67 protein-coding genes and 3 pseudogenes (2 of these 70 running past the window's edge) are annotated in these 54,415 nt (G+C 57.6%); 50 read left to right on the plus strand and 20 right to left on the minus strand.

Annotated elements, in window-relative coordinates; translation table 11 throughout:
• The 3 genes from HU724_RS18920 to HU724_RS18930 form a co-directional block, all read right to left on the minus strand.
• Positions 1-487: the 5' end (the start) of a sensor domain-containing diguanylate cyclase gene (locus tag HU724_RS18920; protein ID WP_186566238.1), read on the minus strand. Its footprint begins 1,082 nt before the window's first position; the window shows 487 of its 1,569 coding nt (coding positions 1-487); its start codon is at positions 485-487; its stop codon lies off the left edge, out of view.
• A gap of 174 nt (positions 488-661) precedes the next feature.
• A complete protein-coding gene (locus tag HU724_RS18925; protein WP_186566236.1) occupies positions 662-1,435 on the minus strand; it encodes an aldolase in 774 nt (257 codons plus the stop codon).
• 11 nt (positions 1,436-1,446) lie between these two features.
• Positions 1,447-2,154: a haloacid dehalogenase type II gene (locus HU724_RS18930; protein WP_186566234.1), complete on the minus strand. Its 708-nt coding sequence runs from the start codon at positions 2,152-2,154 to the stop codon at positions 1,447-1,449.
• A gap of 109 nt (positions 2,155-2,263) precedes the next feature.
• Here HU724_RS18930 and HU724_RS18935 point away from each other — a divergent pair, with 109 nt between their 5' ends.
• On the plus strand, positions 2,264-3,121 hold the full coding sequence (locus HU724_RS18935) for a LysR substrate-binding domain-containing protein (protein WP_186566232.1): 858 nt from the start codon (positions 2,264-2,266) through the stop codon (positions 3,119-3,121).
• 17 nt (positions 3,122-3,138) lie between these two features.
• On the opposite strand, the gene HU724_RS18940 is transcribed toward HU724_RS18935, so the two are convergent.
• The 4 genes from HU724_RS18940 to HU724_RS18955 form a co-directional block, all read right to left on the minus strand.
• Entirely contained in the window at positions 3,139-3,660 is a 522-nt protein-coding gene (locus HU724_RS18940; RefSeq protein ID WP_186566230.1) for a hypothetical protein, read from the minus strand.
• A complete protein-coding gene (locus tag HU724_RS18945) occupies positions 3,657-4,388 on the minus strand; it encodes an alpha/beta hydrolase (protein ID WP_186566228.1) in 732 nt (243 codons plus the stop codon). The genes HU724_RS18940 and HU724_RS18945 overlap by 4 nt, the downstream gene beginning before the upstream one ends.
• A gap of 4 nt (positions 4,389-4,392) precedes the next feature.
• On the minus strand, positions 4,393-4,920 hold the full coding sequence (locus HU724_RS18950) for a PAAR domain-containing protein (protein ID WP_225927706.1): 528 nt from the start codon (positions 4,918-4,920) through the stop codon (positions 4,393-4,395).
• Between the two features lie 104 nt (positions 4,921-5,024).
• Positions 5,025-5,693, minus strand: a complete 669-nt coding sequence (locus HU724_RS18955) for a ribonuclease T2 family protein (RefSeq protein WP_186566224.1) — start codon at positions 5,691-5,693, stop codon at positions 5,025-5,027.
• Between the two features lie 164 nt (positions 5,694-5,857).
• On the opposite strand from HU724_RS18955, the gene HU724_RS18960 reads away from it, so the two are divergent.
• From HU724_RS18960 to HU724_RS18990, 7 genes and pseudogenes are all read left to right on the plus strand, one after another.
• Positions 5,858-6,328 carry a hypothetical protein gene (locus tag HU724_RS18960; protein ID WP_133340442.1) on the plus strand — a complete coding sequence of 157 codons (471 nt, stop codon included), beginning with the start codon at positions 5,858-5,860 and terminating at the stop codon, positions 6,326-6,328.
• Between the two features lie 102 nt (positions 6,329-6,430).
• Positions 6,431-8,128: a copper resistance system multicopper oxidase gene (locus HU724_RS18965; protein ID WP_186566223.1), complete on the plus strand. Its 1,698-nt coding sequence runs from the start codon at positions 6,431-6,433 to the stop codon at positions 8,126-8,128.
• A gap of 11 nt (positions 8,129-8,139) precedes the next feature.
• On the plus strand, positions 8,140-9,009 hold the full coding sequence (locus HU724_RS18970; RefSeq protein ID WP_186566221.1) for a copper resistance protein B: 870 nt from the start codon (positions 8,140-8,142) through the stop codon (positions 9,007-9,009).
• 32 nt (positions 9,010-9,041) lie between these two features.
• Complete coding sequence (copC, locus tag HU724_RS18975; RefSeq protein WP_186566218.1) at positions 9,042-9,416, plus strand: copper homeostasis periplasmic binding protein CopC; 375 nt, start codon at positions 9,042-9,044, stop codon at positions 9,414-9,416.
• A 3-nt stretch (positions 9,417-9,419) separates the two neighbouring features.
• Positions 9,420-10,289: a copper homeostasis membrane protein CopD gene (gene copD / locus HU724_RS18980; RefSeq protein WP_186566216.1), complete on the plus strand. Its 870-nt coding sequence runs from the start codon at positions 9,420-9,422 to the stop codon at positions 10,287-10,289.
• Between the two features lie 58 nt (positions 10,290-10,347).
• Positions 10,348-11,133, plus strand: a complete 786-nt coding sequence (locus tag HU724_RS18985; protein ID WP_186566214.1) for a transporter substrate-binding domain-containing protein — start codon at positions 10,348-10,350, stop codon at positions 11,131-11,133.
• A 102-nt stretch (positions 11,134-11,235) separates the two neighbouring features.
• Positions 11,236-11,391 (plus strand): annotated as a pseudogene (locus HU724_RS18990) (DUF6691 family protein); the annotation flags it as partial.
• 58 nt (positions 11,392-11,449) lie between these two features.
• On the opposite strand, the gene rimA reads toward HU724_RS18990, so the two are convergent.
• The 4 genes and pseudogenes from rimA to HU724_RS19005 form a co-directional block, all read right to left on the minus strand.
• Positions 11,450-12,259, minus strand: coding sequence for a S6 modification regulatory phosphodiesterase RimA (gene rimA / locus HU724_RS18995; RefSeq protein ID WP_071173021.1), 810 nt, complete (start codon positions 12,257-12,259; stop codon positions 11,450-11,452).
• 141 nt (positions 12,260-12,400) lie between these two features.
• The gene (locus tag HU724_RS28020; RefSeq protein ID WP_370695147.1) at positions 12,401-13,273 is read right to left on the minus strand and encodes a methyl-accepting chemotaxis protein; all 873 of its coding nucleotides are present in this window, start codon (positions 13,271-13,273) and stop codon (positions 12,401-12,403) included.
• Positions 13,259-14,383, minus strand: a pseudogene (locus HU724_RS28025) (methyl-accepting chemotaxis protein); the annotation flags it as partial. The pseudogene HU724_RS28025 and the gene HU724_RS28020, both read right to left, overlap by 15 nt.
• Before the next feature lie 405 nt (positions 14,384-14,788).
• On the minus strand, positions 14,789-15,151 hold the full coding sequence (locus tag HU724_RS19005) for a DUF6124 family protein (protein WP_016775441.1): 363 nt from the start codon (positions 15,149-15,151) through the stop codon (positions 14,789-14,791).
• 1,600 nt (positions 15,152-16,751) lie between these two features.
• On the opposite strand from HU724_RS19005, the gene HU724_RS19010 reads away from it, so the two are divergent.
• Positions 16,752-17,387: a hypothetical protein gene (locus HU724_RS19010; protein WP_367617192.1), complete on the plus strand. Its 636-nt coding sequence runs from the start codon at positions 16,752-16,754 to the stop codon at positions 17,385-17,387.
• Positions 17,388-17,491: 104 nt separating this feature from the next.
• Here the strand turns inward: HU724_RS19010 and HU724_RS19015 are convergent, their stop codons facing one another.
• The 3 genes from HU724_RS19015 to HU724_RS19025 all read right to left on the minus strand — a co-directional run bounded on the left by HU724_RS19015 (position 17,492) and on the right by HU724_RS19025 (position 21,213).
• On the minus strand, positions 17,492-18,310 hold the full coding sequence (locus HU724_RS19015; RefSeq protein ID WP_186566208.1) for a hypothetical protein: 819 nt from the start codon (positions 18,308-18,310) through the stop codon (positions 17,492-17,494).
• 123 nt (positions 18,311-18,433) lie between these two features.
• Positions 18,434-19,444 (minus strand): phage portal protein, encoded by a 1,011-nt coding sequence (locus HU724_RS19020; RefSeq protein ID WP_186566700.1) that lies wholly within the window; start codon positions 19,442-19,444, stop codon positions 18,434-18,436.
• An 11-nt stretch (positions 19,445-19,455) separates the two neighbouring features.
• Positions 19,456-21,213 carry a terminase ATPase subunit family protein gene (locus HU724_RS19025; RefSeq protein ID WP_186566205.1) on the minus strand — a complete coding sequence of 586 codons (1,758 nt, stop codon included), beginning with the start codon at positions 21,211-21,213 and terminating at the stop codon, positions 19,456-19,458.
• Positions 21,214-21,383: 170 nt separating this feature from the next.
• Between HU724_RS19025 and HU724_RS19030 the strand changes: the two genes are divergently transcribed.
• The 26 genes and pseudogenes from HU724_RS19030 to HU724_RS19150 all read left to right on the plus strand — a co-directional run bounded on the left by HU724_RS19030 (position 21,384) and on the right by HU724_RS19150 (position 39,832).
• Entirely contained in the window at positions 21,384-22,214 is an 831-nt protein-coding gene (locus HU724_RS19030) for a GPO family capsid scaffolding protein (protein ID WP_186566203.1), read from the plus strand.
• A 43-nt stretch (positions 22,215-22,257) separates the two neighbouring features.
• Positions 22,258-23,265 (plus strand): phage major capsid protein, P2 family, encoded by a 1,008-nt coding sequence (locus HU724_RS19035; RefSeq protein WP_186566201.1) that lies wholly within the window; start codon positions 22,258-22,260, stop codon positions 23,263-23,265.
• Between the two features lie 11 nt (positions 23,266-23,276).
• Positions 23,277-23,975, plus strand: a complete 699-nt coding sequence (locus HU724_RS19040; RefSeq protein ID WP_186566199.1) for a phage terminase small subunit — start codon at positions 23,277-23,279, stop codon at positions 23,973-23,975.
• 104 nt (positions 23,976-24,079) lie between these two features.
• Positions 24,080-24,550 (plus strand): head completion/stabilization protein, encoded by a 471-nt coding sequence (locus tag HU724_RS19045; RefSeq protein WP_186566197.1) that lies wholly within the window; start codon positions 24,080-24,082, stop codon positions 24,548-24,550.
• Positions 24,550-24,762, plus strand: coding sequence for a tail protein X (locus HU724_RS19050; protein WP_115989337.1), 213 nt, complete (start codon positions 24,550-24,552; stop codon positions 24,760-24,762). The genes HU724_RS19045 and HU724_RS19050 overlap by 1 nt, the downstream gene beginning before the upstream one ends.
• Before the next feature lie 45 nt (positions 24,763-24,807).
• The gene (locus HU724_RS19055) at positions 24,808-25,131 is read left to right on the plus strand and encodes a phage holin, lambda family (RefSeq protein ID WP_186566195.1); all 324 of its coding nucleotides are present in this window, start codon (positions 24,808-24,810) and stop codon (positions 25,129-25,131) included.
• Positions 25,128-25,970: an N-acetylmuramidase domain-containing protein gene (locus HU724_RS19060; protein WP_186566193.1), complete on the plus strand. Its 843-nt coding sequence runs from the start codon at positions 25,128-25,130 to the stop codon at positions 25,968-25,970. The genes HU724_RS19055 and HU724_RS19060 overlap by 4 nt, the downstream gene beginning before the upstream one ends.
• Positions 25,967-26,173, plus strand: a complete 207-nt coding sequence (locus HU724_RS19065) for a hypothetical protein (RefSeq protein ID WP_186566192.1) — start codon at positions 25,967-25,969, stop codon at positions 26,171-26,173. The genes HU724_RS19060 and HU724_RS19065 overlap by 4 nt, the downstream gene beginning before the upstream one ends.
• Positions 26,170-26,535: pseudogene (locus HU724_RS27645) on the plus strand (Rz-like lysis system protein LysB); the annotation flags it as partial. The gene HU724_RS19065 and the pseudogene HU724_RS27645, both read left to right, overlap by 4 nt.
• The gene (lysC, locus tag HU724_RS19070) at positions 26,456-26,713 is read left to right on the plus strand and encodes an Rz1-like lysis system protein LysC (protein ID WP_217847176.1); all 258 of its coding nucleotides are present in this window, start codon (positions 26,456-26,458) and stop codon (positions 26,711-26,713) included. The pseudogene HU724_RS27645 and the gene lysC, both read left to right, overlap by 80 nt.
• Complete coding sequence (locus HU724_RS19075) at positions 26,710-27,186, plus strand: phage tail protein (protein WP_186566190.1); 477 nt, start codon at positions 26,710-26,712, stop codon at positions 27,184-27,186. Before lysC ends, HU724_RS19075 begins: the two co-directional genes overlap by 4 nt.
• Complete coding sequence (locus HU724_RS19080; RefSeq protein ID WP_186566189.1) at positions 27,183-27,653, plus strand: phage virion morphogenesis protein; 471 nt, start codon at positions 27,183-27,185, stop codon at positions 27,651-27,653. Before HU724_RS19075 ends, HU724_RS19080 begins: the two co-directional genes overlap by 4 nt.
• A gap of 79 nt (positions 27,654-27,732) precedes the next feature.
• A complete protein-coding gene (locus HU724_RS19085) occupies positions 27,733-28,551 on the plus strand; it encodes a hypothetical protein (protein ID WP_186566187.1) in 819 nt (272 codons plus the stop codon).
• A gap of 86 nt (positions 28,552-28,637) precedes the next feature.
• Entirely contained in the window at positions 28,638-29,210 is a 573-nt protein-coding gene (locus HU724_RS19090) for a phage baseplate assembly protein V (RefSeq protein WP_186566185.1), read from the plus strand.
• On the plus strand, positions 29,207-29,551 hold the full coding sequence (locus HU724_RS19095; RefSeq protein WP_186566183.1) for a GPW/gp25 family protein: 345 nt from the start codon (positions 29,207-29,209) through the stop codon (positions 29,549-29,551). Before HU724_RS19090 ends, HU724_RS19095 begins: the two co-directional genes overlap by 4 nt.
• Complete coding sequence (locus HU724_RS19100; protein ID WP_186566181.1) at positions 29,548-30,459, plus strand: baseplate J/gp47 family protein; 912 nt, start codon at positions 29,548-29,550, stop codon at positions 30,457-30,459. The genes HU724_RS19095 and HU724_RS19100 overlap by 4 nt, the downstream gene beginning before the upstream one ends.
• The gene (locus tag HU724_RS19105; RefSeq protein WP_186566179.1) at positions 30,459-31,082 is read left to right on the plus strand and encodes a phage tail protein I; all 624 of its coding nucleotides are present in this window, start codon (positions 30,459-30,461) and stop codon (positions 31,080-31,082) included. Before HU724_RS19100 ends, HU724_RS19105 begins: the two co-directional genes overlap by 1 nt.
• Positions 31,075-32,553, plus strand: a complete 1,479-nt coding sequence (locus tag HU724_RS19110; RefSeq protein WP_186566176.1) for a phage tail protein — start codon at positions 31,075-31,077, stop codon at positions 32,551-32,553. The genes HU724_RS19105 and HU724_RS19110 overlap by 8 nt, the downstream gene beginning before the upstream one ends.
• 2 nt (positions 32,554-32,555) lie before the next feature.
• On the plus strand, positions 32,556-33,083 hold the full coding sequence (locus HU724_RS19115) for a DUF4376 domain-containing protein (protein ID WP_186566174.1): 528 nt from the start codon (positions 32,556-32,558) through the stop codon (positions 33,081-33,083).
• 90 nt (positions 33,084-33,173) lie between these two features.
• A complete protein-coding gene (locus HU724_RS19120; protein WP_186566172.1) occupies positions 33,174-34,343 on the plus strand; it encodes a phage tail sheath protein in 1,170 nt (389 codons plus the stop codon).
• Between the two features lie 46 nt (positions 34,344-34,389).
• Entirely contained in the window at positions 34,390-34,905 is a 516-nt protein-coding gene (locus tag HU724_RS19125) for a phage major tail tube protein (protein ID WP_095189078.1), read from the plus strand.
• Between the two features lie 32 nt (positions 34,906-34,937).
• Complete coding sequence (locus HU724_RS19130) at positions 34,938-35,270, plus strand: phage tail assembly protein (protein ID WP_186566170.1); 333 nt, start codon at positions 34,938-34,940, stop codon at positions 35,268-35,270.
• Between the two features lie 8 nt (positions 35,271-35,278).
• Entirely contained in the window at positions 35,279-35,398 is a 120-nt protein-coding gene (locus HU724_RS19135; RefSeq protein WP_186566168.1) for a GpE family phage tail protein, read from the plus strand.
• Positions 35,388-38,111, plus strand: coding sequence for a phage tail tape measure protein (locus HU724_RS19140; protein ID WP_186566166.1), 2,724 nt, complete (start codon positions 35,388-35,390; stop codon positions 38,109-38,111). Before HU724_RS19135 ends, HU724_RS19140 begins: the two co-directional genes overlap by 11 nt.
• Positions 38,112-38,117: 6 nt before the next feature.
• A complete protein-coding gene (locus HU724_RS19145) occupies positions 38,118-38,558 on the plus strand; it encodes a phage tail protein (RefSeq protein ID WP_150694807.1) in 441 nt (146 codons plus the stop codon).
• Positions 38,555-39,832, plus strand: a complete 1,278-nt coding sequence (locus HU724_RS19150; protein ID WP_186566164.1) for a phage late control D family protein — start codon at positions 38,555-38,557, stop codon at positions 39,830-39,832. Before HU724_RS19145 ends, HU724_RS19150 begins: the two co-directional genes overlap by 4 nt.
• A 72-nt stretch (positions 39,833-39,904) precedes the next feature.
• Here HU724_RS19150 and HU724_RS19155 read toward each other — a convergent pair whose 3' ends face one another.
• The 4 genes from HU724_RS19155 to HU724_RS19170 all read right to left on the minus strand — a co-directional run bounded on the left by HU724_RS19155 (position 39,905) and on the right by HU724_RS19170 (position 42,994).
• Positions 39,905-40,711 (minus strand): hypothetical protein, encoded by an 807-nt coding sequence (locus HU724_RS19155; RefSeq protein WP_186566162.1) that lies wholly within the window; start codon positions 40,709-40,711, stop codon positions 39,905-39,907.
• Between the two features lie 38 nt (positions 40,712-40,749).
• Entirely contained in the window at positions 40,750-41,388 is a 639-nt protein-coding gene (locus HU724_RS19160) for a hypothetical protein (protein WP_186566160.1), read from the minus strand.
• Entirely contained in the window at positions 41,385-42,284 is a 900-nt protein-coding gene (locus tag HU724_RS19165) for a hypothetical protein (RefSeq protein ID WP_186566157.1), read from the minus strand. Before HU724_RS19165 ends, HU724_RS19160 begins: the two co-directional genes overlap by 4 nt.
• A gap of 302 nt (positions 42,285-42,586) precedes the next feature.
• Positions 42,587-42,994 (minus strand): helix-turn-helix domain-containing protein, encoded by a 408-nt coding sequence (locus HU724_RS19170; protein ID WP_225927633.1) that lies wholly within the window; start codon positions 42,992-42,994, stop codon positions 42,587-42,589.
• A gap of 101 nt (positions 42,995-43,095) precedes the next feature.
• On the opposite strand from HU724_RS19170, the gene HU724_RS19175 reads away from it, so the two are divergent.
• The 12 genes from HU724_RS19175 to HU724_RS19225 all read left to right on the plus strand — a co-directional run bounded on the left by HU724_RS19175 (position 43,096) and on the right by HU724_RS19225 (position 49,909).
• A complete protein-coding gene (locus HU724_RS19175) occupies positions 43,096-43,356 on the plus strand; it encodes a helix-turn-helix domain-containing protein (protein WP_186566697.1) in 261 nt (86 codons plus the stop codon).
• Between the two features lie 30 nt (positions 43,357-43,386).
• Positions 43,387-43,863 (plus strand): YmfL family putative regulatory protein, encoded by a 477-nt coding sequence (locus HU724_RS19180; RefSeq protein WP_186566155.1) that lies wholly within the window; start codon positions 43,387-43,389, stop codon positions 43,861-43,863.
• Between the two features lie 2 nt (positions 43,864-43,865).
• The gene (locus HU724_RS19185; RefSeq protein WP_225927634.1) at positions 43,866-44,459 is read left to right on the plus strand and encodes an antA/AntB antirepressor family protein; all 594 of its coding nucleotides are present in this window, start codon (positions 43,866-43,868) and stop codon (positions 44,457-44,459) included.
• A gap of 5 nt (positions 44,460-44,464) precedes the next feature.
• On the plus strand, positions 44,465-44,656 hold the full coding sequence (locus HU724_RS19190; protein ID WP_186566151.1) for a hypothetical protein: 192 nt from the start codon (positions 44,465-44,467) through the stop codon (positions 44,654-44,656).
• Positions 44,657-44,667: 11 nt separating this feature from the next.
• Positions 44,668-44,958: an Ogr/Delta-like zinc finger protein gene (locus HU724_RS19195; RefSeq protein WP_038979812.1), complete on the plus strand. Its 291-nt coding sequence runs from the start codon at positions 44,668-44,670 to the stop codon at positions 44,956-44,958.
• Positions 44,955-45,326: a hypothetical protein gene (locus tag HU724_RS19200; protein ID WP_186566149.1), complete on the plus strand. Its 372-nt coding sequence runs from the start codon at positions 44,955-44,957 to the stop codon at positions 45,324-45,326. Before HU724_RS19195 ends, HU724_RS19200 begins: the two co-directional genes overlap by 4 nt.
• Positions 45,327-45,402: 76 nt before the next feature.
• Complete coding sequence (locus HU724_RS19205; protein ID WP_095124351.1) at positions 45,403-45,636, plus strand: hypothetical protein; 234 nt, start codon at positions 45,403-45,405, stop codon at positions 45,634-45,636.
• 6 nt (positions 45,637-45,642) lie between these two features.
• On the plus strand, positions 45,643-48,357 hold the full coding sequence (locus HU724_RS19210; RefSeq protein WP_186566147.1) for a bifunctional DNA primase/helicase: 2,715 nt from the start codon (positions 45,643-45,645) through the stop codon (positions 48,355-48,357).
• A gap of 48 nt (positions 48,358-48,405) precedes the next feature.
• Complete coding sequence (locus HU724_RS19215) at positions 48,406-48,702, plus strand: DEAD/DEAH box helicase family protein (protein ID WP_186566145.1); 297 nt, start codon at positions 48,406-48,408, stop codon at positions 48,700-48,702.
• Positions 48,703-48,781: 79 nt separating this feature from the next.
• The gene (locus HU724_RS19220; protein WP_186566143.1) at positions 48,782-49,039 is read left to right on the plus strand and encodes a hypothetical protein; all 258 of its coding nucleotides are present in this window, start codon (positions 48,782-48,784) and stop codon (positions 49,037-49,039) included.
• Positions 49,036-49,254: a hypothetical protein gene (locus HU724_RS27650; protein WP_225927635.1), complete on the plus strand. Its 219-nt coding sequence runs from the start codon at positions 49,036-49,038 to the stop codon at positions 49,252-49,254. Before HU724_RS19220 ends, HU724_RS27650 begins: the two co-directional genes overlap by 4 nt.
• A 379-nt stretch (positions 49,255-49,633) precedes the next feature.
• Entirely contained in the window at positions 49,634-49,909 is a 276-nt protein-coding gene (locus HU724_RS19225; RefSeq protein WP_186566141.1) for a pyocin activator PrtN family protein, read from the plus strand.
• Here HU724_RS19225 and HU724_RS19230 read toward each other — a convergent pair.
• Positions 49,884-51,035, minus strand: coding sequence for a site-specific integrase (locus HU724_RS19230; RefSeq protein ID WP_186566139.1), 1,152 nt, complete (start codon positions 51,033-51,035; stop codon positions 49,884-49,886). The two genes, HU724_RS19225 and HU724_RS19230, sit on opposite strands and share 26 nt — an antisense overlap.
• Before the next feature lie 98 nt (positions 51,036-51,133).
• Between HU724_RS19230 and dusA the strand changes: the two genes are divergently transcribed.
• Together dusA and HU724_RS19240 are read left to right on the plus strand one after the other, a co-directional pair.
• Positions 51,134-52,147 carry a tRNA dihydrouridine(20/20a) synthase DusA gene (gene dusA / locus HU724_RS19235; RefSeq protein ID WP_186566696.1) on the plus strand — a complete coding sequence of 338 codons (1,014 nt, stop codon included), beginning with the start codon at positions 51,134-51,136 and terminating at the stop codon, positions 52,145-52,147.
• Positions 52,148-52,222: 75 nt separating this feature from the next.
• Positions 52,223-52,594, plus strand: a complete 372-nt coding sequence (locus HU724_RS19240) for a DUF2388 domain-containing protein (RefSeq protein ID WP_073471416.1) — start codon at positions 52,223-52,225, stop codon at positions 52,592-52,594.
• Here the strand turns inward: HU724_RS19240 and HU724_RS19245 are convergent, their stop codons facing one another.
• Positions 52,595-53,428, minus strand: coding sequence for an undecaprenyl-diphosphate phosphatase (locus HU724_RS19245; RefSeq protein ID WP_186566137.1), 834 nt, complete (start codon positions 53,426-53,428; stop codon positions 52,595-52,597).
• 566 nt (positions 53,429-53,994) lie between these two features.
• On the opposite strand from HU724_RS19245, the gene HU724_RS19250 reads away from it, so the two are divergent.
• Positions 53,995-54,415, plus strand: partial view of a winged helix-turn-helix domain-containing protein gene (locus tag HU724_RS19250; RefSeq protein ID WP_186566135.1) — the 5' portion only. It continues 320 nt past the right edge of the window; the window shows 421 of its 741 coding nt (coding positions 1-421); its start codon is at positions 53,995-53,997; its stop codon lies off the right edge, out of view.

Here is a 54,415-nt window from a genome sequence, read left to right on the forward strand (position 1 = left end):
TCGCCGGGCCGATGTGCGCAACGGTCGACGCATTCTGCTGATGGAACTTGAAATAGTCGCGATCGGCCACGCCATTGCCACGAGGCAGATCAGCGAACGAGGTGATGATCCACTGCCCTTCGCGATCGAAGAGAAAGATGCCATGCAGCTGATCCAGTTGCTGCGCGCGGCGGGCGAAAATCCGCTGTAACCGGGGTCGCTGCGCCGTCCCGTAACCATCGTCCTGAATCCAGTCGACCAGGCTGGTCATCACCAGATCCGCCGCCCGCACGGTGTCCTCGGCCTGCTGCGCCATGGCCCGGGTCAGGTTGCCCGAGGCCATCTTCGCCACTGCCAGATCCTGACGCCGCGACTGCTCCAGTTGCAGGTACAGCAGACCGCACAGGCACAGGCTCACCGCAACGATAAACAGCACCGCCGCTTTGCGAAGCGGCAACCGTTTGAGCGTGCCGGGGGCCTGATGCGGATCGTGAATGGGGATTGGCAAAAGCATGTCCTGGGCAGGTACGACAGGGGCGCGAGCTCGAAACCCTTGTATGTGTGAGCGTAGCCCACCGGGATGTACCGGGCAAACGCCCGCCTCCCGCCCAGTTATCGGCGCGTCGCGAGTTTGGATGATCGCTTTTCGTCGATTTATTTACGATTGCTTCTTTACGGTTAATCAGTTGTGCAGGGCCAGCCGCCGCATCGCGCTGGTCAGGTGTGCGCGGGCACTTTGCGCATCGCCTTCACGCATCTGTTCATAGGCGCGCTGCGCAATCGCATGAGGCACCGGTTTCAATTCGCGCTGAGTGGCCATCGCCAGCAGTTGCACCTGCGCGGCGCGTTCCAGGTAATACAGATCGTCCCAGGCTTCGGCAATGGTCGGCGCGGCGACAATCACCCCGTGGTTTTTCAGAAAGAGAATGTCGGCGTCGCCCATGACGCTGGCGATGCGGTCGCCTTCCGATGCGTCCAGCGCGAGGCCACTGTAATCCTCGTCCACCGCTGTGCGCCCGTAAAACTTCAGCGCAGTCTGCCCAAGCCACAGCAGCGGCGGGCCTTGCAACAGGCACAACGCGGTGGCGTGGGGCATGTGCGTATGGAACGCGACTTTTACCCGTGGCAGTTGTTTGTGCAGGCGCGCGTGGATGTAGAAGGCGGTCGCTTCGGGCTCGCCATCGCCATCGACCACATTGCCGGCGAAGTCACAGACCAGCAAATTTTGCGCTGTCACTTCCGAAAAAGCGTAGCCGTATGGATTGACCAGAAACAGATCATCATGCCCCGGCAGCATCGCCGAAAAATGATTGCAGATGCCCTCCTCCAACCCGTGCAGCGCGGCCAGTTGAAAGCACGCAGCGAGTTCGTTGCGGGCGGTGATGATCGCCTCGGTGTCCAGGTTCAGCGTTGCGCTTGGTCTGGCTTTGCCAGTGCCGCTCAAGATATGAGCCATGGCAATTCTCCTTAGGTCCAGCCGAGGGATTTGAACAGCGGCAGCACTTGATCGAGGCTGGACAGGATCGCGTCGGGGCGATAGTCCGGCAATAACTGACGACCCGTGCCGCGATCGATCCACACGCATCGAAAGCCCATGTCCCGCGCCGCTGTGTGATCGAGCATGGGGCTTGCGCAGATGTGCACCACTTCATCCCGGGTCACGCCCAACTGCGCATGAGCATAGTCGAACAGACGGGGCGCCGGCTTGTAGGCGCCAGCCTGTTGCGCGGTGATCACCCGGTCGATATGGCCACCGAGTTGCGCGACGTTGCCGGCAATGATGTCGTCGTCGGTGTTGGAGACGATGCACAGCTTGAAGCCGATGGCTTTGAGCTGCGCGAGGGTGTCGACCACTTCGGCAAATGGCGGCATGTTGGGGATGGCTGACGCCAGGCGTTGACTGTCCTCGGGCTGGCTCGGCAAGCCCAATTCTTCCAGCGCCAGTTGCAGGCCGAGGGTGCTGAGTTCGCGAAAGGAACGGTGCGGCGGTGTTTGTTCGAGACGATGCTCGTGACGGTCGTAGACTTCGATCAGCTTAGCGGCGTCGACTGCGTGCTCGCCCTTGTCGCTGAGCATTTTCTCGACCACGGCTTTCAGTCCTTCATCCCACTGAATCAGCGTGCCGTAGCAATCGAAGGTCAGCCAGTGCGGGCGCGGCGTGTTGTTCAAGGTCATCGGTCGATTCCTCCAAAGTGAGGATTTCAGCTTATGAGCGTGCGGTGATAGTGAGAAATTAAATAAATCCGCTATCGTCATTCGCAAATCCACTATCAGGAACGCCGCCATGCTGGATCTGGAATTGCTGAAAACCTTTGTCTGCGTAGTCGACGAAGGCAGCTTCACCCGCGCAGCGGAACGTGTGCACCGCACGCAATCGACGGTCAGCCAGCAGGTGCGCAAACTCGAAGATCTGGTCGGCCACCCGCTACTCCTGCGCGACCGCACCGGAGTGAACGTCGCGGTCACCGAACACGGCGAACTGCTGATCCACTATGCGCGCCGGTTACTGGCGCTGTCCGCCGAAGCCACGCAAGCGCTGGCCAGCGACGTCGACCTGGAAGTGCTGCGCATCGGCATGCCGGAAGACTTCGACGCCCGGCGCATGGCACTGATCCTCGCCGGTTTCACCCGCAACCATCCGCAAGCGCGCCTGGAAACCATCAGCGGCATGAGCCTCGACCTGCGCCAACGCCTCGACGCCGGCGACATCGACATTGCCCTGATCAAACGCGAACCCGACAGCGGCCCGGCATGGGCTACCTGGCCGGAACGACTGGTCTGGGTCAAAGGCACCGAATTCGACACCTCCAGCGGTGTGCTGCCGCTGGCACTGTTTCCGCAGGGCTGCCTGTACCGACAACGGGCGATTCGCTTGCTCGATGTGGCGCAGCGACCATGGCGAGTGGCGTTCGGCAGCCACAGCCTGACCGGGATACAAGCGGCGGTGGCGTCTGGGTTAGGGATTTCGGTGTTGCCGGTTTCGGCGCTATTGCCGGAGCATGAGGTGTGTACGGATCTGCCCGATCTGGCGCCGACGGAACTGGCGCTGGTCAGCCGCGAGGGAGTGTTGAGCGGGTTGCAGCGGGGGCTGGTGGAGTTTTTGCGTGGGGAATTGGGGGTGGATGCGGGGGGATTTGCGTGAGTCCCCCCCGGGGTTGTTTATTCGGGTTTGTTGATTTCGCGGAGCAGGTCGGCGGTGGGGATGTTCATGGTGTTTGAGTAGTAGGGTTTGTAGCCGAAGGCGGTGATGACGACCTTGCAGGGGATTTGGGTTTTGTTGGCGAGGAGGTTGTTCAGCTCCGCTACGGACAAATGTCTTTCCGAACTTTGATCGCTGGAAGTTTCACTCATGAAGGCTCGGGTGAAGTAAGCGAATTTGCCACTCTCGCTTTTTGCTTTGTCGGATCTGATCAAGCCGTATGAGGAAAACCGAATGCCTTTGCCTACTGAGAAATCCTGATCGTCAGCCAAAGCGCATTTGAGCATGCCTGAGATAATTCCTTCCCGCTCGCCTAGTCCAAAAAGATCCAGAATATCAACATCAGACTGATATTTGATTACGTATAAAACAGACTGCTCTCTTTCAACTGACATGAATTTCAGGTGAGCGGCAGGCATAACATGGTCTTTGGCGCATCCCGAGCAAATAGCCAGAAACGCGCAAAGCAACGTCTTGTTCATGCTGGAAACTCCTTCATGATCGAGTCGAAGAGAAGATCACTCGCCGTTTTTCCCCCGGCGATACGCGCGGTAAACAAACCCAAGGCATTAGCGTGATTGGTGTCAACATTGATGTTCAATGAAGGTCCGCATGAAATTGTCCATTTCTCGCCAAAATCCGCGACTCCGTCTGATGAGTTTCTTCTGGATGGCGTTGCCTTGACGTTTATCCAATCATGAGCGACTGGATCAGGAGCGCCAAAGTAAATGTCTGAGCCAGCCCAGACCAAAGCCCCCTCACCCACCGGATCAAGGGTAATTAACATTTGAACTCTGTAATTCCAATCCGACATTAACTTCGTCAGGTGCGCGCCATTCCACCCACCGAGGCTATGCCCAATGATGTATACGGGACAGCTCTTGTAGGGAATCAGACTCAGGACGTACCGCTGGATATCCTGCTTTCCTTTGACTTGGTTGTAACCTAACCAGTCCGACTTGTATTTCCCTTCCCTCGCAAGCGTTAAAGCTCGCTCATCAAATTCCTTGCGCGCCTCTTGGATGTTTCCATAAGGCCCAGAAAAGTAATAACTCTCCTTATCCCCAGCCCCGCCAATAAAAAGCACGATCGCCTTGGTACTTTCCACCGGCACAGGCTTGGCGCTGACATCCTTCTTGTCGGTCAGCGTATGCTCCTTGTGCAGCTTGTAAGTGTTGCCCTTCGCGCACGTTACCGTCTCAGCCGTCATTGCCTCACTCCTCCAGAAACAGCTTGATGGTTTCAGGCAGGTGCGAACTGACTTCATGGGTAAATCCGTCGGCATCAGACACGCCATGCTCCATGCGCCCGTCGGCGCGCTGGATCATGTAGGGATGGTTGGGCATCGGTTCACCGGTCACATCGTTGACCAGTTTCAGCTTGTCGGTGAAGTGCACCGGCATCGGCAGCAGACCACTGAAAGGCGCCGCGATTACGGTGTCGCCAATGATCACCGTGCCTGAACCGCCGATGACAACATTGCCGTGGCCACCGGTGCTGTCCAGCGTCGCCGCGTTCAAGCCATTGATGAACACGGTGCCAGATACAGCGCCGCTGATTGCGCTGCCGCAAGCGGACTTGTCGGTCATGCGCGCAGCTGCCAGTCCGTCGAAATTCACGTTCGGCGAGCCGCTGACGATCGGGTTGGTGCCGTGTCCCGGCAACGGGCAAGCGGTGGGGTCGGTGACGCGGGCAGCGGGTTTTCCGCTCATGAACAGCTCCTTGCAATGTGTCGTGCAGATCCTTTGAGGCGCGCAGCATGCGCGAATTTGCCAAGCGCTACAAATCGTCAGGCAAAAAAGAGGCGCTCATGCGAGCGCCTCTTTTCATAGGCTGTTACTGATGCTCACCGTACCGGCGGCACCCGAATATCCCCCGCCCGACACTGAGTCTTCACCCCTTTGCCACAGGCGCCGAATTGCAAATCCCTGTCCATGCACACCCGCACTTCCGACAGCTGCGGGCCGCTGCAAACCACCGCAATTCCGTCTTCGGGAATACCCGGATTGGCCTTGCGAAACAGATCGACAATCTCCTGCGCTTCGAAGTAGTACGACGTCGAGCCGAACGGCTGTAACGCCTGCGGAATCTTCACCGCGCCGAGGGCCTGATCGGACTGGTCCAGATAGCCCACCGCGCCCAGACCGCTGCAGGTACCGTGCTTGGACCATTCGTGATCGAGGAGTTTTTTCGTCGGGTACATCGTCAGGCCCTTGCTGGTTTCTGCCGCCGATAGCCTGGTCAGCGGCGGACAGGATTCTGGCCAGCCGCCCTTGGCGTATTGCGGCCACAAACCATGCAGGACAAAACCGTAACCCTTGCCGGTGCACTGCGCATCGTCCTTGTGCGTCAGACAAAAAGTCGGCGACCAGGACAGCGCCAGCAGGTAGTAGTCGAACACCCCCGCCACCGATTCCGCCTGCGCTTTGTTCGATGACGACTGACGCGCCGAACTCAAGCCGATGCTACCGGCCGTCAGCGCGATCAGCGCCAGAATTGTAAACAGCTTTTTCATTCACCCGTTCCTTGGGACGCCTGCGTCCGTGGTTTTCGTTGTTGGCCAGACCTGGCCAGTGCTGATTTCGACACGCTTGTATTGCAAGCGCATGACGCAAGGCAAGGCCCTGCGCCGTGCAAACGTCTACGCTGAACAGGCAGACATCCAACAAGGGAACCGACATGAGTAAAGCAGACGAACTCGCCGCCAGACTCAAGCAGACACGGCATACCCAGGCTGATGCGGCGCTGGAAATCGATTGCTGGCCTGCTCAGGTGTACGACTTGTACCACCGCATCGAAGCCTGGCTACAGCCAGTCACCGAAGTAGGACTGAAGATTCGGCGCAATCCTACGCACGTTTGCGAAAGTTCGCCGGACGGCGAAAGCCACGACTACGCCATCGATCAGTTGGTGATCGAAGCGAACGATCACAGTCTGATTTTCGATCCGATTGCGCGGTTTACCGAGGACGGTTGCGGACGTGTCGAGATCAAGGTGCCGGGACGTGATCAGTCGTTGCTGCGCACGGTTGACGAGCATGGCGAAAGCCATTGGTGGTTGCAGACTATCGAGACCGGCCAGGAGCTGGATGCGATCGCGCTGACGGAAAACAATCTGCTGCAGGTGGTGCAGCAAGGGTTGAGCCTGTAAGCCGCCCAGGTTAACTGACAAAACTGTAATGTTTGCCTCAGCCAACTGAAAGCCGGGGCTGGCTAGTCTCTCTGTCATGAGCCAGACGGGGATTTCCAGCGCATGCCTTCCATTCTCACAAGACGCACTTTTGTCAAAGGCCTGGCCGCCGGTAGCTTGCTCGGTGGCCTCGGGCTCTGGCGGACACCGGTCTGGGCGCTGGACGGCGCCGCGCCCGTCAACGAACTGAGCGGTAACGAATTCGAGTTGTTCATCGGCGAAACTCCGGTCAATTTCACGGGTTCGGCACGCACAGCGATGACCATCAACGGCAGCCTGCCCGGCCCGCTGTTGCGCTGGCGCGAAGGCGATACCGTGACGCTGCGGGTGCGTAACCGGCTCACCGCCGACACCTCGATTCACTGGCACGGCATTCTGCTGCCGGCGAACATGGACGGCGTACCGGGTCTGAGTTTCCAGGGCATCGAACCGGGCGGCGTGTACGTCTACCAATTCAAGGTTCGGCAACACGGCACCTACTGGTATCACAGCCATTCCGGCTTACAGGAGCAGGCCGGCGTCTACGGGCCGCTGGTCATTGAGGCCAAAGAGCCGGAACCGTTCCAGTACGATCGCGACTACGTGGTGATGCTCAGCGACTGGACCGACGAAGACCCGGCCAGCCTGATGAAGACCCTGAAAAAACAGTCCGACTACTACAACTTCCACAAACGCACCGTCGGCGACTTTATCAACGATGTCAGCGAAAAAGGCTGGGGCGCCACGGTTGCCGATCGCACGATGTGGGCGCAAATGAACATGAACCCCACCGACATCGCCGACGTCAGTGGCGCCACGTATACCTTTTTGATCAACGGCCAAGCCCCCGATGACAACTTCACCTGGCTGTTCCGTCCCGGCGAAAAACTGCGTCTGCGCCTGATCAACGGCTCGGCCATGACATATTTCGATGTGCGTATTCCGGGACTGAAGATGACGGTGGTGGCTGCCGATGGCCTGCACGTCAAACCGGTCAGCGTCGATGAACTGCGCATTGCCGTGGCCGAGACCTATGACGTGATCGTCGAACCTGAAACCGAGGCCTATACCCTCTTCGCCCAGGCGATGGATCGCAGCGGTTACGCCCGTGGCACTCTTGCCACACGCGCCGGCATGTCGGCAGCAGTGCCGGCGCTGGATCCGCGTCCATTGGTGAGCATGGACGACATGGGCATGGGCGGCATGGATCACGGCAGCATGGACATGAGCGCCATGGATCACTCCAGCATGGGCCCGATGCAAGCCCATCCCGACAGTGAAAACAATAATCCGCTGGTGGACATGCAGGCCATGGTCACCGCGCCAAAGCTCGACGACCCAGGCCTCGGCCTGCGCAACAACGGCCGCCGAGTGCTGACCTACGCCGACCTGCGCAGCACCTTCGAGGACCCGGACGGCCGCGATCCGAGCCGCACGATAGAGCTGCACCTGACTGGCCACATGGAGAAATTCGCCTGGTCGTTCAACGGCATCAAATTCTCCGATGCCGAGCCTTTACGGCTGAAATACGGCGAGCGCATCCGCCTGGTGCTGGTCAACGACACCATGATGACCCACCCGATCCACCTGCACGGGATGTGGAGCGATCTGGAAGACGAAAACGGCAATTTTCAGGTGCGCAAACACACCATCGACATGCCGCCCGGCAGCCGCCGCAGCTATCGCGTCACCGCCGACGCCCTCGGCCGCTGGGCCTATCACTGTCATCTGCTTTATCACATGGAAACGGGCATGTTCCGCGAAGTGCGGGTGGAAGAATGAAGAGGCCGATCATGACTCGACTCAGCGTGTTCTCGCTGCTGCTCGCCGGCACCTCCGCCATGGCCGCCGACGCCATGCACGGCATGGACCACAGCCAGATGCCCGGGATGGATCATTCGGCAATGCAAAGCATGGACGACGGCATGATGCAGCCCGCCGCGCCCAGCGAAAGCCGCACGCCGATTCCGCCCGTGACCGACGCCGACCGCGCTGCGGTGTTCACCAGCCCCGGCGGTCATCAGGTGCATGACAGCGTTATAAACAGCTACTTTCTTGCCGACAAACTCGAATGGCAGAACGCCGATGTCGGCAGCGCTTTGGCCTGGGATCTGTCCGGCTGGATCGGCGGGGATACCGATCGGCTGTGGCTGCGCTCTGAAGGCGAGCGCAACAACGGCAAGACTGAAGACGCGGAAATTCAAGCGCTATGGGGCCACGCGATTTCACCATGGTGGGACGTGGTCAGCGGCGTGCGTCAGGACTTCAAACCCGGCGCACCGCAAACCTGGGCCGCGTTCGGCGTGCAAGGCATGGCGCTGTACAACTTCGAGGCCGAAGCCACGGCTTTCCTTGGCGAGGGCGGCCAGAGCGCGGTACGCCTGGAGGGCGACTACGACATCCTGCTGACCAATCGACTGATCCTGCAGCCGACCGCTGAACTGAATATCTACGGCAAAAACGATCCGCAGCGAGGCATCGGCTCAGGTTTGTCCAATACCGAGGCAGGCCTGCGGTTGCGCTATGAAATCCGCCGCGAATTCGCGCCTTATATCGGCGTGACGTGGAATCGCACTTACGGCAACACCGCCGACTACGCCCGCGAAGAAGACGAGGACCGCAGTGAGGCGCGCCTCGTCCTCGGGGTCAGGCTGTGGTTCTGAATTCTTCTACAAAAACAAACCGGAGACCTTGCATGCGCACATTGACCCTGCCTCTGATATTCGCCAGCGGATTGCTCCTGAGCACCCTCGCCCAGGCCCACCCGAAACTGCTTTCGTCAACGCCGGCCGAAGGCGCGGAAAGTGCCGCGCCGAACAGGATCGAGCTGCACTTTTCCGAGAACCTGGTCACGCAATTCTCCGGGGCCAAACTGGTAATGACCGAAATGGGTGGCATGGCTCACTCGCCGATGCCGATGAAAGCCAAAGTCAGCGCCAGCAGCGATCCGAAAACCATGCTGATCACCCCGCTCGCCCCGCTGCCTGCCGGCACCTATCAGGTGCAGTGGCGCGCGGTGTCCGCCGACACGCACCCGATCACCGGTAACGTCACGTTCAAAGTGAAGTGAACAATGGCGGACCTGCTCAACATCATCCTGCGGTTCGCCTTGTATGTGGATTTGCTGCTGTTGTTCGGGCTGGCGTTGTTTGGCTTGTACAGCTTCAACGCGCTGCTGCGGTTCCGTCCGTTGTTGCGCGGCATGGCAGTGACAGGGGCATTGCTGTCAGTGGCCGGGCTGGTGCTGATGACCCGCGCCATGAGTGGCGAAACACAGCTCGCGGCATTGTGGCCACACCTGCAGATGATGCTGCTGGACACGGACGTCGGCCTGGCGTGGGTGCTGCGGATGACAGCGTTGGCCATCGTGGTGATCCGACCGGGTCTTTGGCCAGCGTCGTTGGCAGGCGCCATTGCCCTCGCTTCGCTGGCGTGGAGCGGGCATGGCGCGATGGACGAAGGATGGCTGCGGTTCTGGCACTTTCTCAGCGACATCTTGCACCTGCTTGCGGCGGGAGCGTGGTTGGGTGCCTTACTGGCGCTGGTGTTGATGGCGAGCGGGCGGATCGGTGACACACGCCTTCGCCTGCTCGCCGGTGCAGTGAAACGCTTCGAATGGGTGGGCGCGGTGATCGTGCTGACGGTGTCGGTCACCGGCGTGATGAATTATCTTTTCATCGTCGGCCCAAGGCTCGACGGAGTGCTGTTCGGGACCTACGGGCAGCTGCTTACGATCAAGGTGCTGGCGTTTGCCGTGATGCTGGTGCTGGCTGCGTTGAACCGCTTTCATCTTGGACCGTCACTGCAACAATCGCTGCGCGACGGCCAGCACCTCATCGCCGCGAACGCGCTGCGGCGCAGTGTGGTGATGGAGCTGGCCCTTGCCCTTTTGATCGTGGCGCTGGTGGCGTGGCTGGGCACATTGAGTCCGGACCCGGGATGACACCCGTGGAAGGCTTTCACTACACTGGGCCACCTTCCCTTTCAGAAGCCCGATCTCAATGACAACACTAAAAAGCACGATGATCCTCGGCGGCCTGCTGACCCTGGCGACTGGCGCTCACGCCGACCCCGCCACGTCCCACCTCGACAGCATTCAGCAACAAGGCCAGTTGCGCGTCTGCACCACCGGCGATTACAAGCCCTACACCTTCAAGCGCAGCGACGGCGACTTCGAAGGCATCGACATCAGCATGGCCCGCTCCCTGGCCGACAGCCTCGGCGTCAAGGTGCAATGGGTGCAGACCACCTGGAAAACCCTGATGCCCGACATGCAGGCCGGCAAATGCGACATTGGCATGGGCGGCATCTCGGTCACACTGGAGCGGCAGAAAAAAGCCTACTTCAGCAACACCCTCGACACCGACGGCAAGATCCCGCTGGTGCGCTGCGCCGACCAGTCCAAATACCAGACCATCGACCAGATCAACCAGCCCAACGTGCGCCTCGTGGAACCTGCCGGCGGCACCAACGAAGCTTTCGTTCACGCCTTCCTGCCCAAGGCGCAACTGGCTTTGCACGACAACGTGACGATCTTCCAGCAACTGCTCGACAACAAAGCCGACGTGATGATCACCGACGCCTCGGAAGCGCTGTATCAGCAGAAACTCAAACCCGGTTTGTGCGCGGTGAATCCGCATCAATACATGCAATACGGCGAGAAGGCGTACTTGCTGCCGCGTGATGACATCAGCTGGAAACTGTATGTCGATCAGTGGCTGCACTTGAGCAAGGTCACTGGCAAGTATCAGCAGACGTTGGGTGAGTGGATTGCGGTGCCGCAATAAGCCACTGAACCCGGCCACCGCGCGCGTTTAGGGAACGGTTCGCTCAATGCACGCGGTGTCGGGAATCTGAACGTGCTCAAACTGAATGCATTCCTGGCCGGCCTGCTGTTCGGCGTCGGTTGGGGGATAGCCGGCATCTGCCCTGGCCCGGCAGTGACCATCCTGTTGACGGGCCACTGGCAGGCAATGGTTTTCGTATTGGCGATGCTCGCAGGCATGGGGTTATTTACGCTGCTGGAAACCCGACGCAACCCGTGACCGCAGAACAACCGGCATTCAGGCGCATGGCACCGACGGCAGCCAGTGTCGGTGGCGGTCAATGTTTTGCATAAGAGCGCGGATTGGATGATCTCCCCAGCCACGCACTCGTCGAGATCTGCGCCAACGATTTGAACGAGGGCCTGGCAAACCAGTAGCCCTGCATCAGATAAATGCCGCAATCGGCGAGAAAGTCTCTTTCCTCGGCATTTTCTATGCCCTCGGCGATCACTTCCACGCCCAACTCTCTGCACATGTTGACCACGTTGCGCACGATGGTCTGGCGTACGCGGTCACGGTGAATATTGCGGATCAGCGCCATATCCAGCTTGATCAGGTCCGGTTGAAAATCCGCCAACAAGTTAAGGCCGGAATAGCCTGCGCCAAAGTCGTCGATGGCCGTCTTGAAACCAAACTCACGATACTCACGCAAGATATTCATCAAGTGTTTGTTGCTTTCAACGTGCTCGCCTTCCACGGCTTCGAAGATCAGCCGCTCCAGCGGAAAGCCGTATGTGCGCGCCGCTTCCAATGTGCTGCGAATACACATCTCCGGCCGGTAAACGGCATTCGGCAGAAAGTTGATCGACAGGTACTGCGTCATGCCTAAGTCAGCCGCGGTGGAAATTGCCCGCACTCGACACAGTTGATCGAATCGGTAACGGTTCTGATCGTCCACCTGCTCCAGGACAGACAAGGCACCTTCACCGTTTACGCCGCGAACCAACGCTTCATGGGCAAACGTCGTTTGATCGCGCAGATCCACAATGGGCTGGAAAGCGAAGGCGAAATCCATCTCTGGCACACCTTTGTTTCTACAGCCCTGGCAGCCACCGGGAGACGCGAATGATTTTGGAAAGTCGGTCATGAACCACCTGATGACGGCGTGCAACCTTCCATGGCGATAAATAAAACAGCTGCTGGCCTTAGTTATCTGCAAACAAGGCAATAACTTCAGCCCCGCGGCGCCTGAATAGTTGAAGGCCCCGCGTGCGCCAAGTTGAAAAGATCAGGTGCGGAAATGCGCGGTCATTCGCTGCAGGTCCTGCCCCAGTGACGCCAACTCAATCGTCGCCGCCGCGCTTTCTTCGCTGGCGACAGCCGACTGGTCAGCCACATCACGCACACTGACAATGCTGCGGTTGATTTCGTCGGCCACGGCACTTTGCTGCTCGGCGGCGGCCGAGATCTGCAGACTCATCTCCTGGATCGTACCGATGGACTGATTGATCTCGGTAATCGCCAATTCAGCCTTCTGCGCCAGTACCACCGTATCGAGGGTGCGTTCGCGGCTTGAGGTCATCAGCGTCGCGGCCGCTTGCGTGCCTTGTTGCAGGGTGACGATCAGCGCTTCGATTTCCTTGGTCGAGTCCTGCGTGCGCTGCGCCAGCGAGCGCACTTCGTCTGCCACCACAGCAAAACCACGGCCCTGCTCACCCGCCCGCGCGGCTTCGATAGCGGCGTTCAACGCGAGCAGATTGGTCTGCTCGGCGACGGCTTTGATCACATCGATGACTTTGCCGATCTGCTCGCTGTCCTGAGTCAGCACATTCATCGCACCGCCCAACTCTTCAATGGCCATGGCAAGTTCGCTGATCTGCACCGTCGCCTGCTTGACCACCGTGCTGCCATGGCGCGCCTGCTGATCGGCGAGGGTCGCGGCAGCGGAGGCATCGGTGGTGTTACGCGCAACTTCCTGCACCGTCGAAGCCATTTCGTGCATCGCCGTGGCAACTTGATCGACCTCGCTCTTTTGCTGACGCACACCCGCGCTGGTCTGCTCGCTCATGGCCGAGAGCTTTTCCGCAGAAGTGGAAATCTGCGTGACGCCATTGCCGATACCTTGCACCAGCGTGTTCAGGTTCTGCGCCATCTCCTGCATCGCATTTTGCAGATCGCCCAACTCATCTTTGCGCGCAGACCTGACCTGTACCGTCAGGTCGCCTTTGGCAATCCGTCGCGCCAGATCAACCGTCAGCGCCAGCGGCGCAGTGATCTGGCGCGAGATGACCACCGAAGCCAACAGCCCGATCACCAGTGCCAACGCAGTCAATACCGCCATCTGAATAAAAGCCGAATGCTGATCCTCACGCGCAAGGCGCTGCTGGGTGTCCATCAGGCCACTCATGATCTTGTCCATCGCCTTGCTTTCCTGGTCGACCTGCTCGCGCATGTTCTGCTTCTGCTCAAACAGGCCGGCCACTTCCACCAGTACTTCGCGATAACGCCGCATGCCGGCGTGGGCTTCTTCCAGTTGGCTCGACAGCGCCGTCGGCAGGCTGGTGCGCGCCTTGCTGATATCACTCAAGAAGCTATCGATGGTTTCCATCAGCAGTTTTTTGTTCACGTCGTTGGGCACCGCGATGTAACGACGCAACATCAGGCGAAACGTGGTCATGCCATTGCGCAAGTCGGCCACCGTACGCAGCTCCCGAACGCGTTCACCATCGGCAGACGCCAGTGCACTGGTCGTGGTGCCTTCAAGCATGCCGGCAAAAGTTTGCGCGTACTTGTCCGACAGCGCCGTCAGCGGTTTCAACGCATCCGTGGTCGACTGGTCGGCAGCGATCAGCCGTTTCACCTTCTGGTCGTAGGCAACAATCGTGGTTTGCAACGCCTTCAGGGCTTGCTGGTTTTCAGCGCGGGTCAACGTGTCCAGCGCCTTGCCCACAAGGCCCTGCAAGACATTCAACTGCGCGTTATAGGACTCGGCGAACGCTGCGTCAGCGGCGGCTTCGTACTGTTTCTCGGACAGACGCATATTTTGCGTAGCGTCATTCAACGTGCCGATCAGGCGCGTCGTACTCAAGCGATCAACCAGCACGCTGTTGCTGTTATAGCCAATGAAGGCAACCGCCAAAACGGCCAGCAGAAGAATGCCGAAGCCGGTTCCCAGCTTGCGGGAAACTTTGATGTCACCGAGGAAATTCGATGCTACTGCCATATTCAGCCTCAAACGTCCTGACGCGAAACGCCAGGCACAAAAATTCATCTCCGGTAACCACAGTCACCGTCCAGACATTCGGGGGTCGTCATCCAAGGCGTAATACGGGACGCTCCAGCTGTCCCGGAGATGCAAATGCCGATGCTGTTGAAGCGTCGAAAAGAGACCCGACGCGAGCACCGGCAGACAAACCCTTCACCTCGCAAACAGAGCATTTGCACGCTGGATTTATCGTTTCAGCAAAGGTGTCTGGAGGGATGCTATTAATTTTGGGAAAACTTGTACAACTTTATATTTTTGTATAATCGTTGAACTTTTTGAGTGGCGTGATGGCGCATTGCCATCATTATTTGTGGCACATCGCTATCGGCGTGAAAAGACGATGAAAATGTCAATGCAGAACCCCGCCCCTCTGCAGCAACGGCGTGCCGCATGCCACAGAGGGACACGGGTTTACGGCTTGATTTCAACCTTATCCAACGCCTGATTCACCGCCAACTCCGCCAACATCACCACCTGCGCAATGCCTAGCGCAGATTTGCGGCGCGAGTTATCCAGCGTCGCGGCAAAGTTGTTGAGCATTTCGGAGGCAGAACCCAGGGTTTCGCAGGCATTGGCCAACAGGGATTCCATGTCGTACTTGGGATTGGCGAGGTACATGCGTTCGGGCGCATCGGTGCTGGCCCTGATTAGGCTGGCGGGAAGGAGATAGTGATCAAGCGCGCGCTCGGCGGCTTCGTGGAGTTTTTTGGAATTGGCGGATTCGTAGGGGGATGCGGGGTCGGTTTCTGGCGGGTTGGGTGTTGGTTTGAACATGGTGTAACTCCTGACGGATTAACGAAAAGGAGCCATCACTCTCGCTACCAAACGAAGGGTGGAGGCCATACGCAGGTTGGTAGACCGGTCGTCAGGAACCCCGGCGCATCCGAAGACGCCCCGCGCATGACCACCATAAAACGAAGACGAGAAACGTCATCGCAAGACAGTAGTCTTGTGCTTCTGACGGAACGGGCTACCAAACCCGATCACTGTTTTCAGTGACCCGGAGACGATAAAACCCGCAGGCTAGACGCACAAGCCGGCGGATTCTGTCTTAGGTGTAGGGGGAGGCGCAAGACAAGGTAGGCTTCGGATAACTTTCACCAGTCAGATTTAAACAAGCGCCTGCGCAATCGTTTAAACGCATACTGAAGGACAGAAAACAGGCAGAAATACACTTCCTCCCATCAGGCCGAGCGCGTCGGAGCCCAGTTCAAACCACAAACAGCGCCTCGCAAGCCTTTGCCTGTTCGCAGACCTGATAAACTCTTGCGCCTTCGCCTTCTTGATCCAGATTCCTCACATGTCCCTACAACCCGTCACACTCTCCCGCCGCTTCTCCGTCGCCCCGATGATGGATTGGCACGGCTAATTCTATAGGCCGCTAAACACGTGGCTTTCAGCGCAATCAAATAAACCTCTTACCAATTTCGTACCAACCGTCTGCCGTTTACTCCCAGGCGGCACGAGCAGCGTTCCTCCCGCATTAATCGCAAGCATGCCTGTCGCTCCAATCCCCAGCACTTCCTACAAGCGTCTTCCTACGGGCGGAAAGGACCTGCTTGAGAGCGTCTGTTCATCATCTGCGTAAGTGAGCTGCGCGGCCATCGGCTGACCGGCCTTATAGGTGATTCCCTTTTTCGGGAAAGGCATCGGAAAAAGGTAATTTTGGTAAGCCGTACAATCAATCTGGCTGAGAGCCTTGATTTTGCTCGGCTGCAAAGGATCGGCATGAAGTAATTTTTGAGTAATGTAGAAGTAAGGTAATTACCTTTTAAGGAAGTAATATTTGTTTTTATGCATCCCTTATAAATCAATCACTTACAGCCACATTACCTTTTTCATTACTCAAAATTACTTTCTGAAGTAAGCCAGCAAAGCCAATGAATACGGGGCTTTCGCCGGTGTTCCGATATTCGAATTACCACATTACTTTTTTCCGACGGCGTTCCTGAAAAAAGCCGCATTGAGAGGTTTTGCCTACCTGCCTTCCGCTTCGCCAGGTCCGCCCTGTCAGACCCCACCCTTCGCAGGGATCCGCAGGCTTTTTGACCTTCGACGCCACTACTAAAGCGCCCGGCCGTGGGGGCGCTCGGCCTGGTGCAGGACTGCGGAAAAAAAGACCCATTTAGCCCGTAGGCGAGGTGGGGGGACGACGGCGCGCGCCAAGTGCGCGTAGCAGGTCACTGACACCAGTAGCACGTCAACTCCCCGTTTTTTTGACAGCTCGTCGCCCCGCGCTCGCACCAATCTATCGAGCAGATTACTGTACACACATACAGTATTCGTACAGTGATTGATTCTAATGAATTTCGGACAGGCGAAAGCTCTCAGGATGCAGCGATGGCGTTTAACCCTCGATGATAAGGACTTCCGAATGCAGAGCCCCGAGGCGCACCGGGAAACACTCCATGAGATGGCAGCGGCATTGCTTGACGAGGGCCTGATCGATCAGCTTGAACAGTTCGAAATGAATGAAATCGCCGACGCCGCTTACTGGCATGCCGTCGAGGAGCTGCAGAACTCGCCTGAGCATTACCGTGGCGCATCAACCTACAACGTCGTGCAGGTAACCAATGGCAAGCTGCTGGGCACAATAAGCCGTTCAATCTTCAACTTCGCCACTGACGAACCGCGCGGCGCCTCTTTTGCTTATGACGGGAAGGTGTACTCCGACACGGCCGGCGTGCGGCTAACCTTAGGGCTTTCCAAGAAAATAGGAAAAATTGCGGGGCTGATCTTGGAAATGAATGGGCGCCAATACCAGTTGATCGAAACTGGCCGGATCATTGGCGGCGCTGACTACAAGCCATTGGACGACCCGGACACGTATCGCGCTTTGGTTGATGCGGCACAGGTCGCTCAAGAAGAGCGGGACTTGCGCGCGTTTGAAAGGCTACGCCCTTTCATCGAATTGGCAGCGTTCAGCACATGCCCCGTCTGCCTTGATCGTTTCGGACAAAGCGAGGAATGCAAAACCTGCTTGGGTAACGGTTTTGTGAGCAAACCTTAAATAGGCATGAGTAATTTTTTGTAATTCTTGGGGTTGATCGAATACCAATAGCGGGAAATATGCTACAGAGTGATCCGTAAAGTTCAGCATCCTGCCAACTTCATTTATTTTTTTGGAGCAAACCTTTCGATGTCGATTTTATACGCGTCCTTTATAGCGGCAATCATTGGCGCTCTCGCTCTAATATCCAGCCGCGACATGCTTCCGTACATGTAATCATTTGTGTGCTTACTTTCAAAAAAGAACAGAAAGAAAAAATAAAGATCCGAGAACTCAAACGTAAAATCCAATAACTCCGACTCCAGATAATGAGCTAACACTTCCTTTAAAACAAAGTAATTAAAAAAACCCTCTAAAATATTTTCAGCTTCAGCTTTCTTACGAGCATCATCTCGAATGAGAAGATAATATAACTTTTCGCCCGCAGTAGCACTAAGAGCCGGGCGCAGCTCAAGACCCTGCATCACGTGCTGAAGCTCATTAAAATACATTTCTTGCCAGTGCATCCTAACTATTGCTTTTTGTATGCCTTCATCTAAGGCAGCAAACAAAACATCAAAGTCAGACCCAAGATTACCAAGCTTTGTGCAGCAATATTTAATATTAGAGAAACTGGTGTTCTCCCCAACATCGAACTCCTTGCTCGCGGCAACCATCTTTAATATTAAATTTTTACACTCCAAGACTATAACAGCCTGCCGCTCTACTCTTTTATTTCTGTGGTACTGATGAAACCCTAAATAAAACGCCCCTGCCGTGGCAAATTGGGCAATAACATTCGCTACATCAACAAACTTAACCACCCAGAACTCTTTCGAAAAATCCACGTACAGGTAGAAATACTCAGCAACCAAAAAACATGCCAGTAAGGCTACACCAAGCACGTATTTAGTACTCGACTCCTCTTTTTTTTCGTAGATCATAGTGGCTCCGACAGTCCTTGGCTGAGAAAAGGATTAAGCCACAAATCTTCCGTCCCTTCCAAAGCATTAAAAGCCGCGTTTCTTAAGCGACCAAACCAGCCTCATTTTTTGATCGATCTGAAGTTAATTCTCTTGCCCGATTTCGTATGCCCTGAATCGGACAATCTCTTCACCAAGCCAGTCGTTCAACTGAGTCATCCGCGTCTGAATCGGCTCCAACTCGTTAGCTGCGTAGATCTGCGCTGCCTCCCGAATCGACCCAAACCCACCCGCGTTCTGCGGCACAATGCCCATCAATTGAGGCGGAATCCGCAAGCTGGCCAACACGTCATCCCTGGTCTGATTCTTGATCGAGTTGAATTCATCCTTTGCCGCCACCTCGCTTACTGGGATCAGCTGTATCCCGTCTTTCTTCCCAGTCGGCGAGTAAACAAACAGATTCCGAAAATTCCCCGGCCCCTTCGATTCCTTCAGTGCCTTGCGCAACGCATCAATGTCCGCCTCGGTCTGCGCCGCGTCTGTCATGTACAAGATGAACCCGGCATGGCTCCCGTTCTCGTAATACTTGCGCCGAAACAAAGTCGCCGACTCGTTCAACAGCGCCGACTGCAACGCGCTGATCCACTCCGGCAGCCCATAGATCTCCTGGTGCAGATCAGCCTCGCGCAGGTGAAAAATGCTATCCGGCTCAAACGCGTGTTCATCCTTCCACCCCCGCACCTGGTAAAACTGCCCATCTGGCCCGGCGCGCATGTACTTGGCCAACGGCGTTTCCAGCTTCCGAACCCCGCCCAACCGTGAACGCCGCCCTTCCAGATAGCCATTCCCCAAACACAAAAAGTCCAAAGCAAACTGCTCAAACGAAGCCCGCGACAACAGCGGATGCGGGATAAACGTCTTGCTCAACAGGTTGCGCTTGAACATCAACCCGGAATGCAGATGCACGCTCGCCCCCACCGACCGGGCCAGTCCATCCAGCGACAACGGTGGCTCATACCACCGCCCGTTGAACCAGCACTCCAGATAGTCGAAAACCTCCCGACCACCCAGCACCGGCGTCGGCTCGCCGAAGGAAAACACCTGAGTCCCAGCGCTGGCGGCGGGTGTGGTCGCGGGCAACGTCTGGTTGGCCATTTGTTCAGTCATCAGTAAATCTCCATGCGCCCGGTATTGGCAGTGGTCTGCCCCTCAAGCGGTTCGTGGTGCAATGCGTGAAAGAGTGCCCAGGCCAGGTCGGCGTGGCCGGTGTTGTCGTTGCGGCCGGCGGTGTAGGTGTACTGGCGTCCGCCGGCGGTGACGGTTTTGCGGATCGCCATCAGCGACTGGGCCATGTCGGTCCAGCTGGCATCGAATTCGAGCCGGCCCTTGTGAATCACGTCGTAGGCCTTGAGTACCAGGCAGGTTTTGACTTCGGGCGAGTAGCTGAAGGTGGTCACCGCCGGGAAGAACTGGCGCACCAGTTGGGCCACGCCGCTGCCCAGACCGGTCACGTCGATGCCGATGTAGGTCACCCAGTAGCGGTCGCAGACACTCTTGATGAACGCCGCCTGCGCGGCGAAGTCCATGCCCCGGAACTGGTGGCGCTCAAGGATGCGGAACTTGCCACCCGGGACCAGCGGCGGTGCCACGACCACCATGCCGGAGCAGTCGCCCGTCTCGGCCGGATCGTAGCCAATCCACACTTGCCGGTCGCCGAACGGGCGCATGGCGAACGGTTTGTAGTCCTCGGCCCACTCGACCCAACTGTCCACCATGCAGGACTGCAACAGGGTCAGCGGGAAGATGCTGGCGCCGTCATCGACGAACTCGCACATGAGCAGGTTGGCGAACGCCTCGGGGCTGTATTCGCGGCGCAGTTCTTCGATGTCGAACAGATCACAACCGCCCCGCTCCGCGTCCAGGATCGTGACGATCTGCCGCCACAAACGATCCTCGCAGAACCGCCCCTGCTGAAGCGCGCCGTGGGACACATCCACCTTCGTATGCTGCGCGGCGGGCTTGCCCTTGTTGAAGCGCTCGCCCGTCCAGAAGGTGTACGCCTCATGGGCCATGCTCGATGGCGTGGAAAAGTAGGTCTTACGCCACTTCTTGTGCATAGCCATGCCCGAAGCGACTTTGTTCAGTTCCTCGAACTTGAACGTCCAGAAAAACTCATCGAAGTAGAAATTGCCGTGATAGCCCTGGGCGGTACGCGCGTTGGTACCGAGGAAAAACAGCTCGGCGCCGTTGGGCAAAACGATGGGATCGCCAGTCAGCTCGACGCCGATAATCTCGCGGCAGAACGCCTGAATGTATCCCCGGAACAGGTAGGCCTGGTTCTTCGAAGCCGACAGGAAAATCTGATTGCGCCCAGTGTCCAGCGCATCGATGAACGCCTCGCGTGCGAAGTAGTAAGTCGCACCGATCTGCCGGCTCTTGAGAATGACGCGGGTGCGCTGATTGCCAGCCCGGTACCAATCTTTCTGATAGTCGAAACAGCCATCGACGAAGGCCTCGCGTAGCAGCTCGATCTGGTCTTCATCAATCTCGTTCTTGACCGCCTTTTTCTTCGGCTCGGCGTTGCGCTTGGCCAGATTCGGGTTGAGGTCGGTTTCGGTACCGCCTCCCTGAAAGCGCTGGATGCGCGCCTGTCGCTCCAATTGCCTGTGCAGCAGATCAATTTCTTTGAAGTCGCCGCCGCTTTTGCCCTCCTTGAGGATCAGTTGCACCAAGCGCGCTTCTAGCGCCCCGCCGATGCGTTCGACGTTATCCGCCCGGTCCCACTCATCGCGAGCTTTCCAGCTGTGTAGCGTTTTTTCCTTTTCGCCCGTAGCCTCGGCAATCTCGCAGATGCGCCAACCCATCCAGTAGAGAAACTTGGATTGGCGGCGTGGGTCGATAGGCAACAGTTCGGTCGTAGTCATGGCCGCGATGCTGCCGCCCGCGCCCGCGACTCAATAGCGCTGCCGCTTGTACCGCCCTGCCCTACAGTCCTGCCTCATTGCCGCAACTCGCGCGCGTCACGACCATGCCCTTCATCGCAACGCACTGGCTCACCCAACAGCAGGCGCCCCAAGCAATGAGGATTTCCGGCATGAAGAAATTTCGCAGCAACTGGTTCCGCGTGGCCGTCGAGGGCGCTACCTCCGACAAGCGCATCATCAAACGTACCTGGCTGGAACAGGCTGCGAAAAACTTCAATCCGTCCACCTACGGCGCCCGCATATGGCTGGAGCACTACCGTAGCGTGATGCCGGACAGCCCATTCAAGGCCTACGGCGACGTGCTGGCTGTGAAGACCGAAGAAGTGGACATCAACGGGCAGAAGAAACTGGCGCTGTTTGCCCAGGTTGAGCCGACGTCCGATCTGATCGCCATGAACAAGGCGAAGCAGAAGATTTACACCTCCATCGAAATCGACGACAGCTTTGCCGATACCGGCGAGGCGTACATCGTCGGGCTCGCGGTAACCGACTCCCCGGCCAGTCTCGGCACCGATGTTTTGGCGTTCTCCGCGCAGAAGCCAGACGCCAACCCGTTCAAGGATCGCCACTATTCCGCGACCTCGATGTTCACCGAAGCGCTGGAAACCGAGCTGACCTTTGAAGAAATCGAAGACAAACCAAGCCTCGGCGCTCAGCTGTTCAGCAAGGTGCAAGCCCTGCTGGGCGGTAAACAGGCCAAGGACGATGCCGAATTCTCACAGATCAGCCAAGCCGTCGAAGCCGTCGCCGAGCACGTCAAGGACCTGCCGGACCAACTGACCGCCGAGAAGAAATTCTCCGCCGGCCTGAACACCCGGCTGGACCAACTGAGCAAGGACTTCACCGAGTTGAAGACCAAGCTCTCCACCACCCAAGACCACAGCCAAAAGACGCGCCCTCCGGTAACCGGTGGCGATAACTCGGTCGTGACCGACTGCTGACAGTCAGCCCCACCAAAGCCCCGAAAAACGAAGGACGATCACCATGCGTAACGACACACGAGTTCTGTTCAACGCTTACCTGCAACAGCTGGCCCAGTTGCACGGCGTAAGCGACGTCACCACCAAATTCACCGCCGCGCCGAGCGTTGCCCAGACGCTGGAAACCCGTATTCAGGAATCCAGTTCGTTCCTCAGCTCGATCAACATTTACGGCGTATCCGAGCAGTCCGGCGAGAAAATCGGCATCGGTATCGATGGCACGATTGCGAGCACCACCGACACCACCGTAAAGGATCGCGAACCCCGTGACCCGAGCAGCCTGGACAATCGCGGGTACACCTGCACGCAAACCAACTTCGACACCGGCCTGCGTTACCAGAAGCTGGATCAGTGGGCGAAGTTCAAAGACTTCCAGGCGCGTATCCGCGACGCGATCATCAAAGCCCAGGCACTCAACCGAATCATGATCGGCTGGAACGGCATCAGCCGTGCCGCCACGTCGAACCCGGCCACCAACCCGCTGTTGCAGGACGTCAACATCGGTTGGTTGCAAAAAATGCGCACCGAAAACGAAGCTCGCGTTATGGCCGAGGTAGCGGCTGGCAGCGGCAAGATCGAAATCGGAGCCGGTAAGGACTTCGAAAACATCGATGCGCTGGTTGTCAGCATGGTCAACGAGTTCATTGACCCGTGGTATCAGGAAGACACCGATCTGGTGGTCATCTGCGGCCGTCAGTTGTTGGCAGACAAGTACTTCCCGATCATCAACAAAACGCAGGCACCGACTGAAATGCTGGCTGCCGACATCGTGACCAGCCAGAAACGCCTGGGAAATCTGCCGGCCGTGCGTGTACCGCACTTCCCGCCTAACGGCCTGCTGGTCACTCGCCTCGATAACCTCTCGATCTACTGGCAGGAAGGTACCCGACGCCGCACCGTCGTCGACAACGCCAAACGCGACCGCATCGAGAACTTCGAATCGGTAAACGAAAGCTATGTGATTGAAGACCTTGGCTGTGCAGCCATGGCCGAAAACATCACCTTGGTTTGAGAGCGACGACCATGACCAACCCTTGCCGTCGTCATTTTCAACGCGTCACTGCCGCCAAGGCGGCGGCAGCCGTTGAACCCACGCAAACCATGGCCGGCGCCACGGCCTACGAACATCAGCTCAACCAGTTGCTGCAAGATCGCCTGCGCCTGAAGCAGGTGCAATCGAACCAGGGCAAAGCTGAACTCAAGCGTCAGCTCCTGCCCGAATACATCCCCTATGTGCAAGGCGTGCTGGACGCCGGCCAAGGCGCCCAGGACGAAGTGCTGACCACCATCATGGTCTGGCGCTTCGACGCCGGCGACTTCATCGGTGGCCTCGACATTGCCCATTACGTGCTGCAACACAAGATGGTCATGCCGGACCGCTTCGCCCGCACGCTGGGCTGTCTGGTCGCCGAAGAAGTCGCGACCGCCGCGTTCAAGGCGCAGAAGGTCGGCGAGCCTTTCGACCTGGCCGTCCTGCACCGCACCGCCGAACTGACCGACGCCGAAGACATGCCCGACCAGGCACGCGCCAAGCTGTTCCTCGCCATGGGTCGCGCCACGTTGGAAGGCCTCACCGACGATCAGCCCGGCCAACCGGGACAAGTTCAGGCCGGCATCGACTTGTTGAAAAAAGCCATCGACCTGCACGACGCCTGCGGTGGCAAAAAGGATCTGGAGCGGGCCGAACGCCTGCTCAACAAACTCGCTGCCGCTGGTAGCTAACCGAGCGTCCCCACGCACCCCGCCGGCTCGGGGCGGATCGGCCAGGCCGCTCCTCCTGAACGTGAAGCCCCGACCACCGGCGACCTACAACAGAGCGCAGATTCATGAGCGGATTCGTAGCGGGCGGCACCGGTGCCCCGGCCCCGAGCGGCCACATCAACACCGACCCCTTCTGGCCATCGATCGACCTCGACGACGTGCGCGGCACTTTGCGCATTGACTCCAGCGTCACGCCGATCCGTCTGGAAACCGCGACCATCGCCGCCGCCATCAGCGTAAACCGCGAGTTCGCCACCTGGCGCCGCGCTAAACAGGCCGAAGGCTACGCCACCCTCGCGGACGTTCCGGCCGAACAAATCGAAGAAAAATCCGAACTCGTTCACCTCTATCAACGGGCGATCTACGCCGCGACCGGCGCGGAGATCTGCGAGCGTTACCGCTCCTACGACAGCACCAACAGCGGCAACCAGAACGCCGAAGAACTGACCCCGAGCATCGACGAATTGCGCCGCGACCAACGTTGGGCCGTGCGCGACTTCCTCGGCCTCGGCCGCACCACCGTGGAGTTGATCTGATGGCCGTCAGCATCCGCGCCCAACAGAACGACACCGTCGATGCCCTGTGCTGGCGTCACTACGGGCGCACCGCCGGCGTCACCGAAGCAGTACTCGACGCCAACCCCGGCCTTGCCGACCACGGCCCGACCTTGCCGCAAGGCCTCCTGGTGCAAATGCCAGAAGCCCAAGCCGCCGCCCCGCAACGGCAGATGGTGAACCTATGGGACTGAACCGCCCGCACCGCGCCCTTGAACCCAACCACTCTGGATCATGGAATGAAACGCATGCCTGACCGTCCCGACACCTGGGCCTGGCTCGTCGCCTGGCTCGAACAGAACTGGCCCGCCATCTACTCCGGCCTGCTGGCCGTTGTCATTGCGAGCCTTCGAGTGATCTACGGCGGCGGCACCGTGCGCCGAATGGTGATCGAGGCTCCCCTTTGCGGCGCACTCGCTCTGTCCGCCAGTCACGGGCTGTCACTGCTGGGGATTCCGGCAAGCACTGCGCCTTTCTTCGGTGGTGTGATTGGCCTGCTCGGTGTGGAAGGCACTCGCGCAGCCGCCAAGAAGATTTTCAACCGCAAGGTAGAACAGCTATGACCACACTTCGCCACGGTGACCGCTCCCAAGCGGTGCGCAATCTGCAAAAGAGCCTCAACCAACACGGCGCAAAACTGGACGTCGATGGCGATTATGGCGATGCCACGGAGAACGCCGTGCGCGCCTATCAGCTCAAGGTTGGTTTGGTAGCCGATGGCGTCGCCGGCAACAAGACACTTGGCGCGCTCGCCGGCACCGACTGCCAGCAGTTGCTGAAGAACACCGACCTGGTCAACGCTGCCGAACGTCTCGGCGTGCCGCTGGCCAGCGTCTACGCGGTCAATGAAGTCGAATCGAAGGGCAGCGGTTTCCTCGACAACGGCAAGCCGGTGATCCTGTTCGAACGACACATCATGTATCGCCAGCTGGCGAAGGTTCGGCACGAAGGTGACGACCCCGCCGCGCTCAAACGCCACGCGGACCAGCTGGCCACCACCAACCCAGCCATCGTCAATCCGAAATCCGGCGGCTATGCCGGCGGCAGCGCCGAACACCAGCGCCTGGCGACCGCTCGCCTGATCGACGACACCGCCGCGCTGGAATCCGCGTCGTGGGGCGCGTTCCAGATCATGGGCTTTCACTGGCAGCGCCTGGGCTACAGCAGCGTGCAGGAATTCGTCGCCGCCATGAGCGCGGGAGAATCGCAGCAATTCAACGCGTTCGTCCGTTTCATCGAGACCGACACGCTGCTGCACAAGGCATTGAAGGGCCGCAAATGGGCCGAGTTCGCCAAGCTCTACAACGGTCCGGAATACCAGCGAAACCTGTACGACATCAAACTCCAGCGCGCCTACGAACGGCACGACGACTGCGGTTGCGGGCAGGCGTTGGCGGCATGATCGACTTCGACGCGGTGCAACGGCTGAATGTGCAGGACGGTGATCTACTGGTAGTGCCAGAAAACAGCGATCAGCAAGACATGGTGCAGCTGCGCGACGCGCTTCGCACCCAAGATCCTCAGCGCAAAGTCATCATCATTCGTGGCCCGATCCAGCACATGGACATCGGCGACATGAATCAGCTCGGCTGGTACCGGGCGTGAGTATCCTGCGGCAGGCCTTGCTCGGCATTGCATTACTTGCAGCGCTGGGGTTGCTGATCTGGAGCCAGGAGCTGCGCATCAGCGGGGCGAACAAGGACATCAGACTGGCCGAACAGGACGCCAGCCGCGACCGAGAACAAGCCGTCCGCAACCTCGCCAACGCCAACGCGTTGCGCGACACCCTGCAACAGGAACGCAACGCCCAGACCACCCTGCGCGCGCAGCAGGATCAACTGCGCCAAGGCCTGGCAAAGCGCGAACTTACCATCGAGGCTCTGAAACGTGAAAACGCCGACCTACGCAATTGGGCTGCCCAGCCTTTGCCTGACGCTGCTCGCCGGCTGCGCGAGCGCCCCGCCCTCACCGGCGCCGACGCTTATCATCAGTGGCTGTCCGGCCGTGGTGCCGTGCACGCTGCCGGCGACCAGCCCGCACAGTAACGGCGATCAGCTCACCGATCAGGATCGCGTCGAGGCCGCGTGGGCAGACTGTGCGAGCCAGGTGGACATGGTTTACCAACACCAGCAGGCCCGACCATGAACAAGCCCGACAGCCTGAAAGCGCACCTGCTCGCCACCGTGGCCGAACTCAAACACAACCCCGACCGACTGTTGATCTTCATCGACAACGGCAAGATCCGCTGCACCGCCGCGCAGACGCTGTCGTTCGAATACAGCTTCGATCTTCAGGTCATTCTCACCGATTTCGCCGGCCATCCCGACAGCGTCATGTTGCCGCTGCTGGGCTGGCTGAGTGTCCATCAGTCTGAACTGTTGGAGAACCTGAACAAGGCTGCGGACGGTATCCAATTCGAGGCTGACATTCTCGACAACAGCAAAGTGGACATGAGCCTGACACTGCCGCTGACTGAGCGTGTAGTAGTGGGTAAGGATGACCAGGGCAACACCACCGTTCGCCATCCCGGCGAACCGCAACGGGCTGCTGACTTTCTTGATCCGAACTGGATACCTGGCGCGCAAGGTACCGGTAGCGAATGGGTGCTGCCGAAATGACCAACCGTCTGGAAGCATTGGAGGAATGGGCAGCGGGGCTGCTTGGGCAGATTGAACCGGCATCGCGCAACAAGCTGGCCCGCAGTCTCGGTCAATCGCTACGACGCAGCCAGCAGCAACGAATCATTGCTCAGCAGAACCCGGATGGCAGCAAGTATGTGCCGCGCAAACAACGCAACCTACGTGGTAAGCAGGGACGAGTGAAACGGAAAGTGAAGATGTTCCAAAAGCTGCGCACGGCGACCTTCCTGAAAGTTCAGGGTGACGGCAACGCTATCAGCATTGGATTCGCTGGCCGTATTGCACGTATTGCCCGAGTGCACCAATACGGCCTGCGAGACCGTGCCGAGAGCGGAGCAGCCCAAGTGAAATATGCCCAACGTGAAATTTTGGGCTTTGCTCCCGGCGACCTTGCTTCAATACGAGATGAGCTATTAGCACACCTCAGCAAAGAGCTGAGTTTTTAAAGCGCTCCTGTTCCCCTGAACGCCAATAGATGGCATAAAGCAGGCTTTTGCATCAAAAAGCCACTACAAGGGAATAGCAATGGAGCGTGATGACACGGCAGTTGAAGTCAATGTCAACTTCACCAGCGAAGAGATAAATAATAATATCGAGATAATCGAAGTAAAATACCAAACCACTTACTCCGAAGATACTCACTACCTACTTATTGAGACCAAACTGAAATCGAGCACTTGGTCTCTACAAGGTATTCCGAATTCAAGTTCCCGTATAACAGTCAGGGCCACTTACCTCTACGGAAGCCGTGGTGGTGTCAGATCAGGTCAATTTATCAGTGAGATGGGGGGAGAACTCAATTACAGTCGAAGGTCCGTAAAGCTGACGAACGGATCAGTTATGATTGATGGCAGCATGCGTGGACTACATGTAGGCACATATCTATTCCACAAGATTGTTTCATGGGCAAAACAGTTCGATCCCTCTTTTACCGTTGTACCCATATCAGTAATCTCCGGAGATGCAGATGGGGAGAACAAAGATCGCCGAAATAAGCTCTACACAAATTCAGGAATACGATTCATCTGGGAAGGTGCTGAGGGTATGGGAGGCCAATCCGACCCTACTCTAAAAGTTTCCGAGCTTATACCTTATGCAAACTGGCCCAACATAACCAGAAACCATGGCCTGAGTGCTCTAGACAACATATGGCGGGATTTTTCGACACTAAAAGAAAAATCACGCGGACTTAGGGCATCTAAGAGATATTACCGGAGAGAATACGAAACTATCAGAGCACGTCTGCGTGCTATCGCAGGTTTCCTAAATTTCCCTGGATACATTTTTTGTATCTTGCTTGGGCTGGCCATCGGAAGAGCTCTAGGGTGGTATCAAGGATCTTAAAAAGCTCCTCACCGCTCTCATGTAATCAAAAGAATTACAACTTGCTACTGCTGCGGTCACGCACACATGGCGCCAACATCGGCGCCATGAACGACTTAGCCACCCTCGCCCGCCTGATCGAAAACCTCATCCGCCTCGGCACCATCGCTGCCGTCCAGATGAAGCCCCCGCGTGTGCAGGTCAAAACCGGAACCCTCACCACCGGTTGGCTCCCGTGGGTCGCCGCCCGAGCCGGTGCCGACCGGGAGTGGAACCCGCCCACCGAAGGCGAGCAGGTCATCCTCTTCAGCCCATCCGGCCAACTCGGCAACGGCATCGTCCTGACCGGCCTGTTCAGCGACAACATCCCAGCCAACGGCGACCGCGAAGGACTGCACCGAACGACCTACCGCGACGGCACCGTCATCGAGTACGACAGCGTCGCTCACCACCTCAACGCCACACTGGCCGAAGGCGGCACCACCAAACTGATCAGCACCAGTGGCATCCACATCGTCGGCCCAATCACCCATGAGGGCGACTACACCCAGACCGGCAACCAGAACGTCACCGGCATGGTCACTGTTTCCGAAGATGTCATCGCTGCCGGCATCAGTCTGGTGAAGCACCTGCACGGCGGTGTCATGCCTGGCGGCGCGAAGACGGGGAAACCGGAATGAACCGAGAAACCGGCGCAGCCCTCGACCTGGTCGAGCATATTGCCCAGTCCATCACCGACATCCTGACCACCCGCATCGGCACCCGCGTCATGCGCCGCGAATACGGCAGCCTGCTCCCCGAGCTGGTGGATCAACCGTTCAACGACTTCACCCGCTTGCAGGTCTACGCCGCCACCGTCATGGCCCTGATGCGCTGGGAAACCCGCATCAGCCTCAGCCGTATCCAGTTCATCGGCGCGAACCTTCAGGGGCAGGCGTCGCTGGAATTCGAAGGCACCATCGTCGACAACAATCAGCCGCTGAACCTGAGCGTGCCTCTGCAACTGGGGGGCAGCGTATGAACACTTTCGTCGCCATCGACCTCGGCCAACTGCCGGCGCCGCAAATCGTCGAACAGATCGACTACGAACAGATCCTCGCTGAGCGCAAGGCTTACGCCGTCAGCCTCTGGCCGATCGAGGAACAACCCGAGATCGCCGCCCGGCTCAACATGGAATCGGAGCCGCTGACCAAATTACTCGAGGAAAACGCCTACCGCGAAACCGTTTGGCGCCAGCGGGTCAACGAGGCATCGGTTGCCAACATGCTGGCGTTGGCCAAGGGCACTGACCTCGAACAGCTCGCCGCTAACTTCAACGTGAAGCGGCTGGTCATTCAAGCGGCAAACCCGACAGCCGTGCCGCCCCTCCCCAAGCTGACGGAAAGCGACGACAGCCTGCGTGAACGCGCGCAAATGGCATGGGAAGGCCTCAGCACAGCCGGCCCGCGCAACAGCTACATCTTCCACGCCCGGTCCGCTGACGGTCAGGTTGCCGACGCTACCGCCGAAAGCCCGGCGCCGGCCGAAGCCGTGGTCACGGTGCAATCGGTGCTGGGCGACGGCACTGCCTCGCTGGCACTGCTCGACAAGGTCAAAACGTACCTCAGCGACGACGACCGCCGCCCCGTCGCGGATCGTCTGACCGTCCAGGGTGCGGAGATCATCAACTACCAGATCAAAGCCAGGATCTACCCGTTGAGCAATGGCCCTGAAACCGAATTGGTCCTCGCAGCAGCCGAAGCCCAGTTGCTCCAGTTCGTGCATCAGCGCCGGCGCCTGGCACTGGAGGTTTCCGAATCCATCGTGCACGCCGCGCTGCACGTCGAGGGCGTGCGCAAAGTAGTGCTGGAAGACTGGGAGGACATCGTCGCCACCAAGTACCAGGCGCCGTATTGCACGAGCGTGGAACTGACATTGGGGGTCGAGTGATGACCTACCAGCCACTGCTACCCGGCAACTCGACTCCACTGGAACGCAAAGCCGCGCAGGCCTTGGCAGAAATCCAGCGCGTGCCGATTCCATTGCGCACGCTCTATAACCCTGACCTGTGCCCCCTGCCCTTACTGCCGTACCTGGCCTGGGCGTTTTCGGTGGATCGCTGGGACAGCAAATGGTCAGAAGCCGCCAAGCGTGCCGCGTGCAGAGCCGCCTATTACGTGCACTCGCACAAGGGCACCATCGGCGCATTGCGCCGGGTGGTAGAACCGCTGGGCTACCTGATCGAGGTCGCAGAGTGGTGGCAGACGGTTCCACATGGCACGCCTGGCACCTTCGCGTTGCGCATCGGCGTCCTCGACTCCGGCATCACCGAAGCGATGTATCAGGAACTGGTCTGGCTGATCGACGACGCCAAGCCCCTCACCCGCCACCTCACCGGCCTCGACATCATTCTTGAAACCCGGCTCGACGCCTTCGTTGGCTTCGCCGTTTACGACGGCGACGAAATCGACGTGTACCCCTGGAGCAACCCGGACATCGACGCATCCGTCCGGGGCTACACCGGCGTGAGCCTCTACACCCTCGACGAACTGGACGTGTATCCCCATGGTTGATCAGAACTCTATTTTCGGCGGCATGCTGACGACGCTCGGCGCCGCCAAGAAAACCAACTGCGACGCCCTCGGCATTCCGTGGGAGCCGCGTTACATGCTGATCGGTGATGCAAACGGTACGGACCCGGTGCCCAGCCCGACACAAACCAAGCTGATCAATCAGCGGTATCATGCCCAACTCAACCAGTTGTACGTTTCACCGACCGATGAAAACGTCCTCATCGCTGAGCTGGTGCTGCCTCCGGATGTGGGCGGCTGGTGGATCCGCGAATTGGCACTAGAAGACAAAGACGGCGTGTTCTCGGCGGTCGCCAACGTAGCGCCAAGCTACAAACCATTGCTCGCGCAAGGCTCCGGCCGCAACCAGGTCGTGCGGATGCACATCATCACCAGCGGCACGTCGAACATTCAGTTGAAGATCGACCCGTCGGTAGTTTTGGCAACTCGAAAGTACGTCGACGACTCAATCAAGACGCTTTACAGCAAGGCTGAAATCGAAGCCATGATCGCAGAGGCGTCAGCTCTGCCGGTGGGCACGATGGCTGCGTTTCCGGTGAACAAGATCCCGCCTGGGTTTCTGGAGTTGGACGGCAGCGTCAAGAGCATTGCGATCTATCCCGACTTGGCGGCATTCCTTGGCACGGACTTCAACAAAGGTGATGAGGGCGTCGGCAATTTTCGAGTGCCAGAGTCTCGCGGCGAGTTCCTTCGCGGTTGGGATCATGGGCGTGGTGTCGATGCTGGCCGAGCGGTTGGCAGTTGGCAAAAACCATCGGTTCATGTTTTCGATACGGGCACTTCCGTAGCGACAGTCTCGGACAGGAATACTGTTACTTCAGCCGTAACGGCTCTGGCAAATATGGGTTACGACTCCATAAATGCTGCCGATTATCCCGGTGCCGAATATTCGGTTTCGACCGCCGGCACAAGCGCACCAATTTCCAACAGCGATCAGACTGCCTTTGGCGCAACTCGGCCGCGCAACCTGGCGGTGATCTGGTGCATCAAGGCGTGGAATGCCCCGATCAATCAGGGAAACATCGACATTGCAGCGCTTGAAGCTCTGGCGACGCAGGCCACAGAAATCAAGTTCGGCACCGCCAAGATCGCTACGCAGTCGCAAGTTGAGGCCGGCGCTAATGACACCACGATTGTGACCCCGCAAAAGCTGCTGTTTGGGTTCACGATTTTGCTGGCCGCCATTGGTTACATCGTTTTCCCGAAATGGCTCGGTGGGCTGAAGATCCAGTGGGGCACTACGGCCATTCTCAGCGCCACTAGTGGGACTGTCACCTTTCCAATGGCTTTTGACGTTGCCGCCTACTATTTCAATCCAATCAAACATTCAAACGATGGTCGGCGGGTTGCCGCGATGGCCCCAACGAAACTCAACGTTGCCGTTTACGGATGGGCTGGGAATGGGAACGCGGCGATTATCGATAATTTTAGTTGGCTGGCAGTGGGGATTTAACAATGAAATATGCAACGTTTGACGAGTCTGGCGTCCTTCAAGGTCGCTATGACTCAGCCGTACACCGAGCCATCCCCGATGATGCTGTAGAGATCGCTGCTGACTTGTACTTCAAATCGATCCGTGAGGTGGACGGGGTCTGGCGACTAGTCAACGAAGAGTTGGTCAAGGTGCCATTTGCCGTAGTAGTGCCGGACTTTGCGCAACTGGTCGCCGTCGAGCGCTACAAGCGTGAGGCCACTGGGGTAAATGTCGATGGCTTGCAGATCGAAACGACCCGCGACAGCCAGGCGCTGATTGCCAGTACCGGATTGTCCGCCGTCCTCGATCCTGAATACCGCTGCAACTTTAAAACGGTGACAGGCTTTGTCGAGATCGGCGCCGCGCAGATCATTGAGATCGCCAAGGCTGTTCGAGCGCACGTGCAAGCCTGCTTTGACCGCGAGCTGGCTTTGCTGCGTGCCATTGAGGCCGGCGAATACCGCGATGAGATGCTGACTGAGGGCTGGCCAAACTCCGCCGCCTTGTAACCCCCTCCGCTACAACCCCACACGCTCGCCCATCTGGCGCGCGCGCGGCAGCCTGTGCACTGTCATCCCATTTACTGCGCAGGCAAATCCATGGCCGATTATCTTCACGGCGTGCGGGTGCTCGAACTCAACGACGGCACCCGCCCCATTCGCACCATCCCCACCGCCGTCATCGGCATGGTCTGCACGGCCGACGATGCCGACGCTACCGTTTTCCCGCTGGATACGCCGGTGCTGCTCACCAACGTGCAGACCGCCGTCGGCAAAGCCGGTACCACCGGCACCCTCGCCGCCAGCCTGCAAGCCATCGCTGACCAGACCAAGCCCTACACCATCGTCGTGCGCGTCAAAGCAGGCGCCACCGAGGCGGAAACGGCGAGCGCGTTGATCGGCACCACCACCGCCGACGGCAAATACACCGGCATGAAAGCCTTGCTCGCCGCCAAGGCCAAGGTCGGTATGGTGCCGCGCATCCTCGGCGTGCCAGGCCTCGACAGCCAACCAGTGGCCACGGCGCTGGCGAGCATTGCCCAACAACTACGCGCCTTCAGTTATGTCAGCGCCTGGGACTGCAAAACCAAGGAAGAAGCCGTCGCCTATCGCGAGAACTTCGGCGCCCGCGAAGTGATGGTGATCTGGCCGGACTTCCAGAACTGGGACACCGTCACCAGCACCACCGTGAAAGCCTCGGCCGTCGCGCGCGCCCTTGGCCTGCGCGCCAAGATCGACCAAGAAGTGGGCTGGCACAAAACCCTGTCCAACGTCGCGGTTAACGGCGTTACAGGCATCAGCGCCGACGTGTTCTGGGATCTGCAAAACCCGGCCACCGATGCCAACTACCTCAACGGCAACGAAGTCACCACCCTGATCAACGAGGGCGGTTTCCGCTTCTGGGGCAGCCGTACGTGCAGCGACGATCCGCTGTTTGCTTTCGAGAACTACACACGCACCGCGCAGATCCTCGCCGACACCATGGCCGAAGCGCAGATGTGGGCCGTAGACAGGCCCATGCACCCGTCCTTGGTGCGCGACATGATCGAGAGCATCAAAGCCAAGTTTCGCGAAATGGTCGGCAGCGGCTACCTGATCGGCGGCGACTGCTGGTACCCGGAAGAGATCAACGACAAGGACACGCTCAAGGCCGGCAAGCTCTACCTCGATTATGACTACACGCCCGTGCCGCCGCTGGAAGACCTGACCCTCCGCCAGCGCATCACCGACCGCTACCTGATCCAGTTCGCCAGCAAAGTGAACGCCTGAATCGGCGCTCCCCTACGGGGGGGTCCGTACCCCGGAGACCAACGCCATGGCCATGCCTCGCAAACTCAAAAACATGAACCTGTTCAACGACGGCAACACCTACCAGGGCGTTGCCAAAAGCGTCACCCCGCCGCCGCTCGGTCGCAAGATGGAAAGCTATCGCGGCGGCGGCATGAACGGCCCGGTCAAGGCAGACCTCGGCTTCTCCGATGACGGCATCCAGTTCGAATGGAAAACCGGCGGGCTGGATCTGATCGCGCTCCGGCAATTTGGCAGCGTCAACGCGTCCGGCGTGCAGCTGCGCTTTGCTGGCTCTTTCCAGCAGGACGACACCGGCGAAATCAGCGCTGTGGAAATCATCGTGCGTGGACGTCACGAAACCATCGAGATGGGCGACGCGGCGCCTGGTGAAGACACCGAACACAGCATCACCACCACATGCAGCTACTACAAGCTGATCGTCGACAACGAAGACATCATCGAGATCGACTTGCTCAACTTCATCGAGAAGGTCAACGGCGTGGACATGCTGGAGAAACAGCGCTCTGCCATCGGCCTTTGACCGCCCCCTAAAACCATTACCCGGAGCAACACATGAACACCGAAGACACCACCACCGAAGCCCTGCCGGCAGTCGATGACAACACCGTCAACCTCGACACGCCCATCGTTCGCGGCAAGTCCTACATGACCAGCCTCACCCTGCGCAAACCGTCATCCGGCGAACTGCGTGGCGTCCATCTGGTGGACCTGCTGAACCTCGACGTAACCGCCCTGCTCAAGGTGCTGCCGCGCATCACTTCGCCAAGCATCACCGCAACAGAAGCCGCCGGCATGGACCCGGCCGACCTGCTCGCCTGCGGCAACAAGGTTGCGCATTTTTTGTTGCAGAGGTCGGTGAAGACGGACGCCTCCCTCGTTGCGTAGAGGACGCCATGGCCGATCTGGCCCTGGTCTTTCACTGGGCGCCGGTTGATATGGATCAGCTCGGCCTGCAAGAACTGATGGACTGGCGCGAGCGCGCCAGGGTGCGGAGTTCCACCGATGGCGAATGACTTAAAACTTCAGGTACTGCTCAACGCAATTGACCGGGCGAGCGGCCCCCTGAAGGCCATCGACAAGGGCAGCATCGGCGCTGCCCGCGCACTCAAGGAAGCGCGCGACCGCCTCAAGGAACTCAACGCCCAGCAAAAAGACGTCAGCGCCTGGCGCACTCAGCGCGCCGCCGCTGAGCAAACCGAAACCGCCCTAACCTCGGCCCGCGACAAAGTGCGCGCGCTCAGTCAGCAGTTCGCCGCCACAGGCGTCCCGACCAAGGCGTTGGCCAAGGACTTCCGCACCGCCGTGCGTGAAGCCCAGCGGCTCAAGGAACAGCACCAGCAACAGTCCGAAGAGTTACAGACCCTGCGTTCGAAGCTGTACAGCGCAGGGATCAGCACAAAAGACCTCGGGACTCACGAACGCCAGCTGCGCGAGCAGATCGGCGCCACCAACACCACGATCAGCGAACAGGGCAAGCGACTGGTCGCGCTGAATGCCCAGCAGAAACGCATGGCCGCCGAGCGCGCCAAACTGGCGAAGACCCAAGGCCTTGCCAGTGACATGGCGGTCAACGGTGCCGCCGGGTTGGGCGTGGGCTACGCGGCGAGTCGCCCGATAGCCAAAGCCGTGGGCGCATTTGCACCGAACGAAGACTCCGCCACACAGCTGAAAGTGTCGATGATGGACAACACCGGCAAGGTGGCCGAGGACTTCCAGAAAATCACCGACCTTGCCACCAAACTCGGCGACCGCTTGCCTGGCACCACCGCCGACTTTCAAGAAATGATGACCATGTTGCGGCGCCAGGGCCTCAGTGCGCAAAGCATTCTCGGCGGTACCGGCGAAGCGGCCGCGTACCTCGGCGTGCAGTTGAAAATGCCGGTGGCCGAAGCCGCCGAGTTCGCCGCCAAGATGCAGGACGCCACGCGCACCACCGAGAAGGACATGATGGCGCTGATGGACACCATTCAGCGCGGGTTCTACTCCGGTGTCGATTCAACCAACATGCTTCAGGGCTTCAGCAAGATCGCCCCGGTGATGGACACCATCAAGAAATCCGGGATTGAGGCTGCCAACGAACTGGCCCCGCTGCTGATCATGATGGACCAGGCCGGCATGGAAGGCGGCGCTGCTGGTAACGCGTTCCGCAAAATCTTTCAGGCGGGCCTGAACAAGGACAAGGTCGACGACGTCAACAAAATCCGCCAACTCAAGGGCCAGGAGATTCAGTTCAGCTTCACCAACAAGGAAGGCAACTTCGCCGGGCTGGAGAATCTGTTCGCCCAGGTCGAAAAACTGAAGGCGCTGAACGACGAGGACCGTACCGAGACCATCAAGGACTTGTTCGGTGATGACTCGGAAACCATGACCACCCTGAACACCATGATGAACAAGGGGCTGGCGGGTTACAAAGAGGTGCAGCAGAAGCTCCAGAATCAGGCGGACCTGCGCACGCGCGTCAACGAGCAACTCAGCACCTTGACCAACGTCATGGAAGCCGCGGAAGGCAGCTTTACCAACGCCATGGCCGAGTTCGGCGCCGCCGTCGCGCCGGAATTGAAAGAGCTGATCAACACCCTCGGCGAAGTCGCCAACAACGTCGGCGCCTGGGCGCGGGAAAACCCAAAGCTCGCCGGCGGACTGGTCAAAGTCGTGGCGCTGGTCGCGGGTCTGTCCTTCGTGTTCGGTGGCTTGGCCATTGGGATGGCCAGCCTGCTCGGCCCGTTTGCCGTGATTCGCTACGGCATGGCGATGTTTGGCATGCAGGGTGGTGGCACGCTGCGAGTCATGCAAAAGCTCGCCCCCACCATCACCGGTCTGGCTCGCAATGCACTCCCTATGCTGGGTCAAGGCCTTCGCACGCTGGCCAGCACACTCAGCGGCGCACTGGTAACTGCCCTGCGAACCGTCAGCATTGCACTGTGGGGCCTCGCCACGAACCCGGTCGCGCTGGCCATCGGTGCCGTGGTTGCCGTCCTCGCCGGTGCGGCTTACCTGATCTACACCAACTGGGACGCGGTGAAACTCTACTTCAGCAACGCCTGGACCGAGATCAAAGCCGGTTTCAGTGGTGGCATCGGTGGCATCCTCACCACACTCGCCAACTTCAGCCCCATCGGTCTGATCTACCAGGCCTTCGCTGGCGTACTGAGCTACCTAGGCGTGGATCTGCCGAGCCGCTTTACCGAGTTCGGCAACATGCTGGTCAACGGCCTGGTCAACGGACTGCTCGCAGGGTTGGGCCAGATCAAAAACGCCGTCAGCGCAGTGGCTGATTCGGCCATCAACATGTTCAAGGAAAAGCTCGGCATTCACAGTCCGTCCCGCGTGTTCACCGCGCTTGGCGGCTTCACCATGGCCGGTCTGACCCAAGGTCTGCAAAGCGGTCAGGACGGCCCGCTGGGCGCCATCACTGACATGGGTAAACAAGTCGTGTCTGCCGGGCAACGTGCGCTCGGCGCCATGGCTGGCCCGCTCGGCGCCATTGGGCTGCCGCAATTGCCGACTGGCGCCGCCGCATCCTCTTCAGTGTCGATCGACAATCGTGCGCCCATCAGTCCGGCACCGGCCGCAGCCTACGACAGTCACGACACCTACGAAATCAACATCCACACCACGCCAGGCATGGACGAGCGCGCCATCGCCCGCGCCGTGCGCGCCGAGCTGGCCCGCGTCTCCAGCGAAAAGAGCGCCCGCCAGCGCAGCAAACTGTCCGACCTGGAGTAACCTGCCATGATGCTAGCCTTGGGCATGTTCGTTTTCAGCCTCTCTACAGCCGCCTACCAGGAGCTGCAACGCCAAACCGAATGGCGCCACGCCAGCAGCAACCGCGTCGGCGCCGCACCCGCTCGCCAGTTCGTCGGCCGTGGTGATGACTCCATCACCCTACCCGGCATCATCCTGCCGGAACTCGCCGGCAGCGCCCTCAGCCTCGACGCCTTGCGCCTGATGGCCAACACCGGCAAGGCATGGCCCATGGTTGAAGGCAGCGGCAGGATTTACGGGCTGTGGATCATCGAAAGCCTGAGCGAAACCAAGACGATTTTCTTCCGCGACGGCACACCGCGCCGAATCGAATTCACCCTCAGCCTCAAGCGCATTGATGACGACCGTATCGACCTGATCGGCGCCGGTACCAGCGCTGGCGTCAGCATCATGAGGGCGCTGCTGTGATCGATGCCGCGCTCTCCCGCGTCACTGGTTTTCTGGACAAGACCATCGAGCGTTACAAGCGCGAAGCCGCTTACCCGGTGCCGGCGTTCCGTATCACCGTGGACGGCAACGACATTGCGCAACTGATCAGCCCGCGCCTGATGAGCCTCGACCTGACGGACAATCGCGGGATCGAGGCCGATCAACTGAGCATCACCCTCAGCGACCACGACGGACTGCTCGCCATCCCGCCCAAAGGCGCGGTGATCCGGTTGTGGCTGGGCTGGAGCGATACAGGCCTGGTGGACAAAGGCACCTATACCGTCGATGAAACCGAACACTCCGGCACGCCCGACGTGCTGAGCATCCGCGCCCGCTCGGCAGACCTGCGCAAAGGACTGAAGACCAAACGCGAACGAAGCTGGAGCAACACCACCCTCGGCGACGTGCTGGGCGACATCGCTCTGGGCAACGGACTGACCGCAACCATCGCCGGCGCCCTCGACGGTTTGCCCATCCTCCAACTGGACCAGGCCAACGAATCCGACGCCAACCTGATCAGCCGCGTCGGCGAAGAGTTCGACGCCGTGGTCACCGTCAAAGCCGGTTGCCTGTTGTGCATGCCTGCCGGCGGTGGAAAGACCGCCAGCGGCGCCGAGCTGCCGCACATCACTCTTACCCGCGCCGACGGCGACCAGCACCGCTACTTGCAAGCCGACCGCGACAGTTACGACGGCGTGCGCGCTTACTTCTACGATGTGAACAGCGCCAAGAAACAAGAAGCCATCGCCGGCGGTGGCGAGAACCTTAAGGATCTACGGCACACCTACAGCGATAGACAGTCCGCCCTGCGCGCGGCGCGAGCGGAGTTCAACCGCCTACAACGTGGCAGCGCGACGCTCAGCTACACCTTGGCCCTGGGCCGGCCAGATCTGATTCCGGAGCTGACCTACACACTTGAAGGGGTGAAGCCGGAAATTGACGAGATCATCTGGTACGGGGGGAATGTGCAGCACACCCTTAGTGCAGATAACGGTTACACCGTCAGTCTTGAACTAGAGAGCAAGTTGCCGGAAGACACTGTTGAGAATTTAGGGGTGGAGAACGAGGAAAATTTCACTGGGATCATCGCGCATTACCGCGACCCAAAAACAGGAAAAGAAAAGAAATTGGCTGCTGGGGATCAGAGTAAACCGCGGAGATTAAATTGGTTATACGCTACAGAGAAAACTGCAAAACGCGCGGTAGATCGTGAGTGGAAAAGAATGCAGTCAGAAAGAATTAGCCCAGCTTAGAACCGGGGCTAATTCTAAAGTAATGAGAAGCGCCGTGAAGGATAGCTTCTGACGCCTCGTCTCAAAGGAGCACTAGAACCCCTTTACAAAATTTACCTCATCACCAAACGAAGAAATTTTCAAGGACTCATTATAACCGACCACACCAACGCACTCTTCGCAAAACTTATTATGATAAACAGCAAGAAAAAGATATTTTTCCAAAACCTTAGAGCTTGCTGAATACATTTTAATATTTGACGCAATCATGTCTCTGTGAAGCGCTATAACTTGCACATCAAGCTTTGTGGGGAATATCCCCCCCGCTTCAGGATCATCATTCGGTACAAACGCCGCGCGAAGATAGTTTACAAAATATCGTCCATGACGCTCAAAAACATAACTCCTACAAGACCGCCCATTGAATACCGCACTGACTACATCTAAATGCGAATTTGTCTTTGCAAAATCGAATACACCTTGCGAGAGCATTACCACGGGGTTAATCGCTTGATCTTTCTCGATATCAACCGCTTCTATTAAAGCCTCACCATAAATTGCATTCTCGTCAATATACAACCCCCCCAACGCCAGACCACCACGCACAAAATAACCGTGACGAATCAACTCAATTTGGTATCTGCAAATAAACTCAAATATTGGAGCTACAAAAACCTGACCTAGGTCACACCTCAAGGAGATCAATACATTATCCGAAAAACTTTTAACGTCTATCAAACCTAAATCTTTCGGTTGCTCCAATGCAGACAAACCTGCTTTCAACGCATTAACTACTTGACTACAGGCCTCGTTAGCATTGCCATTTTTCGTGACAATACTTTTGAACCCTAACATATCGATAAATGCACAGAATCGTTTCTCAATTTTCACTTCAGACACAATAGCCGCTCCCTGCGCATACGAAAATCATTTTGAATTTAACCTGCACTAGAAATCAACCTATAAACTCTTTTTACAATCATAAGCACAGTTAAAATCAGGTTCAGAGAAAAGAATATTGAGATCGATATCAACAAAACTTTGTAGTCAATATCTATTTTTGTCTCCCCCCAAACCAAAGGTGAATACTGTTCTTTAAGAAGATATGAAACTATCCCGGTCACAATAGAAAACAATGAAATCAATATTGCATAAGAAATACTCGACAACAGCTCACTCAACAACTGCGCATGCTTTGACAGATGAACATATAACGCACTAACTCTAAATGCTGGCTTACCTTTCATGAGATCTTCAAGAGAGGAGGCAGAAAGATTAGGCTCAGGTGTGTTCTGGGAATCATATGCAGATATTTTTTCTTGGACACGCTTATTTTGATCGTATACTAAGACCAGAAGATTCAATAAGAGACCGGCAAATATTGAAGACACCGACATTAAAAGATTAATTAGCCCCGACTTATCCGAGATCCCTAAATAATAAAACAACCCAGCAAGCAAAAATGGAGTCAACACAAATATAAAAAAATCGGCCCAGTCAATTTTACCATCCGCATCATAAATCGCTGCAACAAGATGTTTCTTGATAATGAAACCAACCCGAATTTTTTTACTCATCTTGACACCTTCCCTATAAACTCTTCGATTAGCTCGCTAGCATAGCCATGAAGTTCGGCCTTATCAGGAACACCATCAACAATATTAACATTATCGCCGGTAATTTCTACAGCAGATATCGGATCGCCCATTTTTAATGAAACAACTTTTTTCCTTCCACCCGATTCAATGACCGCCCTAACATCAGTTGAAACTCTACTCAACATTTCTACTGGACTCTCATTGCCTCCAACAGCTATTTCCTTCAAAGAAGAAAAAGTCCCAAACGCTGCTCCCCGCTTGGGCTTAATAATAACCTCCGTCCTGTCAACCCCTAGCTGATCCGCCAAGTCACCACCTAAGCAAACTTCATAATTTGACAAACGAAGCTCTTTAACATTGGAGTTATCAAGCCATTCCTGCACAGTTTTCTCGTGAGCCAGAGGAGAAATCCGCACCTTTAAATCGATCTGAGTCTTAAAATACTCATTAAATTTTTCATCAAAAAAAGATTTAACTCCGCGATTTCCAGCACTATGAAACAACACCACAGCAGTTCGACTATGCTCGGGCACACAAAAATTAAAATAGAGAGACCTTACGTCCGAGTCATCATGACGCTTATCATAGGTTTTGGACTTGCTGGCCAAGCTATAAATCTTTCCAGGTATCCCATACTCACCCAGATCAATCCACCCATAAATTGACCGATCAACCCGACTAACACTAGTTACATGAACTGTCTTCTTCGCCTCAATATCATTATAGATATTAGTGCTTAGCGAATTGAGAAAAGCTTCGATAAAATCCAACAAATCCCTAGAGCGCACACTATCTAACAAGTGATATCTCTCAGCAATATCACCGGGCAAATATTTATCAAAAATTTTAATTGAGTACGGTCTAAATGAATGCATAAAATCCCCATAGAAAACCAACAAGTCTGTTCAAAAAAATATCCAACTTAAACTCACCTTCCATCAACCGCCAACATATCTAGCCATCCATAAAGATAACGCTCAACAAACTTAATACTGTTGACCGTAAACGTATCAATGCCAAGTAAGATATTACGGAGAAAAAATGCGGTTTGCTCTTCATGAATCTAGTCCTTGATCTTTAGATGATCGCCGGCTAATTCTTGTAGCCGTCACGGCTGAATTCAGCGATCGGATCCTAGTCATCCATGCCTGACAGATCCGTTCTTAATGGGTACAGGTTATGCTGGCCTTTTAGAATCGGCAAGGGCTTCAGTCAAATCCTTGAGGCGCTGCTCGACATCCATTAAGCGTTTCTTTTCCTCAGCAGCGCTTTGTATCTCTCGCTTGCCCGCATCGCCCAGGGAGCGAAACAGCTCAAGCATGGCCTTCTCTTGCATATTTTCAGTCATCGGCTCAGCACCATCGGCTGACATACCTCGAAACATAGAGCCTTCACCGGTTAACAACCAATCCACGCTCACACCCAAATGAGTGTGCAACGCACCCATCGCTCTGGCGTTGGGTTCCCGCTCATCAAGAAGATAGTTCTGTAGCGTCCTGTAGGGAATTCCTACAAGGTCGGAGGCTTCTTTGATCGATAAGCCCTTCTGGTCGAGAACACTGCGCAGGCGCGTCGCTATACTCATTTTTTCATAAGATCCGATTGACGCACCCGTTTGGGTGCGTATACTGCGAACAAACAGGTACATCTTAACCAAGTAGGAACACATCAACCATGAGCCAAGCCATGGAAAAGCGCCAGATTCAGGCGCGGCTGATTGAGAACGGAAGCAACTTCCGTCAGTTCGCGATCAGCCACGGCTACGAACCGCGCACGGTTACTCAAGTGGTTCAGCGGTGGGCTGGACACGATTCGCTGCCACGCGGGCGTCTGTCGTTCAGCATCCTGCGGGATATTTCACGGTTGATCGGAAAGGAAGTACTGCCCGGCATCCTTGTGGATTGCGCTGTTAAGCCAGATGAAACCGAGGTTGTTGATCAACTGTAGGGCCGACAGGCCCAAGGAGAAAACCAGAAGATGAAACGCCCGGTTCTAAAGACCAAGCGCCAAGTCATGAGCGCCGTTATTGCCGACTACGTCGGTGGTCGCGAATGCGCTGCCGCGCGTATCGGTTACGAACTCAAAAAGTTTGATAACCACATTTACGAAAATGCCGGTAGCCGCCCGCTCAGCGACGAACAAATTCATCTGCTTGAGCAGGACGCCGGCACCACCCACTACCCGGAATACATCGCGCATCTGTATGGCGGCATGTTTGTGCCCCTGGCGAAACCGGAGACGCTGGACAACATCGATTTATATAGCCGTTCGGTCAACGCGGCCGCAAAGCGTGGTTACGTCGATCAGATCATCGCCAAGGCGCTAGAGGACGGAGTGGTTGAGCCGGGTGAAGCAGAGGCCATTCTCGGCGCCCACCACCGTTACATGGCGGCAAGGCACTCCGAAGTTTTGGCGACGATTCAGTTGCACAGCAAAAAACATTCAAGGAATTGATCATGACAACTTCACTGGTGCCGGTATTCAGTGGCGACCTCGACGGTCGCCCTCAACCGCTTTGTGATGCGCGCGACCTGCACGCCTTCATGAACGTCGGTCGTGACTTCAGTACTTGGATCAAGGATCGAATCGAACAGTATGGCTTCGCTGAGGGCGAAGACTATTCCCCGATTGACGGGCATAGATATTGCGCAGATGACGATTTTTGCTCCCCGAATCCGGGGAGCAAAACCGACCGGCGCGGTGGCCACAATCGCACCGATTACCACCTCACCCTAGACATGGCCAAAGAGCTGGCCATGGTCGAAAACAATGAGCAAGGCCGTCAGGTTCGCCGCTACTTCATTGCGATGGAGCGTCAAGCCCGCGAAAGCCGAGGCGCTACCTATCTCAGCATCAATCAACAACTCGCCATCCATCGACAGGTTCCGGTTCTGCTGGCGAAGCTGAAAGCCGAGACCTCCCCAGCGGTACGCACCACCTTGCATGCCCAACTCAGCCAGCACTGCCATTTGTTGGCTTTGCCAGTGCCGGCGCTGGAAAACGTGGGCCACGGCGTGGCTGGAAATCTTGAATTGTTTTCGAAGAGCTGAGATCGATGACCTACATCTCCGAAGTAGACAGAACACATTTGACTGATCTGCTGGCCAGCGCACAGCAGCGGCTGAACACCTCAAAAGAAATCGTCGCGACCACCAACGATTCGCTTTCAGGCAGTGACATCAGGATCGCTATCGGCGACGCGATCACGCCCTTGAACATCGCGCTCGAAGCGGCAGAAAAGCTTTAAAGGAATCGGCCATGAGTACCTACAAACTCGTCTGCCCGCACTGCCTCGGTCGCATGCGTATCCGCACCAGCGAAGGCACACACATTTTTCTGCGCGTCGCCTACCTGCAATGCACCAACGAGGCCTGCGGCTGGTCGGTGCGCGCTGAGTTCGAAATGACTCACGAAATGAGTCCCAGCGGCATGGCCAACCCATCGGTGCGTTTGCCCATCGCCGACATAGCCCTGCGCCGCGCCGCGATGAAGACCGCCAACGATCAACCCGACCTGCTCGACCAAATGGAAATGGAGTGTGCGCAATGAACCACGATCAGTTGACCCACGACTACCGCAGCAGCATGCAACGTGCCGCGTTTGCTTACCTGCAACGGCACGAAGCGCAGTACCTGGTGGATTCGGACCTGCTCTATGAAAACTGCGTTCGACACTTGGCCACGTCGCTGGAGGTGCCTGTCTTCATGGCCGAGCGTCTGGTTCACAACGCCTGGACAGAATTGCAGGTGATCAATCAGCGCAAGTGGATCGGTGTGGACTGGGGCAACAGCCCCGGCTGCACGGTCGTACACTTGATCGATACCCGTGCCGATCTGCGCTACCCAATACCGGCGAGACTGCTGCCGCAGACCTTGCTCGCCCAGCGCGATTCCGCGCACAAGCACCGCCCTCAGTAACCCCTTTTTAAACACCCCCGCCCTGCCCCGCTTCCCGTGGGTTTGGGTGAGCTTTGCCTGAAATCCGAGGTGGATCATGGAAATCGACATCGCCATCAACGCGAAACTGCCCCGTGCACAGGCCGAAGCCCTGCTCCAGGCACTGCGCGCCCAGTACTCGATGCAGTTCAACGAGTACTGGTATGACGATCGCTTTCGCATGATCCCCGAGGGTTTACGGCACGGCTCGCTGCTGTCGGCCTTCCCGGTGATGGCCGCGCAAAAACGCCTGATTGGCGCCCTTAAACACAGCCTCGGCGAAGTGAAGTAAGCCCCGATGAACATGAAGCACGATCTGCGCGCCGACATCCTGCAACGCCTTGAATCCGACTACGGACTCAAGCACAAAGCTGGCAAATACATGCGCCAGGGCGAATGCCCGGCGTGCAAGAAAAAGGAGCTGTACGCCTTCCACGATGACCCATGGATGATCCGTTGCGGCCGGGGCAAGTGTGGCCAGACCTGGCATGTCAAAGAAATTTACGAAGACCTGTTCGAAGACTGGAGCAAGCGCGCCCCGGCCAGCGAGCAACACCCCAGCGCCACCGCCCGAGCCTATCTGGAATTTGCCCGAGGCTTTCGGCTTGATCTCATTCAAGGTTGGTTCACGCAGGAAACGTATTTCTCCGGCGAGCTGAATGCCGGCAGCGCGACGGTGCGCTTTGCGTTGGAGAAAGGTGGCTACTGGGAACGCCTGATCGACCGGCCACACCGATTCGGCAAGATGAAGGCGCGGTTCAAGCCTGGTGACAGCCCGCGTGGGTACTGGTGGTGCCCGCCATGCGTCGAGCTGCTGGACGTCAAAGAGCTTTGGATCGTCGAGGGCATCTTCGACGCCATCGCTCTGGTGCATAACGGCATTGCGGCCGTATCGGCAATGTCTTCGGCCTTCTTCCCCGAGGAGTCTCTGAAAGAGCTGGCCCGACAACGCGGCGGTAAATTGCCCAAGCTCATTTGGGCATTGGACAACGAACCCGGCGCGCACAAATACACCAAGCGTTGGGTGCGTCAGGCTCGCGCCTTGGGCTACAAGTGCGAAGCGGCACAGATCCCGCAATCGGACAGCCGCAAGGTTGATTGGAACGATCTGCATCAGCGTTGGGCATTCATCGATGGCGAGAGCGAACGTGCCGAGCAGATCGACAAGGATCTGGCCACGGCTCGCTATCACGGCTCCCTGCTGATCGCCGAAAGCGCGTCTGAGAAAGGCGTGCTGATGTACGAATGGCGCGAGCGCCACGAGTTTCACTTCGGCTTCGACAGCCGGCTCTACTGGTTCAAGATGGACCTGGAGAAATTCAACAAGGCCATGCAGGCGCTGGATTCCTCCGATCGCCACGAAGACCAGCTGCTGAACGAAAAGCAACGTCGCGAAAAGGCCCTGCGCCAATGCGGTGGAGTGGTGGAAATCGCCAACTGCTACCCACAGGCGCTGTACTTCCAGCGCAACGAAGTCACCGACGAATCCTGGTACTACTTCCGCGTCGATTTCCCGCACGACAGCGGCAGCGTGAAGAACACCTTCACCGGTGGCCAGGTCGCGGCCGCCAGCGAATTCAAGAAACGCTTGCTCAGCATGGCCGCCGGCGCCGTGTTCACCGGCAGCGGGCAGCAACTCGACAAGATCATGAAGGATCAGCTGTTCGGCCTGAAGACCGTCGAGACCATCGACTTTATCGGCTACAGCAAATTGCACGGCTGCTACGTCTTTGGCGACCTCGCGGTACGCGGCGGCATCGTCAGCGTGGTGAACAAGGAGGACTTTTTCGAGTTCGGCAAGCTGCGGCTGAAGACACTGCAGAAGTCGATCGCCATGCACATTCAGCGCGACAGCAAGCAGTACCGCACCGACTGGTTGCCGATGCTGTGGCTCTGCTTTGGCGCCAAGGGCATCGTCGCCCTGGCGTTCTGGTTTGGCTCGCTGTTCGCCGAGCAGATCCGCGCACAGTACAAGTCCTTCCCGTTCCTTGAGGTCACCGGTGAAGCCGGCGCCGGCAAGACCACGCTGCTGACTTTCCTGTGGAAACTGCTCGGCCGCGAGCATGAAGGTTTTGACCCGTCGAAGTCGACCCGTGCCGGCCGTCAGCGCGCCATGGGCCAGGTCTCCAACATGCCCGTCGTGCTGATCGAGGGCGACCGCAACGAGCCGGACAAGGCGCACGCCAAGGGCTTCGACTGGGACGAGCTGAAAGACTTCTACGGCGGCGGCACGCTCGGTACCAAGGGCATGAAGACCAGCGGTAACGAGACCTACGAACCGCCGTTCCGGGGCGCGATTGCGATCAGCCAGAACGCCGATGTCAGCGCGTCCGAAGCGATCCTGACCCGGATTATCAAATCGCACTTTGCACGCCCGGAGGTCACCACCGAGAGCCGTGCAGCGGCAGACAACCTGAACCTGATTCCGGTCGAACAACTGAGCCACTTCCTGCTGCTCGCCGTGCGCGCCGAAGCGCAGGTGATGGCCAAGTTCTCCGAACGCTTGCTGGTCCATGAGCAGCAACTGCGCAAGCTCAAAGAAATCCGCGTGGAGCGGATCATCAAGAACCACAGCCAGTTGATGGCCCTGGTCGATTGCCTGCGCCTGGTCTGCCCGCTGGATGACAACCACGTCGCCACAACGCATCAGGCGCTGATGGTCATGGCGCTGGAGCGACAAGCCGCGATCAGTGCCGACCACCCGCTGGTTGCCGAATTTTGGGAAGTCTACGAATACCTCGAAAGCCTGGGCGAAGGCCCGCAGGTCAACCACAGCACCGACCCGAAGCTCATCGCGATCAACCTCAACGAATTCGCCGAGAAGGCCAGCGAGCATCGGCAGAACCTCGCTGACCTCAAGACCCTGCGCGGGCTGCTGGTCAACAGCCGCAGCCACAAATGGCTGGAATCCAACAAGGCCGTATACAGCGCCGTGCGCGCCTCGCAAGCAGCCAGTAATGCGATGTTCAACAAACCCACCACTGTGCGCTGCTGGATTTTCCAGAGCGCTTAAACCGCAACCAGCGCTGCAACGCTGGGCACATTCTTAAGGAGAAGCACCATGCACGTTCAAGTCATCACCGGCAACGCCGGCACGGGCAAGACGACAAAACTGAGGTCGATCGAGGCGCAGCAACTGGCCGAAGGCAGACAGGCCGGAATTATCCATGCGGACGCGTATTCGCATCACGGCCTGCTGGGAATCATGGAAGTCAGGTTGGAGCGCGGCGAGCGGACGCTGCTTGTCGACGATTGCTCGAGCAAACAGATCGAGGAGGTTTTGCAGTGGCAGAAGGAGGCTGAGGGGAACGAGCAGTTTAAAGGCTTGGCGATTCACCTGGTTCGCCGCGCCGGCTGATCAATGAGTTCATGCCGGAAAAAAGTGGTGCCGAGGGGCTGCAACCCCTCGCCACCGACCACCCCAAAGGAGAAGCACCATGCAAGCACAAAACCCAAGTGGCAGCGGCACAGAGGCTATCACGAAGCCACTGGAAATCGGCGTCGCTGACTTCGACACCCTGCTGCGTGAGGTGGAACAACTCAGACAGTTCAGGGAATCAGTCAAGCACACCTGTGAAAACCCGAAAAATCGAACGCGGCAGACTCAGTTGCAGATGTGCAGATTCCTCGATGAGCTGCGGCTGACGGCGATCAATGTAGGCGCGGTAGGTGCGGCAAACGCGGAGGCGCGATGAACGCAAATCCCGACCCTCCGCGCATCCGCCCGCCCATGGCCAGTCATCGCCTGGATCTGCCCAGCTGCTGCGACATTTGCGGCAAAGCCCGATCCACCCGCAAGCATCAACGGTGTAGCCGGATCAGGCAGCAGCGCAAGTCTGCGGAGTGGGCCGAGTTGATGGCCGCGCGAGCTGAAGCGAAGAACAAAAAACCTCGGCGCTACGCGCGCTGAACCGAATCACAGGGCGAACAACGGGGAGCTGCAACTCCCCATCGTCTGCAAAGGGAGAAGCGCCATGCAAATGTTCAAACAGATAGAACCGAACGTCTCTCAGCAGCAGGCCGCGCTATGACGGTTTTCCTGTTGCTGTACCTATGCGCGGATGCGTCTCGGACGGATTGCCAAGTGTTTCCAGCGCAACACTGGATTGGCGATACGGCATATGAAAAGTGCATCGACGCTGTTCCCGGACTCACCCAGGCCCTGACCGCAACCAACCGTCAACGGCACAGATTCGTCTGTGAGATCCAGACGGAGGCCGCAAAGCCGGCGGAAGAAGTAGCCCGGCCGAGGTTCATTCATCAATCGTTTCGGATGTGAGGGGAGCATCATGAACACAGCTTTTATTCTTATGGCCCAGTACGAAGGCCAGGCGATTATCCCGCTTGACCGGGTGTGTCGGGACTACTTCACACACCTGACGCCGGACATGTTCCAGCGCAAGGTGATGAGTGGGCAGATCAAAATCCCGATCACCCGACTGGAGCCGAGCCAGAAGTCTGCCAAGGGCATCCACATCGGCGACCTGGCGGCTTACCTCGACCTCCAGCGCGCCGCCGCGGTGAAAGAAAACAATCAGCTCAACGGCTTAAAACCCGCCTTTTGAGCCACTTCATTGATGCGGCGCCCAGTTGGACGGGCGCCCTCAATATCTTTTCGTGCCACTCCCACCCCACATACCGATCACCCTTACCGCGCAGGTGGGTGTAGCGTCGCAACGAATTCCAGTCTCTGTGCCCCGACACGCTCGCCACGCGCGGAATGTCCCAGTCCATTTCAAACAGGCGGCTGACACCCTCGTGCCGAAGGTCGTGAAAGTGCAGGTCGGCGATTTCCAGAAACTTGCAGGCCTTCGCCCAGGACGTGGAAATAGACTCAGGGCTGTACGGAAAAATGTCTTCGCCGGCCTTAGGCATCGTTTGGAGGATCTGCCACGCTTCATCAGGCAAGTAGCACCAAACGTCGTTGCCGATCTTCTGGCCGGGGTTCTTCATGTCCCGAACCAGGACTCGCTGGCCAGCCTCGTCGACGTCCACCCAGCGAATGCGCGTAATCTCATCGAGACGGCGGGTTGAGAACAAGGCGAAGCCGACGACCTTCAGCATATTGGTAACGCTTCGGCGCCGGGCCTGCATTTCCTCGTAGTGCGTCATGAGCTTACCCAGCTCCTCCAGTGTCGGACGGCGATCCCGCTCGCGACTCTTGAGGTTGTAGCCGAGTTTGCGCAGCACTCGCCGGGCGCCGGCCATGGCCAGCGGATCGACCTGATAACCCCATGCGTCCCGAGCAATGGACAGTACAGCGCCTAGGTGCGCGAGGTCGTTGCCGGCGGTTTGCGGCAGGACGCCTCCACCTTCGCTACTCATTCGCCACAGGGCGAAGTCCACCAAACATTGCGTATTGATGTCGGTGTCATTGAGCTTGCCGAAGTAGCTGGCGCCGATGGCCGTGAGCGTGGCCTTCTTGGTTTTGCCCAGCGGCCGCGCCTTTTCAACTTCGCGCAGGTACTGGTCGATCATTTCTTTGGCGGTGGCGCCTTTGCGGCTCGCCCGCTCGATCGCACCCGGTTCATCCAGTTCGGATTCACGCTTGCGCGCCCAGGCCTGGGCAGCCTGTTTCCGGGCGAAGGTCCGGCTCTCTTGGTAGACTGTGACTTTGTCGCGGTTGATGCGGACCTGAGCTGTGTAGCTGGTAGAGCCGTCGGCCTTTTTGCGTGATCTGATCGTTGCCATGAGAATTGGTACAAGCCCTGTTTCGGTTGGTACATTGTACCAACCGCTTGGTAAAAACGCCCCGAAACCCCCGAAAATCGGTACAAAACACGTTGAATATGAACACCGCAAAAACAGGATCAAAGCCAGAGAATACGCGGCCTGAGCCGTCTCGACGCTTCAGTGTGGCACCCATGATGGATTGGACGGACCGCCATTGCCGTTTCTTCCTACGTCTCCTATCGAAGAACGCCCTGCTCTACACCGAAATGGTCACCACCGGCGCTCTGCTCAACGGCGATCACGAACGTTTCCTGCGTCACAACGAAGCCGAGCACCCGCTCGCGTTGCAGCTCGGGGGTAGTGTTCCGCTCGATCTCGCCGCCTGCGCGCGCATGGCGCAGGAACATGGCTACGACGAGGTGAACCTGAACGTCGGCTGCCCGAGTGATCGTGTGCAAAACAACATGATCGGCGCGTGCCTGATGGGGCATCCGCAGTTGGTGGCCGATTGTGTGAAGGCGATGCGTGATGCGGTGTCGATTCCGGTGACGGTGAAGCACCGGATCGGCATTAACGGGCGCGACAGTTATGCCGAGCTGTGCGATTTCGTCGGCACTGTTCGGGATGCCGGATGCACGAGTTTTACCGTGCATGCGCGGATTGCGATCCTCGAGGGGTTGTCGCCGAAGGAGAATCGCGACATTCCGCCGTTGCGCTATGACGTGGCGGCGCAGTTGAAGGCGGATTTTCCGGAGCTGGAGATTGTGCTGAACGGCGGGATCAAGACCATGGAGGCCTGCCATGAGCATCTGCAGACGTTCGATGGCGTGATGTTGGGGCGTGAGGCTTATCACAATCCTTATCTGCTAGCGGAGGTCGATCAGCAACTGTTCGGCAGTACCGCTCCGGTGATCAGTCGGGCTGAGGCGTTGGCGCAGTTGCGGCCTTATATCGCCGAGCATTTGCTGGCCGGTGGTGCGATGCATCACATCACTCGGCATGTGCTGGGCCTGGGCACAGGGTTCCCCGGGGCGCGCAAGTTTCGTCAGTTGTTGTCGGTGGATATTCACAAGGCCAAGGATCCGCTGGCGTTGCTGGATCAGGCGGCTGAGTTGCTTGAAGGGCGTTGATTGATGGTTTGAGTGTGCGGGCGGCGCATGAGCGTTGCCCGGTATTTTGATGTACTGACAGGATGTCTTTTGTTTATGCCCGCGTTTACTTTTTCAGGTTTCAAGCGTTTCACCCTCCTCGCCTTGTTCAGCTTCACTTCCGACGTTTATGCGCACTGCGATGGCTTTTGCATGGGCCGTACCGATACGCCGTGGGAGGTGACGCAGCTTTCCGGCTTCACTTTGGTGTCTTTAATCCTCGCACCTATTTCGTCTAGCCAGGAAACGACCGACAGTCACAAACGTGTTTACTCTGCTGAGGAGCAAGAAGACGCGCGGCTCTATCTGGCCAGCGACGGCATGCTGCAAGCCGCGTATTTCACCTCGGCCTTGCAGCGCTTTCGTCAGGAGTCGTCGGATTCGACGTTAAACGATCTCGCCGTGGCCGCGTTGATCAGCGCGCAGTGATCAGGCAGCCGCTGCGGCGGTCCAGTTGACCCATCCAAACAGCCACGTCGCCAGAATCAACAAACCAAACGCGATCCGATACCAGGCGAACGCGGCATAGCTGTGGTTGGCGATAAATTTCAGCAGGCCACGCACGGCGATCATGGCGAAGATGAACGCGGTGACGAAGCCGAGGGCGAAGACTGGCAGGTCGTTGGGTTGGAACAGGTCGCGATATTTGTAGCCGGAATAAACGGCGGCACCAACCATGGTCGGCATGGCGAGGAAGAACGAGAACTCGGTGGCGGCTTTGCGCGAAAGGCCGAAGAGCAGCCCGCCGATGATGGTCGAGCCGGAGCGCGAGGTGCCGGGAATCATCGCCAGGCATTGTACGAAACCGACCTTCAACGCGTGGGACCAGCGCATGTCGTCGACATGTTCGACGCTGACTACATGGCTGCGCTGTTCGGCCCACAACATGACGATGCCGCCAACAACCAGGGCCACCGCAACGGTGATCGGGTTGAACAGGTATTCATGAATCGCGTCGGCGAATAACCCGCCGAGGATAACGGCCGGGAAAAACGCGATCAGCAGATTAAGGGTGAAACGTTGCGCGTTGCGTTCGGTGGGCAGGCCTTTGACGATTTCGAAGATCTTCGGACGAAACTCCCAGACCACAGCAAGAATGGCCCCCAGTTGAATAATGATGTTGAACGCCATCGCGCGTTCGCCGCCAAACTCGAGCAGGTCGGCGACAATAATCTGGTGGCCGGTACTCGAGATGGGCAAGAACTCGGTCAAGCCTTCTACCGCGCCTAATATCAACACTTGGAAAAGGGTCCAGAAATCCATTAATCCTCCGTCAGAGCACTCAGGGTGAGCGACCAGTCAATAACACTCAGGGGTTGAGTATCTGAGTTACACAATTGGCGCATATGAAGATCCAAAGATCGCAGCCTTCGGCAGCTCCTACATTTGGGTTTCCATGTAGGAGCTGCCGAAGGCTGCGATCTTTTGATTTCGAAGAATAGGTCTAACGGACTGCCACACTCAAGTCATGTTAGTAATCGTCGGCCGACGAACTAAACGGAAAAAAATTACATCTATTACAACAAATATTTCAGTTCAGATATGAAGTGTGATCAACCTCACACATTGTTGACATGGCCAATCAATGGCAAAAGGACATAGACAAAGCCATCGCCACAAGCTCAAAATAGTGGCACCATTGCATATAGCCATCACCTACGCGTTAGTTCACAAGCCCGAGAAAATCAACTAAAAGCCTGAAAAGCTTAGTTATTGTTAGAAAACTCGGGAGATACGTGTAAAATCCGCGCAAATGTTACCAATTGTCAGTCACAGATGAGAACCGGTGCTTTAACATCCCGATGTCAGCACCTAATTCGAGTCAACGCATGATGCTCTCAGGGAACTTGGCGACGAGAAGTCCGCGCCCGACAAATGATGAATCCGGTGTTCTTGCGCTGGGTCGTACACTGGGTGTGGCTGATCATTTCAGATCGCTGATCGCAAAGCACCTGCAGTCCGATATGATCCTGGAAACAGGTGCTTTCACTAGTTCATATAAGCAGCACGGCTACATAGGTTCCTATCGCGCCATTTTCGTCATCATCGATAGTCCACAAGCCATCGAAGAAAATCTGGCCCTGGTGCAGACCCTGCGCGATGACAACTTGAAGCCGCTTATTTGCGCAATTGTCACCGGCCGCGGTGCCGTCAACAGAATCAAGTATTTCCTCGCCGGGGCGGATGCCTGTATCAAGCTCAACACATTAAGCGATGACAGCGAAGACTTGCTGGCGGAGTTCTTCAACA

The organism is Pseudomonas iranensis (assembly GCF_014268585.2).
In the GTDB taxonomy this organism is placed as follows: Bacteria; Pseudomonadota; Gammaproteobacteria; order Pseudomonadales; family Pseudomonadaceae; genus Aquipseudomonas; species Aquipseudomonas iranensis.

Bases quoted from the DNA above. Each gene is read 5' to 3' on its own strand.
- HU724_RS18985 (WP_186566214.1), top strand. From the start codon at position 10,348: ATGACAACACTAAAAAGCACGATGATCCTCGGCGGCCTGCTGACCCTG.
- HU724_RS18965 (WP_186566223.1), top strand. From the start codon at position 6,431: ATGCCTTCCATTCTCACAAGACGCACTTTTGTCAAAGGCCTGGCCGCC.
- HU724_RS19210 (WP_186566147.1), top strand. From the start codon at position 45,643: ATGAACATGAAGCACGATCTGCGCGCCGACATCCTGCAACGCCTTGAA.
- HU724_RS19090 (WP_186566185.1), top strand. From the start codon at position 28,638: ATGAACGACTTAGCCACCCTCGCCCGCCTGATCGAAAACCTCATCCGC.
- HU724_RS19165 (WP_186566157.1), bottom strand. From the start codon at position 42,284: ATGCATTCATTTAGACCGTACTCAATTAAAATTTTTGATAAATATTTG.
- HU724_RS19035 (WP_186566201.1), top strand. From the start codon at position 22,258: ATGCGTAACGACACACGAGTTCTGTTCAACGCTTACCTGCAACAGCTG.
- HU724_RS18955 (WP_186566224.1), bottom strand. From the start codon at position 5,693: ATGAAAAAGCTGTTTACAATTCTGGCGCTGATCGCGCTGACGGCCGGT.
- HU724_RS19030 (WP_186566203.1), top strand. From the start codon at position 21,384: ATGAAGAAATTTCGCAGCAACTGGTTCCGCGTGGCCGTCGAGGGCGCT.
- HU724_RS19085 (WP_186566187.1), top strand. From the start codon at position 27,733: ATGGAGCGTGATGACACGGCAGTTGAAGTCAATGTCAACTTCACCAGC.
- HU724_RS19195 (WP_038979812.1), top strand. From the start codon at position 44,668: ATGAGTACCTACAAACTCGTCTGCCCGCACTGCCTCGGTCGCATGCGT.
- HU724_RS19190 (WP_186566151.1), top strand. From the start codon at position 44,465: ATGACCTACATCTCCGAAGTAGACAGAACACATTTGACTGATCTGCTG.
- HU724_RS18970 (WP_186566221.1), top strand. From the start codon at position 8,140: ATGACTCGACTCAGCGTGTTCTCGCTGCTGCTCGCCGGCACCTCCGCC.
- HU724_RS19095 (WP_186566183.1), top strand. From the start codon at position 29,207: ATGAACCGAGAAACCGGCGCAGCCCTCGACCTGGTCGAGCATATTGCC.
- HU724_RS19160 (WP_186566160.1), bottom strand. From the start codon at position 41,388: ATGAGTAAAAAAATTCGGGTTGGTTTCATTATCAAGAAACATCTTGTT.
- HU724_RS19115 (WP_186566174.1), top strand. From the start codon at position 32,556: ATGAAATATGCAACGTTTGACGAGTCTGGCGTCCTTCAAGGTCGCTAT.
- HU724_RS18930 (WP_186566234.1), bottom strand. From the start codon at position 2,154: ATGACCTTGAACAACACGCCGCGCCCGCACTGGCTGACCTTCGATTGC.
- HU724_RS18935 (WP_186566232.1), top strand. From the start codon at position 2,264: ATGCTGGATCTGGAATTGCTGAAAACCTTTGTCTGCGTAGTCGACGAA.
- HU724_RS19215 (WP_186566145.1), top strand. From the start codon at position 48,406: ATGCACGTTCAAGTCATCACCGGCAACGCCGGCACGGGCAAGACGACA.
- HU724_RS19010 (WP_367617192.1), top strand. From the start codon at position 16,752: ATGCAGAGCCCCGAGGCGCACCGGGAAACACTCCATGAGATGGCAGCG.
- HU724_RS18925 (WP_186566236.1), bottom strand. From the start codon at position 1,435: ATGGCTCATATCTTGAGCGGCACTGGCAAAGCCAGACCAAGCGCAACG.
- HU724_RS19075 (WP_186566190.1), top strand. From the start codon at position 26,710: ATGAACAAGCCCGACAGCCTGAAAGCGCACCTGCTCGCCACCGTGGCC.
- HU724_RS19055 (WP_186566195.1), top strand. From the start codon at position 24,808: ATGAAACGCATGCCTGACCGTCCCGACACCTGGGCCTGGCTCGTCGCC.
- HU724_RS19230 (WP_186566139.1), bottom strand. From the start codon at position 51,035: ATGGCAACGATCAGATCACGCAAAAAGGCCGACGGCTCTACCAGCTAC.
- HU724_RS19145 (WP_150694807.1), top strand. From the start codon at position 38,118: ATGATGCTAGCCTTGGGCATGTTCGTTTTCAGCCTCTCTACAGCCGCC.
- HU724_RS19185 (WP_225927634.1), top strand. From the start codon at position 43,866: ATGACAACTTCACTGGTGCCGGTATTCAGTGGCGACCTCGACGGTCGC.
- HU724_RS19025 (WP_186566205.1), bottom strand. From the start codon at position 21,213: ATGACTACGACCGAACTGTTGCCTATCGACCCACGCCGCCAATCCAAG.
- HU724_RS19220 (WP_186566143.1), top strand. From the start codon at position 48,782: ATGCAAGCACAAAACCCAAGTGGCAGCGGCACAGAGGCTATCACGAAG.
- HU724_RS19130 (WP_186566170.1), top strand. From the start codon at position 34,938: ATGAACACCGAAGACACCACCACCGAAGCCCTGCCGGCAGTCGATGAC.
- copC (WP_186566218.1), top strand. From the start codon at position 9,042: ATGCGCACATTGACCCTGCCTCTGATATTCGCCAGCGGATTGCTCCTG.
- HU724_RS27650 (WP_225927635.1), top strand. From the start codon at position 49,036: ATGAACGCAAATCCCGACCCTCCGCGCATCCGCCCGCCCATGGCCAGT.
- HU724_RS19135 (WP_186566168.1), top strand. From the start codon at position 35,279: ATGGCCGATCTGGCCCTGGTCTTTCACTGGGCGCCGGTTGATATGGAT.
- HU724_RS19100 (WP_186566181.1), top strand. From the start codon at position 29,548: ATGAACACTTTCGTCGCCATCGACCTCGGCCAACTGCCGGCGCCGCAA.
- HU724_RS19240 (WP_073471416.1), top strand. From the start codon at position 52,223: ATGCCCGCGTTTACTTTTTCAGGTTTCAAGCGTTTCACCCTCCTCGCC.
- HU724_RS19175 (WP_186566697.1), top strand. From the start codon at position 43,096: ATGGAAAAGCGCCAGATTCAGGCGCGGCTGATTGAGAACGGAAGCAAC.
- HU724_RS19015 (WP_186566208.1), bottom strand. From the start codon at position 18,310: ATGATCTACGAAAAAAAAGAGGAGTCGAGTACTAAATACGTGCTTGGT.
- HU724_RS19205 (WP_095124351.1), top strand. From the start codon at position 45,403: ATGGAAATCGACATCGCCATCAACGCGAAACTGCCCCGTGCACAGGCC.
- HU724_RS19005 (WP_016775441.1), bottom strand. From the start codon at position 15,151: ATGTTCAAACCAACACCCAACCCGCCAGAAACCGACCCCGCATCCCCC.
- HU724_RS19040 (WP_186566199.1), top strand. From the start codon at position 23,277: ATGACCAACCCTTGCCGTCGTCATTTTCAACGCGTCACTGCCGCCAAG.
- HU724_RS18960 (WP_133340442.1), top strand. From the start codon at position 5,858: ATGAGTAAAGCAGACGAACTCGCCGCCAGACTCAAGCAGACACGGCAT.
- HU724_RS19045 (WP_186566197.1), top strand. From the start codon at position 24,080: ATGAGCGGATTCGTAGCGGGCGGCACCGGTGCCCCGGCCCCGAGCGGC.
- HU724_RS19170 (WP_225927633.1), bottom strand. From the start codon at position 42,994: ATGAGTATAGCGACGCGCCTGCGCAGTGTTCTCGACCAGAAGGGCTTA.
- HU724_RS18945 (WP_186566228.1), bottom strand. From the start codon at position 4,388: ATGACGGCTGAGACGGTAACGTGCGCGAAGGGCAACACTTACAAGCTG.
- HU724_RS19080 (WP_186566189.1), top strand. From the start codon at position 27,183: ATGACCAACCGTCTGGAAGCATTGGAGGAATGGGCAGCGGGGCTGCTT.
- copD (WP_186566216.1), top strand. From the start codon at position 9,420: ATGGCGGACCTGCTCAACATCATCCTGCGGTTCGCCTTGTATGTGGAT.
- HU724_RS19120 (WP_186566172.1), top strand. From the start codon at position 33,174: ATGGCCGATTATCTTCACGGCGTGCGGGTGCTCGAACTCAACGACGGC.
- HU724_RS19065 (WP_186566192.1), top strand. From the start codon at position 25,967: ATGATCGACTTCGACGCGGTGCAACGGCTGAATGTGCAGGACGGTGAT.
- HU724_RS19020 (WP_186566700.1), bottom strand. From the start codon at position 19,444: ATGGCCAACCAGACGTTGCCCGCGACCACACCCGCCGCCAGCGCTGGG.
- rimA (WP_071173021.1), bottom strand. From the start codon at position 12,259: ATGACCGACTTTCCAAAATCATTCGCGTCTCCCGGTGGCTGCCAGGGC.
- HU724_RS19225 (WP_186566141.1), top strand. From the start codon at position 49,634: ATGAACACAGCTTTTATTCTTATGGCCCAGTACGAAGGCCAGGCGATT.
- HU724_RS19245 (WP_186566137.1), bottom strand. From the start codon at position 53,428: ATGGATTTCTGGACCCTTTTCCAAGTGTTGATATTAGGCGCGGTAGAA.
- HU724_RS18940 (WP_186566230.1), bottom strand. From the start codon at position 3,660: ATGAACAAGACGTTGCTTTGCGCGTTTCTGGCTATTTGCTCGGGATGC.
- HU724_RS19050 (WP_115989337.1), top strand. From the start codon at position 24,550: ATGGCCGTCAGCATCCGCGCCCAACAGAACGACACCGTCGATGCCCTG.
- HU724_RS19110 (WP_186566176.1), top strand. From the start codon at position 31,075: ATGGTTGATCAGAACTCTATTTTCGGCGGCATGCTGACGACGCTCGGC.
- HU724_RS19180 (WP_186566155.1), top strand. From the start codon at position 43,387: ATGAAACGCCCGGTTCTAAAGACCAAGCGCCAAGTCATGAGCGCCGTT.
- HU724_RS19140 (WP_186566166.1), top strand. From the start codon at position 35,388: ATGGCGAATGACTTAAAACTTCAGGTACTGCTCAACGCAATTGACCGG.
- HU724_RS19105 (WP_186566179.1), top strand. From the start codon at position 30,459: ATGACCTACCAGCCACTGCTACCCGGCAACTCGACTCCACTGGAACGC.
- HU724_RS28020 (WP_370695147.1), bottom strand. From the start codon at position 13,273: ATGCAGGAGATGGCGCAGAACCTGAACACGCTGGTGCAAGGTATCGGC.
- HU724_RS19125 (WP_095189078.1), top strand. From the start codon at position 34,390: ATGGCCATGCCTCGCAAACTCAAAAACATGAACCTGTTCAACGACGGC.
- HU724_RS19200 (WP_186566149.1), top strand. From the start codon at position 44,955: ATGAACCACGATCAGTTGACCCACGACTACCGCAGCAGCATGCAACGT.
- dusA (WP_186566696.1), top strand. From the start codon at position 51,134: ATGAACACCGCAAAAACAGGATCAAAGCCAGAGAATACGCGGCCTGAG.
- HU724_RS19060 (WP_186566193.1), top strand. From the start codon at position 25,128: ATGACCACACTTCGCCACGGTGACCGCTCCCAAGCGGTGCGCAATCTG.